Here is a 56629-nt window from a genome sequence, read left to right as displayed (position 1 = left end):
CGCAGGCCACGGCTGGCGTGGCCTGGAAAGGAGGGGGCACAGTTTGTCCACAGGATGCCGCACAGGAACCGGGGACAAAAACCCGCGTCCGCTGGAAAAGCCCTGGGGATAATTACTTTCAGTCGTCGAGGCGGGCGGCCTGGATGCGGCCGCGGCTGAGGTCGCCGAGCAGGCGTTGCAGCTCCTCGACCTTCGCATCGGCCAGGCTCAGGCGGATATCCACACCCTCGGCGCCGTAGGCTTCGTCCTCGATGCTGGCGCCCAGGGCGAGGATGCGCGCCTTGAGCAGCGCGTGCTCGGCGAAGCCACAGGCGAAGGCCAGGCGGGTGCTGGGCACCAGTTCGATGCGCGCGGCGTCCTGCAGGCACTTGGCCGCGCAGCCGCCGTAGGCGCGGGCCAGGCCGCCGGTGCCGAGCTTGATGCCGCCGAACCAGCGGCTGACCAGCACCACCACGCGGTCCATGGCCTGGCCCTCGATGGCCGCGAGCATCGGCCGCCCGGCGGTGCCGCCGGGTTCGCCGTCGTCGCTGAAGCGGTATTGCGCGCCGAGCTTCCAGGCCCAGCAGTTGTGCCCGGCGCTGGCGTCGCGGTGGGCGGCGAGGAAGGCCTGGGCCTCGGCCTCGCTGGCGATGGGCGCGGCCAGGCAGGTGAAGCGGCTCTTGCGGATGTCCTCGGCGTAGCTGGCCGGGCCGGCGAGGGTGAAGCTCATGCCGTGGCCGGCGGCGTCAGCCCGCAGCCCTTGAGGATGATGTGGATCAGCTGGTCGGCGGCATCGCCGAAGTCCTGCCGGGACATGCGCTTGCGCCCGGTGACGAAGGCGATCTGGGTGGCGAAGTCGGCGTAGTGCTGGGTGCTGCCCCAGAGCAGGAAGATCAGGTTGACCGGGTCCACCGGGTCCATCTTGCCGGCGGCGATCCAGGCCTCGAACACCGCGGCGCGGCCGCGGAACCAGGCGCGGTAGTCCTGGTTGAAGTGGCTGCTCAGGCACTGCCCGCCGCTGATGATCTCCATGGCGAAGATGCGCGAGGCCAGCGGGTGGCGGCGGGAGAACTCCATCTTGGCGCGGATGTAGCCGGCCAGGGCGGTGGCCGGGTCGTCCTCGGCGGACAGGTGGTTGAAGGTGCTGTCCCAGAGGTCGAGGATGTTGCCCAGCACCGCGGTGTAGAGCCCCAGCTTGTTGCTGAAGTAGTAGTGCAGGTTGGCCTTGGGCAGGTCGGCGCGCAGGGCGATGGCGTTCATGCTGGTGCCCTTGAAGCCGTGGCGGGCGAACTCTTCTTCGGCGGCGGCGAGGATGACTTCCTCGTTCTTCTGGCGAATGCGGCCGGCGGGCTTGTCGGCGCCTTCGGCAAGGTGGGCTGGCACTGGGAAAGTCATACGGCGTATCCATGGCTTCAGCGAAAGGGCGAAGCATGGATAACCCAGGCGGGGCGGGGGATTCAAGCGAATCCGGCGTTTTTCCCGCGGTGCACCGCAACGGGGCGGGGGAATGCCCCGAGAGCGCCCTTTCCTGTAGGAGCGAGCTTGCTCGCGAACCGCATGGCACCGCAGCCGCCGGGAAATCCCCGTTCGCGAGCAAGCTCGCTCCTACGAAGAGCCGGTTCGGAAACATCCGGAAACACCCGCTCTTCGCCGACGATCGCCGGTTTTTCCCAAGAAAGGCTGCTGAAAGCTTGAGCCCCTAGCATCCGCCCTCCCCTCCGCTGCCCGGCGGCGGGTCATCCACACAAGAACAACACGGGTGATGCCATGACACGCTTGAACCGCCGACCCGCCCCGTCCCTGCCCGGCCACCCGCCGCGCTGAACCCGACGGAGGCCTTCCCGATGCTGACCCTGCTCGCCTTCGCCATGGTGGCGACCTTCATGCTCCTGATCATGACGCGGCGCCTCTCGGCGCTCATCGCGCTGATCCTGGTGCCCATCGCCTTCGCCCTGCTCGGCGGCTTCGCCGCGGGCCTGGGGCCGATGATGCTCGACGGCATCCGCACCCTGGCGCCGACCGGGGTGATGCTGATGTTCGCCATCCTCTACTTCGCCATCATGATCGACTCGGGGCTGTTCGACCCGGCGGTGCGCAAGATCCTGCGGCTGGTCAAGGGCGACCCGCTTAAGGTGTCGATGGGCACCGCCGCGCTGGCGATGATCGTCTCCCTGGATGGCGACGGCTCCACCACCTACATGATCTGCGTGGCCGCGGTGCTGCCGCTGTACCAGCGCCTGGGCATGAGCCCGCTGCTGATGGCCTGCCTGATCATGCTCTCCAGCGGCGTGCTCAACATGACCCCCTGGGGCGGCCCCACCGCCCGCGCCGCCAGCGCCCTGCACGTGGACCCGGCGGACATCTTCGTGCCGATGATCCCGGCGATGGTCGCGGGCCTGGCCACGGTGTTCGGCATCGCCTGGGCCTACGGCAAGCGCGAGCGCGCGCGCCTGGGCCAGCTGCACCTGCCCGGCGAGCACCTGGACGCGGCCGAGGTCAGCGTCTCGCAGTACCCCGAGGCGCGGCGGCCGAAGCTCCTGTGGTTCAACGGCGCGCTGACGCTGGTGCTGATGGGCACGCTGATCGCCGGGCTGCTGCCGATGCCGGTGCTGTTCATGATCGCCTTCGGCATCGCCATGATCGTCAACTACCCGTGCATCCTGGAGCAGAAGAAGCGCATCGGCGCCCACGCCGAGAACGTCCTGGCGGTGGTCTCGCTGATCTTCGCCGCCGGCGTGTTCACCGGCATCCTCTCCGGAACCGGGATGGTCGAGGCCATGTCGAAGAGCCTGCTGGCGGTGATCCCGCCGGCGCTGGGGCCGTATCTTGCGACCATCACCGCGCTGGTCAGCCTGCCGTTCACCTTCTTCATGTCCAACGACGCCTTCTACTACGGCGTGCTGCCGGTGCTGACCCAGGCCGCCGCGCAGTACGGCATCACCCCGGTGGAAATGGCCCGCGCCTCGATCGTCGGCCAGCCGGTGCACCTGCTCAGCCCGCTGGTGCCCTCCACCTACCTGCTGGTGGGACTGGCCAAGGTGGACTTCGGCGACCACCAGCGCTTCACCCTGCGCTGGGCAGTGCTGGTCTGTCTCGCTATCCTCGCCGCCGCCCTGCTGCTGGGGCTGTTCCCCCTGTTCAACGACTGACGACTGGTAAAACCGTAAATGGAATGGCTGACCAACCCGGAAATCTGGGTCGCGCTCCTCACCCTGACCGCCCTGGAGATCGTCCTGGGCATCGACAACATCATCATGATCTCCATCCTCGTGGGGCGCATGCCCAAGGCCCTGCAGGCGCGCACGCGGCTGTTCGGCCTGGCCCTGGCGATGGTCACGCGCATCCTCCTGCTGCTGTCGATCACCTGGGTGATGCGCCTGACCGCCGACCTCTTCACGGTGTTCGAGCAGGGCATTTCCGGGCGTGACCTGATCCTGTTCTTCGGCGGCCTGTTCCTGCTGTGGAAGAGCAGCAGCGAGATCTACCACGGCCTGGAAGGCGAGGACGAGACCGAGCAGCAGCCCAAGAGCCTGCTCGGCGGCTTCCTCGGCACCATCGTGCAGATCGCCATCATCGACATCGTGTTCTCGCTGGACTCGGTGATCACCGCGGTGGGCATGGTCTCCAACGTGCCGGTGATGGTCGCCGCCATCGTCGTCGCGGTGCTGGTGATGATGCTCGCCTCCGGCGCCATCAGCGACTTCATCGACAAGCACCCGTCGCTGAAGATGCTGGCTCTGTCGTTCCTCATCGTGGTCGGCACCGTGCTCATCGCCGAAGCCTTCGAGGTCCACGTGCCCAAGGGCTACGTCTACTTCGCCATGGCCTTCTCGCTGGCGGTGGAAGCGCTGAACATCCGCATGCGCACGGCGCGCGGACGCAAGCCGGTCGAGCCGGTGCAGCTGCGCCGGGACATTCCCGGCCAGTGACGGCCTAGAGCGTCGGCAAGGGCGCCCCGGCCGGCCACTCCAGGGTGCCCTTGTCGCTGAAGCGCACGGTGCCGAACAGGCCGCCGCCGAGCTTGCCGCTGATTTCGTAGGGCATGCCCTGGCGCGGCGGCGCGTTGCCCAGGCCCCAGGCCTGGCGCACCAGGCGGAAGGCGGAGATGCTCACCGGCACGCTGAGCAGCGCCTCGCCGAAGCGCGGCACCTGGCCGCGCTGGTCGCTGACGCCGCTGGCCAGCGGGCGGCCGTTGATGCTCAGGTCCAGGGCCACGCCGTCGTAGTCGATGTCGCGGTCGTTGGGGTTCTGCACCCGCAGCTTGACCGCGAAGCGCGCCTCCATGCCCTGCCCGGCCAGGGGCTCCAGGCCCACCAGGTCGATCTTCAGCGGGTCGTTGCCGAACAGGCTGGCGCAGGCGCCCAGGCCCAGGATCAGGCCGAGGGCGAGGAACAGGCGCAGGGTGGCGAGAAGGCGCTTGGGCATCGGGGGTTTCCGCTGGCGGTGATGTCCGGGGCAGTCTAGCCCGCGGCGGTGGCCGGGAGAAACCGCGGTTCGGATACCCCTTGTAGGAGCGGGCCCTGCCCGCGATTCGCGCGCAGGGCGCGCTCCTACAGGGGAATGGCGCCGATACCGCTGGCTATCGCGGACAAGGTCCTACGCTGTTTCTGGGTTCCCGCGTTCGCGGGAACCCAATAGACAGTTACACCTACGCATTCCGGCAAACACAACGCCCGTAGGATGGGTTACCCATCGTCACCGCCATGGTCCGGCGTGGCCAGCAAATTCAATCGCGGACAGAGTCCGCTCCTACGTCCGAGATTCCCTGCAAAAACTCCCCCGGGTTACGCCCCAACGGCTTTACTCAAGGTAAACACCCCGACGAATCAGCATCTTGTCGAACCCTTGCGGGACTGCGAGGGTCTACCATGACAATTAGATGACAGAAAAATCGGCCAGAGTCGTCCCACAGCGTAGTCACGCCTGGGCGGCCATGCAGTAACGAGGGGGGCCGCCATGCTGACACTGCTCAACCTGCTTTCCGCCGTCGCCTTGCTGGTGTGGGGCACGCACATCGTGCGCACCGGCATCCTCCGGGTGTACGGCAGCGACCTGCGGCGCATCCTCAGCCGCAGCGTGCAGAAACGGCCGCTGGCCTTCGCCGCCGGCATCGGCGTCACCGCACTGGTGCAGAGCAGCAACGCCACCGCGCTGCTGGCCACTTCCTTCGTCGCCAGCGGCCTGATGGCGCTGGCCCCGGCGCTGGCGATCATGCTCGGCGCCGACGTCGGGACGGCGCTGATGGCGCGGGTGCTGACCCTCGACCTGTCGTGGCTGTCGCCGCTGCTGATCTTCTTCGGGGTGATCTTCTTCCTCACCCGCAAGCAGACGCGCCTGGGCCAGCTGGGCCGGGTGTTCATCGGCCTGGGCCTGATCATCCTGGCGCTGCAGCTGATCGTCGAGGCCGCCGAACCCATGACCCAGGCCAAGGGCGTGAAGGTGCTGTTCTCCAGCCTCACCGGCGACGTCATGCTCGACGCCCTGACCGGCGCGCTGTTCGCCATGATCTCCTACTCCAGCCTGGCCGCCGTGCTGCTCACCGCGACCCTCGCCACCTCCAAGGTGATCTCGCTGAAGGTCGCGCTGTGCCTGGTGGTGGGCGCCAACCTGGGCACCGGTATCCTCGCCCTGATCAGTTCCACCTCGCAGAACGCCGCCGGCCGCCGGGTGGCCCTGGGCAGCCTGCTGTTCAAGGTCGCCGGCTGCGTGCTGGTGCTGCCATTGATCGGCCCGCTGGCGCAGTGGGTGGACGGCTGGCCGTTCCGCACCCAGGAGCTGGTGATCGCCTTCCACGTGCTCTACAACTCGGTGCGCTGCCTCGCCTGCCTGCCGCTGACCACCCAGATGGCGGCCTTCTGCACGCGCATCATGCCCGACCGCGCCGCCCCCGAGGACCGCGTGCGCCCGCGCCACCTCGACCCGGCGGCGCTGGACACGCCGAGCCTGGCGCTGGTCAACGCGGTGCGCGAGACGCTGCGCATGGGCGACATCGTCGAGCAGATGCTGATCAACCTGCTGCAGGTGACCCGCGGCGGCGACCCGCTGCTGGGCAAGGAAATCCGCAAGCTCGACGACGACGTCGACGCGCTCTACACGGCGATCAAGCTGTACCTGGCGCGCATGCCCCGCGAAGACCTGAGCGAGCGCGACAGCCGGCGCTGGGCCGAGGTCATCGAGCTGGCCATCAACCTGGAGCAGGCCGGCGACATCATCGAGCACATGCTCAGCGCCGTGCAGGACAAGAAGACCTCGCGCAGCCGCTCCTTCTCCGACAACGGCCTGGCCGAGATCACCGCGCTGCACAGCCAGCTGCTGGTCAACCTGCGCCTGAGTCTGTCGGTGTTCCTCAACGGCGACCAGGAAGGCGCGCGGCGCCTGCGCCGGGCCAAGCAGCGCTTCCGCCTGCAGGAACGCCGCTACGCCCACTCCCACGTCGACCGCCTGCGCCAGCAGGTGGTGCAGAGCATCGAGACCAGCTCGCTGCACCTGGACCTGATCGCCGACATGAAGCGCCTGAACTCGCTGTTCTGCGCCATCGCCTACGCCGTCCTCGACAATCCCGAGGCCGGCAGCGGCGAGGAGGCCGAGGACGACTACGTCGAGCAGGCCCTGGAAGATGCCGCCCAACCGCCGGGCCACGGCGTGCCGCCGGGATCCAGCGCGGCCGGCTGAGGGCCCGGCCGGCAGACGGCGTGTGGCAGCTCGCCGCGGGACTGATCCGCGTCAATGCCCGGGCATGGCGTTCGGCTAGGGTGGTGGCCCTTTGCCAGCCACGAGCATGACGCCATGACCCTTAGCCGGCTTCCGGCCCAGTTATTGGTGACCTCCCAGGACGAGAGCGTGGCGCGCCAGGTGCGCGCCCTGCTCACGGTCTACCAGGTGCCCTGCGCGGTACTCGCCGGCCCCGGCGACTGCGAGCAGGCCCCGCTGTGCCGCTGGTTCAAGGATGCCGCGCTGAGCGATACCGCGCGCCTGCACGCCCTGCTGGCCGACGCCGTCGGCGTGCTCGAACGCAGCCGCCACGCCTTCCGCTCGCGCGAGCTGGGGCAACTGCGGCGGCGCCTGGAGGCCGCATTGCGGGAGTTGTCCGCCTCCCCGCCGATGGTGTAAAAAACCCCGACCAACGTTCCGCCACCGCGGAAGCCGGCTTTGCCGGGCAGGACGCCAAGGGCCTGCAAGACAAAGCGCCGCGCCTGTCGCCGAATTCATCGTGCGACGGGCGCGGCGCTTTTTTCATGCCCGCAGAAAAACAAGGAGGCAAGCATGGGCCTGGGACCGAAGCTCGACCACATGCTCGACCGCATCGGCCTGTCGCCGGCGGAGATCGACCAGCGCCTGCGCTACCTGCACTGGCAGCAAGCCGACGAGCAGCGCCTGCAGCAGGCCGCCGCCGAGCGCGGCGACAGCCACGCGCGCTTCATCGAACAGCTCTACGCGCACCTGGGCCAGTTCCCGCCGCTGGCGGCCATCCTCTCCGAACCGGCCACCCTGCAGCGCCTCAAGCGCAGCCAGGCGCAGTACTACGAGCAGCTCTGGGAGGCCCCGCAGGACGGCGGCTACGTGCGCGACCGCCTGCGCATCGGCCTGGTCCACCAGCAGGTGGGGGTGGAGCTGAAGTGGTACCTGGGCGCCTACCGCCTGTACCTGCAGCACATGCTCGACGAGCTGCTCGGCGACGCGCCGCAGGCAGCGACCTTCGCCAGCCTGCTCAAGCGGGTGTTCTTCGACATGTCGCTGGCCATCGACACCTACGGCGCCGCCCAGCGCCAGGCCCTGGAGGACAGCGAGGCGCGCTTCGCCCGGGCCCTGCGCGGGGCCAACGACGGCATCTGGGACTGGGACCTGGCCAACGACCGGCTGTACGTCTCCGAGCGCTGGACGCGCATGCTCGGCCTGAGCCGCGACAGCCTCGGCGAGGGCAGCGCCAGCTGGTTCGCCCGCGTGCACCCCGACGACCTGCCCGGCCTGCGCCAGGCCATCGACGCCCACCTGCGCGGCAGCGCCGCCCTGCTCAACCACGAGTACCGCATCCGCCAGCGCGACGGCGGCTACCTCTGGGTGCAGGCCCGCGGGGTGATCACCGACGGGCGCATGGCCGGCTCGCAGAGCGACATCAGCCAGCGCAAGGCCAGCGAGCACCAGCTCAGCCACGCCGCGCGCCACGACCCGCTGACCGGCCTGGCCAACCGCCTGCGCCTGGACGAGCTGCTGCAGCAGGCCCTGCAACGCCAGAGCCGCCCCGGCGCGCGCGAGGCCGGCTTGCTGTTCATCGACCTGGACCGCTTCAAGCTGATCAACGACAGCCTCGGCCACGCCGTCGGCGACCGCGTGCTGGTGGAGGTGGCCCAGCGCCTGCTGCGCTGCCTACGCCCCGGCGACCACCTGGCGCGCTTCGGCGGCGACGAGTTCGTGGTGCTGCTGGACGACATGGCCAACCTGGCCGACGCCGAACAGGTCGCCCAGCGCATGCTCGACTGCCTGCACCAGCCGCTGCACCTGGACGGCCGCACCCTGGTGGTCAGCGCCAGCATCGGCATCACCGGGCTGATCGCCGAGGGCCAGGCGATCGACACCCTGCAGGCCGCGGACCTGGCCCTGTACCGCGCCAAGGAGGCCGGCAAGGCGCAGTACGCGCGCTTCTCCAGCGAGCTGCAGGCCGCCGCGCAGCGCCGCCTGGAGCTGGAGAGCGCGCTGGGCCAGGCGCTGGAGCGCGGTGAATTCAGCCTGCACTACCAGCCGATCCTGCGCATCGACGTCGACCCGCCGCGGCCCATCGCGGTGGAAGTGCTGCTGCGCTGGCAGCGCGACGGCCAGCCGGTGTCGCCGCTGCAGTTCATCCCGGCGCTGGAGGAGTCCGGCGAGATCGTCCGCGTCGGCGACTGGGTGCTGCGCGAGGCCTGCCGCCAGACCCGCGCCTGGCAGCGCGACGGCCAGGGCTGGCTGTACTGCTCGGTGAACCTGTCCATCCGCCAGCTGCAGCAGCCGGGCTTCGCCGAGCGGGTGCGGCAGATCCTCGCCGAGACCGGCCTGGCGCCGCAGAGCCTGGTGCTGGAGATCACCGAGAGCCTGATGATGCAGGACGGCGCCGAGACCCTCGCCTGCCTGCGCGAGCTGGCCGCCCACGGCGTGCGCCTGGCGCTGGACGACTTCGGCACCGGCTACTCGTCCCTGGGCTACCTCAAGCGCTTCCCGCTGGACCTGTTGAAGGTCGACCGCAGCTTCATCGGCAAGGTCCCCGACGACCCCGAGCTGAGCGCCATCTGCCGCGCCATCGTCGGCCTGGGCCGCAGCCTCGGCCTGGAGGTGGTGGCCGAGGGCGTCGAGCACCCCGAGCACCTGGAATTCCTGCGCAAGGAAGGCTGCCGCTTCGCCCAGGGCTTCCTGTTCAGCCCGCCACTGCCACCCGACGTCCTGCACCCCGCGCCCATGGAGACCCACCGATGAAGCTCAACCTGCCGGTCAGCGGGCGCCAGGTCGAGGTGCCGGCCAGCGCCAACATTCTCTCCACCACCGACCTCAAGGGCGCGGTCAGCCACGTCAACCCGGACTTCCTGGCCATCAGCGGCTTCAGCGCCGAGGAGCTGCTGGGGCACAACCACAACCGCGTGCGCCACCCGGACATGCCGCCGGCCGCCTTCGCCCACCTGTGGCGGACGCTGCAGACCGGGCGCAGCTGGATGGGCCTGGTGAAGAACCGCTGCAAGAACGGCGACCACTACTGGGTGAGCGCCTTCGTCACGCCGATCCGCCACGGCGGCAAGGTGGTGGAGTACCAGTCGGTGCGCACCCGCGCCAGCGCCGCCGAGGTCGAAGCCGCCGAGCAGTTGTACGCGCGCATGCGCGCCGGCTGGCTGCCGCGCCGGCCACGCCTGGGCCTGTTGCCGCGGCTGCTAGTAGGCCTGGGCCTGGCGCAGGCCCTGGGCGCGCTGCTGGCATATCTGGCGCCCGCGCCCTTGGCCTTCGGCCTCGCCCTGCTGCTTTCCGGCGCCTGGCTGGCGCATCAGCTGCAACCGCTGCGGCCCCTGCTGGCGCGCGCCCGGCAGGTCGCCGACAACCCGCTGAGCCAGCGCCTGTACAGCGGCCGCATTGATGAATTCGGCGAGCTGGACTTCGCCCTGCGCATGCTCGAAGCCGAGACCGGCGCGGTGGTCGGGCGCATGGCCGAGGCCTCGCGCCAGCTCGCCGAACACGCCGGGCAGCTGGCCGGCACCGTGGCCGACAGCAGCGCCGGCACGCGCCGCCAGCAGCAGGAGACCGACCAGGTGGCCAGCGCCATGCAGCAGCTGGCGCAGAGCGTCCAGGAAGTGGCGCGCCACGCCCAGCACAGCGCGGTGGCGGCGCAATGCAGCGAGCGGGTGACCCAGGCCGGCCAGGGCGAGGTGCAGGCCACCCGCGGCCAGCTCGCCGCCCTGGAGGACGCGGTGCGCCGCGCCAGCGAGGCGGTGGAGCAACTGCACGGGCACAGCGAGGGCATCTCGCGGATGCTGCAGGTGATCCAGGAAGTCGCCGGGCAGACCAACCTGCTGGCGCTCAACGCCGCCATCGAGGCAGCCCGCGCCGGCGAGGCCGGGCGCGGCTTCGCCGTGGTGGCCGACGAAGTCCGCGCGCTGGCCTCGCGCACCGCCGACTCGGCGCTGGATATCCACAGGCTGGTGGGCGACCTGCAACGCGGCGCCGGCGCCTCGGTGCAGGCCCTGCGCCATAGCTGCGAACAGGCCCACACCAGCCTCGACCAGGCCGGCCGCGCCGCCGGCGCGCTGGAGGAGATCGCCGGGCAGGTCTCGGCGATCCAGCGCATGAGCCTGGAGATCGCCGGGGCCATCGAGGAACAGGGCTGCGCCAGCGAGGAGATCGAACGCAGCCTGTTGGCCATTCGTGAGTCGGCCGACGGTAATGCCACCAGTGCGAGCCATAGCCAGGCCAGTGCGGCGCGGGTGGCGGAGTTGGCGGCGGGGTTGAGGATGATGGCGGGGCATTTCTGGGAGGGGCGGCGCAACGCTTGAATGAAGGGCGCGGCTCTTCGTAGGAGCGAGCTTGCTCGCGAATGGTGTTTCCTGGGAGCTGCGGGTGTTGGGGTTCAGAACGCCCTCTCCCTAACCCTCTCCCTGAAGGGAGAGGGGACCGTTCGGAGTGCGTGGGTATTCCTGAGTTAGCCGGCTAGCACCGAAATTGCCGGCTGAAGCCAGGCCTTTTCTCGGCACGGACTAGCCCCCTCTCCCTTCAGGGCGGGGCGCGCAGCCGAGGGCTGGGGAGAGGGAACGGAGCCAAACCAAAACACCGAAGTCACAACTGAGCCCCGTTCGCGAGCAAGCTCGCTCCTACGAAAAGCCCCCAGCAGCACAGTTCCCCCTACCCCGCCCGCAACCCCCGCGCCGCGATGAACGCCAGAAACGCCTCCCGGCTCGAATACCGCGGCTGATACCCGAACTCCCGCTTCAACCTCGCATTGTCCAGCACCGGCCGGTAGCGCATGAAATCCACCTGCTCCGGGCCGAAGGGCGCCAGGCCCAGCGGCCGCAGCATGGCCAGCGCGCCGCGCAGCAGCGGCGCCGGCAGGGTGCGGTAGGGTTTGCGCAGCAGCCCGGCAATCTCGCGCAGGCTCAGTGCGCCGTCGCCGGCCAGGTTGTAGATGCCCTCGCTGCCCTGCTCTAGGCCCTGGCGGATGATGTTCACCACGTCCTGGTCCCAGATGAACACGAAGCGGCTGCAGCGGCCACTTATCCCCAGCACCGAACGCCCCATGAACAGGTCGGTGACCGGGTTATGCACACCCCGGCCGAGGATGGTGCCGGGGCGCAGCACCAGCTGGCGCAGCTGTGGACAACTCTGCCGCAGGCCGGCCAGCAGCTGTTCGATCTCGTGCTTGTGGCGGGCGTAGAGGAACTGCGACTGGCCGCGCAGGGGTTGGTTCTCGTCGATCAGCTCGGCGTTGTCCGGGTGGAAGCCGTAGGCCGCGGCGGAACTGGCCACCACCAGTTGGCCCACCTCGTGCTCCACCGCCGCCTCGAACAGCGCGCGGCTGCCACCGACCTCGATAGTGTGCAGGCGGGTGGCGGACATCTGCGGCGGCGGGTTGACCACCGAGGCCAGGTGCACGATGGCCTGCGGGCGCCACTGCCGCACGCACTCGCGGACCTGCCTGGGGTGGCCTATGTCCAGCTGCACCGGCTCGATGTTCGGCCGCAGGTGCTGCGTCGGCAGGCTGCGCACGTCGGCGGCCACCAGCGTCCAGTCAGCATGCTGGACCGCCAGTTCGTTGAGCAGGTTCTGGCCGATGTGGCCAGCCGCGCCGGTGATCAGGACGCGCATGGGTGCGGCCTCCGCGTTGGGCGATGCGGCAGGGCGTTGCCGCTAGCGAAAGGCCATCAATCACCCATCGCGCCACGCCTGATGATAGACCGGGCACGGGCAGGTCGCAGCCCGTCGCCACGGGTGCCGCCCATGGGTAGGTGGATCAGCGGCAATCCGCTATTCTCCTGGCTTTGCTTTTTTCCAGGCTTGGCCCATGCGTTGGTTGTTCCTCCCCCTCCTGTTCCTGCTCGGCGCCGGCTGGTCGTTGGCCGATTCGCGCTCGACCGTGGAGGGCTACCAGTTGCAGAACGGCATGGGCGTGCTGTTCAAGCCGACCAGCCAGCGCGGCTCGGTGTCCATCCGCCTGGTGGTGGGCGTGGGCTTCTCCGACTTCACCTGCCATGACCGGCAGCTGCCGCACCTGCTGGAGCACCTGTTCTTCAGCGGCCTGGATGGCGGCGACGAGGCCGACCTGGAAGCGCGCATGCAGGCCCTGGGCGGCCAGTGGAACGCCTACACCAGCGAGGGCGACACCACCTTCGTCATCGAGGCGCCGGCGGCCACCCAGCGCCAGGTGCTCGACCTGCTGCTGGAAGTGCTCACCCGCACGCAACTGGACAAGGCCAAGGTAGAGGCCACCAAGCAGGTGCTGATCCGCGAGGACGGCGGCCACTACTCGCACCTGCAGCGCTTCCTCGACCACCAGAACACCAGCCGCCCGGGCCAGGAACAGCTGGCCGTGGAACTCGGCCTGGCCTGCGCCGAGCGCCCGCAGGTGGCGCACCTGACCCAGGCCCAGTTGGAGAAGCTGCGCAGCGACTGGTACGTGCCGGCCAACATGACGCTGATCGTGGTCGGCGACCTCGACCCGCGCCTGCCCGCCTACCTCAGCCACACCTTCGGCAGCCTGCCCGACCGGACCACGCCGGAACGCCGCGAACTGCCGGAAATGCAGGTCTCGGCGACGCACCAGCGGACGCTGGACAGCGGTCTGTTCGGCGAGGGCGCGGTGGTGCACTGGATCTTCCCCGAGCCGGCCGAGGCCGACGGCGCCGCCCTCGACCTGCTGCAGGCCTACCTGAGCGACGCGCTCTATGCCGACCTGCGGGTCCATCGCGAGCTGTCCTACGGCCCCTGGAGCGAGCGCACGTCCTACGCCAACCAGGGTTTCCTCAGCCTCAACGCGGACATCGCCCGGGAAGATGAGGACGCCACCCTGAAGGCCCTGCGCGAGGTGGTGGAGAACATCCGCCAGCACGGCCTGGACGCCCAGCGCTTCGCCCGCATCCAGCGGGTGCAGCGGGCGCAGCTGGCCTGGAGCACGCCGAGCAACGCCAGCCTTGCCGACTACTACTGGGGCGCGCTGGGCGACTACGACGGCAGCCAGTTCCCCAACGAGGACCGGCGCCTGGCCAAGGTCAGCCTGCAACGGGCCAACGACACGGCGCGCCAGCTGTTCAAGGACGAAGGCTACCTGCGCATCGAGAAGCCGCTGCTGGACGACGACATGGTCTACCCGCTGGCCGCCGGCGCGGTGCTATTGGTGCTGCTGCCGCCGGCGGCACTGTGGCTGTGGTGCCGCCGGCGCAAGCGCTGAGCCTTACAGCGCCAGGCGGCGGATCACCCGGGTGGCATCGTCCGGGTCGCGCTGGGCGCGGAAGCCCAGTTCCACGGCGAGGTCGCGCATGTCGCGGTCGATGGCCTGGTCGATGCTGTACATCTGGGCGAAGCCGTTGCGCCGCGCCACGTCGATCAGGTGGCGCATCAGCGCCTTGCCCAAGCCCCGGCGCTTCCAGTCGTCGGCGGTGGTCAGGGCGCATTCGCACTGGTTCGCGTCCACCTTGGCGTAGCGGCTGATGCCGATTTCGCGCAGTTCGCCGTCGTCGTGCACCAGGGCGACGAACGCCATGTTGTCCTGGTAATCCACGTCCATCAGGCTGTCGAGCAGCGCGTCGCTGATCTTCACTTCGCCGTGGAAACGCAGCTTGCGCGTCATCGGCGACAGGCGTTCGAGGAAGTTGCGCTCCAGCTCGCGGTCTTCCGCGCGCAGCGGGCGGATCAGCACGTGGCTGCCGTCGTCGAGCGTCTCGATCCAGTGGTCATGGCCGCCGGCGGCGAGCGCCGCGGCTTGCTGGTGCAGGGGGGTGGGCATGGCGTTGTCTCCGAGGAGAAGAAGGAAATGTCATTGACCTATCCTTCTCCTGCCGCCCCTGGCCACCCTTGACCGAGGTCAAGGCCGGCCGGGGTCGGCCAGTGGCAAAGCGCCGCAGGCCCTCAGGCGCCGGCCAGCGCGCCGCCGGAAGTGGCCGCGCGGCCGCGGCGGCGGAACAGCACCAGGGTGGCGACCAGGCCCAGCAGCGCCGCGCCGCTCAGCCACAGGCCGGGAGCGGCCTTGTTGTCCAGGGCGTGGATGAGCCAGGTGCAGGCCGCCGGGGTGAAGCCGCCGAAGGTGGCGGTGGCCAGGCTGTAGGCCAGGGAGAAGCCGGTGGTGCGCACGTCCGCCGGCATCACCTCGGTCAGCGCCACCACCATGGCGCCGTTGTAGCTGCCGTAGAGGAACGACAGCCACAGCTCCACCGTCAGCAGGCGGGCGAAGCTGGGCTCGGCCACCAGCCAGGACAGCGTCGGGTAGGCAGTCAGCAGCGCCAGCACGGTGGCGGCGAGCAGCAGCGGGCGGCGGCCGACGCGGTCGGACAGCGCGCCCATCACCGGCAGCCAGAAGAAATTCGACAGGCCGATGCACATGGTCACCAGCAGGGCGTCGAAGTCCGACAGGTGCAGCTCGTTCTTGCCGAAGGTCGGGGTGTAGGCGGTGATCAGGTAGAAGGACACGGTGGTCATCACCACCATGGCGGTGCCGGCCAGCACCAGGCCGAAGTTCTGCCCGATGGAGCGCAGCACCTCGCCCAGGCGCGGGTGGTGCTTGCGTTGCTGGAAGGCCTCGGTCTCCTCCAGGGAGCGGCGGATGACGAACAGCGCCGGGACGATCATGCAGCCGACGAAGAAGGGCACGCGCCAGCCCCACTCGCCCATCTCCGCGGGGCTCAGCCAGTGGTTGAGGATGACCCCCAGCAGCCCGGCGAAGACCACCGCCACCTGCTGGCTGGCGGACTGCCAGCTGACGAAGAAGCCACGTTTGCCGGGGGTGGCGATCTCCGCCAGGTACACCGACACGCCGCCCAGCTCGACACCGGCGGAGAAGCCCTGCAGCAGGCGGCCGAGCAGCACCAGCAGCGGCGCCAGCGCGCCGAGGGTGGAATAGCCGGGGACGAAGGCGATCAGCAGGGTGCCCATGGCCATCAGCGCCAGGGTGATGATCAGGCCCTGGCGGCGGCCGTGGCGGTCGATGTAGGCGCCGAGGAAGATGGCCCCCAATGGGCGCATCAGGAAGCCGGCGCCGAAGGTGGCCAGCGACAGCATCAGCGAGGCGAAGGGGTCGTCGCCGGGAAAGAAGGTCTTGGCGATGGCGGTGGCGTAGAAGCCATACACCATGAAGTCGTACATCTCGAGGAAGTTGCCGCTGACCACGCGGAACACGGCCTTGGCCTTGGAATTCTTGGAAGCCATGGGAAACACCATTCTGACGATCACGGGGCCCTTCCCGGATGCGAGCAGGCAGGCAGCGGCCGGGAAGATATTTGTAACCCTATGTGTAAAAACTGCCCGAGATCAAATGAAAAATGGCTGAAAGGCCCGAATTACAAGGGTTTGAAAGGCTGGTGAAAGCTTCGTGACAGCTCATCGGAAAATTCACAAAAAATCAGCAGACATGGCAAACGCCATTCCTGCCTAGGGATTGCTCGCCTGCAACCGGCGCCCCATTTCCGCTTCCCGTTCCCGCGCCAGCTTGACCTGGAACAGCTTCCATTCGCGCTCGATCACCGCGTAGGGCACGAACACGCTGATGCGCTTGGCGCCCTTGAGCCCCGGGTGCTGCACGCCGCCCCAGGCCGTGCCCTTGTAGCCGATGTTCATGCCCAGCACGCTGCCGTCGGCCGCCACCAGCGGCCCGCCGGACATCCCCTGGGCCAGGGCCGCGTCATGGATGCCGTACAGCTCTTCGTTGGGCTCGTTGAGGTTGCGGTAGGGCACCGGCCACACCCGCCCGCGGGAGCTCACCGGCAGCAGCAGGGTGCTGCTGCCCAGCGCCGTCACCGCCTCGCCGTTGCGCGGCGCGCGCCAGTGCGGCAGCGGCCCGTCGGCCTTGCGGCGGATGAACACCAGGTCGCAGCGGGTGCTGCAGGAATAGGCCAGGTCCGACAGATAGGGCACGTGGGCCGCGGTCACCGCATAGTCGGCATTCCACTGCACCGCCGAAGCCACCATCAGCCCCGGCGCCGGCAGGCCGGACAACACCGTGAAATAACGCGAATTGAGCTGGCCATCGACTTCCGGCTTCACCCAGCCGTTGCAGCCGGCCAGCAGGGCGCACAGCGCCAGGCAGCTAACTTTCCCTCTCATTGCGATTTTCCTTAATTTGATTTGAGGAAAATCTAATTTCGATTAAAGGAAAGTTCTTATGGAAAATTAACCCTATTAAGTGGCGCGAATCATTAATTAAAAATCCAATTACCCAATTGTTTCTGAAAGAAACTTCAGAAGAATAAGGATATTTAAATATTTTCCGCTTTTGTTAATTAAACGGCCGGGCTTCAGCCGAAGAACCAGTAGCACACGCCGATGGACGCCAGCACCCCGGCCAGGTCCGCCAGCAGGGCGCAGCCCACGGCGTGGCGGGCGCGCTGGATGCCCACCGAGCCAAAGTACACCGCCAGCACGTAGAAGGTGGTCTCGGTGCTGCCCTGCACGGTGGCCGCCAGGCGCGCGGCGAAGCTGTCCACGCCCTGACTCTGCATGGTCTCCAGCAGCATGGCGCGCGCCGCGCTGCCGGAGAACGGCTTGACCAGCGCGGTGGGCAGGGCGTCGACGAAGCGAGTGTCCCAGCCCAGCTGCAGCACGCTCCAGCGGATGCCGCCGAGCACCAGCTCCAGGGCCCCGGAGGCGCGCAGCACGCCGACGGCGCAGAGCATCGCCACCAGGTAGGGCAGCAGGTTCTTGGCCACGTCGAAGCCTTCCTTCGCGCCTTCGACGAAGGTTTCGTACACCGGCACCTTCTTCAGCCAGCCGAGCACCAGGAACGCCACGATCAGGCCGAACAGGGTGAGGTTGCCCAGCAGCGAGGAGAGCTGCGCCAGCGCCGTGGCGGAAAGCCCGGCCAGCAGCGCCATGAAGGCGCCCAGGGCGAGGGCGCCGGGGATCAGGTAGGCGAGCACCAGCGGGTCCCACAGGCGCAGGCGCTGCATGACCGCCACCGAGAGCAGGCCGACCAGGGTCGAGGCGCTGGTGGCCAGGAGGATCGGCAGGAACACCAGGGTCGGGTCGGCCGCGCCCTGCTGCGCGCGGTACATGAAGATGGTCACCGGCAACAGCGTCAGCGACGAGGCGTTGAGCACCAGGAAGAGGATCTGCGCGTTGCTTGCCGTGGTGCTGCTGGGGTTGAGTTCCTGCAGCGCCTTCATCGCCTTGAGGCCGATGGGGGTGGCGGCGTTGTCCAGGCCCAGGCCGTTGGCGGCGAAGTTCAGGGTGATCAGGCCGATGGCCGGGTGCCCGGCCGGCACCTCGGGCATCAGCCGGCGGAACAGCGGGCCCAGCAACCACGCCAGGCGCTCCACCAGGCCGGCCTTCTCGGCGATGCGCAGGAAGCCCAGCCAGAGCGTCAGGGTGCCGAACAGCAGGACCATGACCTCCACCGACAGCTTGGCCATGGCGAACAGGCTCTCGACCATGGCGGCGAACACGTCGGCCTGGCCGCCGAGCAGCCAGCGCGACAGCGCGGTGACCGCCGCGACCAGGAAAAAGCCGAGCCAGAGGCCGTTGAGCATGGGTATCCCCCCAAGGACGTTGGCCGCGATGATAACGGCGCGCGTCCATCGCTGCCAGAAACGCCAAGGCCCCGGACAGCGCCGGGGCCTTGCTGGTACGGCTTTTCGTAGGAGCGAGCTTGCTCGCGAACGGCTCCGCGGCGGGGCGGGTTCGCGAGCAAGCTCGCTCCTACAGGGGCGGCACAGAGTTAGTGCGCGGTGCTCTGCCGGGCGTCGCTCAGCAGCTCTTCGCCGCGGCCCTGTTCCACCGCCTGCCAGTAGAGCGCGCCCTGCTTGCCGTCGTAGATGCCTTCCCACTTGGAGATCACCAGCACCGCCAGGGCGTTGCCGATGACGTTCAGCGCGGTGCGCGCCATGTCCATGATGCGGTCGACGCCGGCGATGAAGGCCAGGCCTTCCAGGGGAATGCCGACGCTGCCCAGGGTGGCCAGCAGCACCACGAAGGACACGCCCGGCACGCCGGCGATGCCCTTGGAGGTGACCATCAGCGTCAGCACCAGCATCAGCTGCTGGCCGATGGACAGGTCGATGCCGTAGAGCTGGGCGATGAAAATCGCCGCGATGCTCTGGTACAGCGTCGAGCCGTCGAGGTTGAAGGAGTAGCCGGTGGGCACCACGAAGCTGCTCACCGCCTTGGGCGCGCCGTAGGCTTCCATCTTCTCGATGATGCGCGGCAGCACGGTCTCGGAGCTGGCGGTGGAATAGGCCAGGACCAGTTCGTCCTTGAAGATGCGCATCAGCTTGATGATCGAGAAGCCGAACAGCCGCGCCACCAGGCCCAGCACCATGAAGGCGAAGAAGGCGATGGCGAAGTACACCAGCAGCACCAGCTTGGCCAGCGGCAGCAGCGAAGCGAAGCCGAAGCTGGCGACGGTCACGGCGATCAGCGCGAACACCCCGACCGGCGCGTAGAGCATGATCATGTGGGTGACGCGGAACATGGCCTCGGCCACGCCCTGGAACATCTTCACCAGCGGCTCGCGGGTGGGCGCCGGCAGCGACGACAGGCCCAGGCCGAACATCACCGAGAAGAAGATGATCGGCAGCATCTCGCCGCGGGCCATGGCGGCGAAGATGTTCGACGGGATCAGGTTGAGGATGGTCTCGATGAACGCGTGGTGGTGTTCCACTTCCTTGGCGGTCTGCGCGTACTTGGAGATATCCACCGTGCCCAGGGTGCTCATGTCGATGCCGGCGCCGGGCTGGAACAGGTTGGCCAGCACCAGGCCGACGACGATGGCCACCGTGGTGATGATCTCGAAGTAGACGATGGTCTTCAGGCCGATGCGCCCGAGCTTCTTGGCGTCGCCCATGCCGGCGATGCCGACGATCAGCGAGGAGATGACGATCGGTACCACGATCATCTTGATCAGGCGGATGAAGATGTCGCCCGCCGGCTGCAGGATGTTGCTGATCCACCAGGCCTTCTCCGCGCTGAAGTGGTTCAGCACGGTACCCATGGCGATGCCCAGTGCCAGACCGATGACGATCTGCCAGGCGAGGCTGAGCTTGGCTTTGCCCATAGTGTGTTCACCCTTGGTTCTTGTGGAAGTCGGGGGTTTCGCCCGCCGCCGGGATGGCCGGGGTGGCGAAAAAAAGGGCGCATGATTCCCACCCCCCTTCTTCGCGTCTAATGCCGGAAACGGCTACCCCATGCACAATCGGCATGGGGAAAAGCAAATGGAACGGGTGTTCCAGGCCCGCGGGCCATTGCTTTTTTGCATGGGATTGGGCTGAAAAGACCGTGGCGGCCGCTTTTTTCGAACCCTGTGGATGGAAAGCGAGGCCCGGGGAGGAATTCGCTTTCCCTGCCGCGGGTGCGCTGCCGTGACGCAGGCGTGGGGGCCTGCAGTTCGCGATGGATGGTCGTCCGGGTGACCAGGCGCGGCGGGGATATTTTAGGGGGCCAGGGGGGTGGGTCGGGGTTGATTGATATCAGGGAAGTTGGAGGTGGGGGGATGGGGCCTTAAGAGCGCCCTCTCCCTAACCCTCTCCCTGAAGGGAGAGGGGACCGTTCGGTGTGCTTGGATGTTCAGGAGTCAGTCGGCAACACCGAAGGTTTCCATTTGAAACCTTCCTTGTCTCGGCACGGACTGCCCCCTCTCCCTTCAGGGCGGGGCGCGCAGCCGAGGGCTGGGGAGAGGGGCTCTTCAAGCTCCACAAGCTCCATAACTGCCACAAGCTCCACAGAAGCCATCGAAGCTCCCCCTCGCAGCCTCACACCCGACCCGGCCCTCATCGGAGGCACTCCCTGTACCCCTGGGTCGCTGCGGGCTCACCACTCCCCCCAGCATCCCGGCCCCCTGGTCATGCGCCATTGCCGGCGCGGATTTCAGTACCAGTTCGGATCGGCCTTGAGCTGCTCGTCGAGCAACTGCTGCATGCCGGCGTCCGGCTCGCCCAGCCAGCGGAAGCTGGCGTGGCGGCTGGGCGACTTGTCCGGCGGCAGGTTTTCCGGCACCTGCACGTAGAGCGCGTAGGCATCCTTCTTGTTCCAGCTGAAGGCCACGTAGAGGCGGTTGGCCGCGCAGTCGTGGGCCTTGCACAACTCGCCCACCAGGTATTTGTCGCCGTCCTCCTCTTCTACCTGCATGGGGGTGGCGGTGCCGTCCAGGTTCATCACCCAGTCGGGCAGCCGTTCTTCCTTCTTCACCAGGTCCTGCCAGGTCTCGCGGTACTGCAGGTCGCTGTCCAGCAGCTCGTTGAGGCGGTAGATGGCATCGTTGTCGGCCGCCCACCCCTGCCCGGCCGCCAGCAGCGGCAGCGCGAGCAGGAACCGACGTAGCGGGCGCGGCTCAGCCACGGCGCCGCCCGACGAAGAAGGAGATGACGAAGAGCACCAGGAACAGCACGAAGAGAATCTTGGCGATACTGGTCGCGGCGCCGGCGATGCCACCGAAGCCGAGTACCCCGGCGATGATGGCGATGATCAGGAATGTGAGAGCCCAGCTCAGCATGGAATGTCTCCTCTGTCATGGAAAGGCGGTGCGCGCCCCTCAGAACACCCAGCTCACCCGCGAGGTCTGGCGGACCACCGCGGTGCTGGCGGCCTCTTCCGTGATGGCCATTGGTCCGTCCTGCAGCCTGGATGGCTGTCCGAGGAAAGCGCTGGACACAGGTTCCTGCACCGGCGCGGCGGAAGGCTGTGGAGCGACCGGATACCAACGGTCCAGCAGTACGACCACGGCGACGGCCAGCAACAGCAGCCGCCCCAGCGAATCCCCCTTGGCTCCATCAGCGTTCATCGACGTGCTCCTCCCGAAGGACTGGTGATCGGCCGGTGCGGGTGCACCGGGCCTCCCGCAACCTGTCTCGCACGCCGCGTGCCAGGTCGATGACTTTGACTAATCCTTTTGAAAACAACGGCTTGTAAAAATCAGCGGGCCGCCGGCAGCGCGCATCCTGCACGACAGGCCGGTTCCGGCCGTGCGTTTTGCACGGGACCCGGCAGGCCGTTCCCCTTCCCACCCGCTTTCCTTCGCCAGAGGCGCCGATGTCCTTCAGAGATGCGTCTAACTTTCATTGCAACTTGCAAGAAATTTCCTTGACTAAAAGACTCATACGCGAAAGGAATTTCCTACTACGAGGCACCTCGAATGGACCCCACTCCGGAGACGCTTGGCCGAATCCTGCTGGTCGACGACGAACCCGCCATCCTGCGCACCTTCCGCTATTGCCTGGAGGACCAGGGCTACAGCGTGGCCACCGCATCCAGCGCGGCCCAGGCCGAGGCCCTGCTGCAACGCCAGGTCTTCGACCTGTGCTTGCTCGACCTGCGCCTGGGCGAGGACAACGGCCTGGACGTGCTGGCCCAGATGCGCCTGCAGGCGCCCTGGATGCGCGTGGTGATCGTCACCGCGCATTCCGCCGTGGACACCGCCGTGGACGCCATGCAGGCCGGCGCCGCCGACTACCTGGTCAAGCCCTGCAGCCCCGAGCAGCTGCGCCTGGCCGCGGCCAAGCAGCTGGAGGTGCGCCAGCTCACTGCGCGCCTGGAGGCCCTGGAGGGCGCCCAGGCCAGCCAGGCCGAGCAGCTCGAATCCCACAGCCCGGCGATGACCGCGGTGCTGGAGACCGCGCGCCAGGTGGCCGCCACCGACGCCAACATCCTCATCCTCGGCGAATCCGGCTCCGGCAAGGGCGAGCTGGCCCGCGCCATCCACGCCTGGAGCAAGCGCGCGAAGAAATCCTGCGTGACCATCAACTGCCCGTCGCTGAACGCCGAGCTGATGGAAAGCGAGCTGTTCGGCCACAACCGCGGGGCCTTCACCGGCGCCAGCGAGAGCACCCAGGGGCGGATCAGCCAGGCCGACGGCGGCACCCTGTTCCTCGACGAGATCGGCGACTTCCCGCTGCCGCTGCAGGCCAAGCTGCTGCGCTTCATCCAGGACAAGGAATACGAGCGCGTCGGCGACCCGGTGACGCGCCGCGCCGACGTGCGCATCCTCGCCGCCACCAACCGCGACCTGGCCGGCATGGTGGCTCAGGGGGCGTTCCGCGAGGACCTGCTGTACCGCCTCAACGTCATCGTCCTCAACCTGCCGCCGCTGCGCGAGCGCGCCGAGGACATCCAGGGCCTGGCCGAGCGCTTCCTCGCCCGCTTCGTCAAGGACTACGGGCGCCCGGCCCGCGGCTTCAGCCCGGCCTCGGCCGCGCTGCTGCGGCAGTACGCCTGGCCGGGCAACGTGCGCGAGCTGCGCAACGTGATCGAGCGCGTCAGCATCATCTGCAACCAGGAACTGGTGGAGCCCGAGCACCTGGGGCTCGGCGAGCAGAGCGGCGCCGCCGTCGTGCCGCGGGTCGGCGAGGCGCTGAGCCTGGAGGAGCTGGAGAAGGCCCACATCGCCTCGGTGATGGCCAGCGCCCCGACCCTCGACCAGGCGGCGAAGATCCTCGGCATCGACGCCTCCACCCTGTACCGCAAGCGCAAGCAGTACAACCTGTGAAGCGCGCGCTGACCCTGCGCTCGCGGATGTTCCTGAGCATCTCGGCGCTGATCACCCTGGCCCTGATCGGCCTGCTGCTGGGGGTGTTCAGCGTGATGCTGATGGGCCGCGAGCAGGAACGGCTGATCTCGCACAACTTCGCCACCATCGCCAGCAGCCAGCAGTTGCGCCAGTCGCTGGACGACCAGTTGGCCCAACTGCTCAGTGACAGCCCCGACGCGCAGCGCCTGGTGCTGCTGCGCGGGCAGTTCGACCGCTACCTCGCCGAAGGCCGGGCGAAAGCCGCCAGCGACGTCGAACGCACCCTCTACGAGCGCATCGACCAGGCCAACCAGGAGTTCCAGGGCCAGGTCAGCTCCTCCGGCAGCAACCGCTGGAGCCTGGTGGCGGAGAGCGACTTCAGCCGCACCTTCACCTCCCTGCACCAGTACCTGCTGGCGCTGCACAACCACGCCATCCAGACCATCAGCGACGCGGAGCGCAGCTCGCGCCGCCACGCCTGGCTGATCGCCAGCCTGCTGGGGCTGGTGGGCGTGGCCATGCTGGTGATCGGCTTCGTCACCGCCCACGGCATCGCCCGCCGCTTCGGCGCGCCCATCGAGGCCCTGGCGCAGGCCGCCGACCGCATCGGCAAGGGCGACTTCGAGGTCAGCCTGCCGGTCTCGCGGGAAGCCGAGATGGCCTCGCTGAGCCGGCGTTTCGGCCTGATGGCCCAGGCCCTGGCCGAGTACAAGGCGACCAACATCGAGGCGGTGCTGGCCGGCCAGCGGCGCCTGCAGGCAGTGCTCGACAGCATCGACGACGGCCTGGTGATCATCGACCGGCGCAGCCGTATCGAGCACGCCAACCCGGTGGCCAGCCGCCAGCTGTTCTCCCAGGCCGACCCCCATGGCCAGTTGCTGGGCGAGCTGATCGACAACCAGGAGCTGCTGCAGGCCACCGGCCTGGTGCTGCAGGGCGAGTCGATGGGCGACGATACGCCCCAGGACCTGCAGGTCGAGATCGGCGGCGAGAACCGCCTGCTGGCCTGGACCCTGGCCCCGGTCACCCACGACGACGGGCGCAGCATGGGCGCGGTGCTGGTGCTGCGCGACGTCACCGAACTGCGCGCCTTCGAGCGGGTGCGCAGCGAATTCGTCCTGCGCGCGTCCCACGAGCTGCGCACCCCGGTCACCGGCCTGCACATGGCCTTCGCCCTGCTGCGCGAACGCCTGGCGCTGCCTGAGGGCAGCCGCGAGCGCGAGCTGGCCGATACCGTGGACGAGGAAATGCGGCGCCTGGTGCGGCTGATCGACGACCTGCTGAACTTCTCCCGCTACCAGGACGGCCAGCAGAAGCTCGACCGCCAGCCCTGTGCGGTGGACGAGCTGCTGGAGCAGGCGCGCCAGCGCTTCCTCGCCCGCGCCCAGGCCCAGGGCATCGGCCTGGGGATGGTGCTGGAGGACCAGTTGCCGGTCCTCAGCGTCGACCGCCTGCGCCTGGAGCGCGTGCTGGACAACCTGCTGGGCAACGCCCTGCGCCACACCCCGAAGGGCGGCAGCGTGCAGCTGCTCGCCCAGCGCCAGAGCCAATGGGTGATGCTGGCGGTGGAGGACTCCGGCGAGGGCATCGCCTACAGCCAGCAGGCGCGCATCTTCGAGCCCTTCGTGCAGGTGGGCCGGCGCAGCGGCGGCGCCGGCCTGGGCCTGGCCCTGTGCAAGGAAATCGTGCAGCTGCACGGCGGGCGCATCGGCGTGCGCTCGCAGCCCGGCCAGGGCACGCGCATCTACATGCTGCTGCCGGTCTGAACCTTCGGCGCGGCCATGGAGGTGGGCACCGCCAGCAGCAGCGCGGCGGTCTCCAGGTCCGGCACGCCGTCGAAGCGCGCCGGCCGGTAGCGCATCTGGAAGGCGGCGATGACGTTGCGCGTCGCCTCGTCCAGTTGGCCATCGAGCGGCACCGCGTAGCCATGCCGCGCCAACTGCTGCTGGAACCAGCCGGGCGCCGGCAGCTGGCCGTTCAGCTCGGCCAGGCGATGCGCCAGGTCGCCGGGCTGCGGCCAGGGGATCAGGCCGGCGTCGGCCAGGCGCTTCCAGGGGAAGGCCGGGCCCGGGTCGACCTTGCGCTGCGGGGCGATGTCGCTGTGCCCGAGGATGTGCTCGGCGGTGATGCCCTGGCGCTTGACGATGTCCTTCAGCAGCAGGATGAGAGCGTCGATCTGGCCCTGTGGATAAGGTGCCCACACCCGCCCTTCGGGGGTTTCGCGGTAGCCCGGGTTGACCAGCTCGATGCCGATCGAGGTGGAGTTCAGCCAGGTCCGTCCCTGCCACTCGCTCTGCCCGGCGTGCCAGGCGCGGCGGTTCTCGTCCACCAGCTGGTAGATGGTCGGCGGGTTGGCGCCGATCAGGTAGTGGGCGCTGACCTCGCCGCGGGTGAGCAGCTGCAGCGAGCGCGGCAGGTCCGCCGAGGTGTAGTGGATGATGATGTACTGGACACGGCTGTCCTGGTTGCGCGAGGGGTGCTCGCGGTCGATTTCCAGGCCGCCCCGGCCGGCGCAGGCGGCCAGCAGCAGGGTGGCGAACATCAGGCACAGGTGGCGCATGGTGGCTCCACGGTCATCCGACGATGTGCAGCACGCTACGCAGGTTCTGCAGCAGCATGTTGACGCTGAGCATGATCAGCAGCATGCCGGCCAGGCGCTCCACGGCGGTGAGCCCGCGCGGGCCGAGGAAGCGCTGCAGGAAGGAAGCCTGCAGCAGGATCAGCGCGGTGGCGGCCCAGGCCAGGATCACCGCCAGGTACAGCTCCCATAGCGGACCAGTGTAGGTGGTGCGCAGGGTGATCAGCATGGCCAGCGCCGAGGGTCCGGCCACCGCCGGGGTGGCCAGGGGCACCAGCAGCGGCTCGCTGTCGGGCATGTCGCCGAGCACGCCCTGGGGCGTGGGGAAGATCAGGCGCATGGCGACCACGAAGAGGATGATGCCGCCGGCGATCCCGGTGGCCTCCTTGGACAGGCCCAGGCCGGTGAGGATGTGCTCGCCCAGGGTGAGGAACAGCAGCAGCAGGCCGAGGGCGAACAGCAGTTCGCGCAGCGCCACCTTGAGCCGGCGTTCGGCCGGCACCGACTTGAGGGCGGCGAGGAACACCGCGATGTTGCCGAAGGGGTCGGTGATCAGGAAGATCAGGACGGCGACGCCGAGCATGTGGATAACTCCAGGACAGAACGACCGGCGCCTGGACGCCGGGCAGAAAGCCGTCCCTGTGGATGAATCAGCCGGGGACGCGACGGCCGTGGGCGCCTGTGCATAACTTCACGGCAGGCGCCGCGCGGGTGTGGATGTCGGTTTATCCACAGTCCCTCAGGACTTCTTGATCTTCTCCGGGCGCTTCCAGCCCTCGATCACCCGCTGCTTGGCGCGGCCGACCGCGAGGGTCTGCGCCGGGACCTCGGCGGTGATGGTGGAACCCGCGCCGGTCGTGGCGCCGGCGCCGATATCCACAGGCGCCACCAGGGAGTTGTTGGAGCCGATGAACACGTCCTCGCCGATCACCGTGCGCCATTTGTTGGCGCCGTCGTAGTTGCAGGTGATGGTGCCGGCGCCGATGTTTGTGCGCGCGCCGACCTCGCTGTCGCCCAGGTAGGTCAGGTGGCCGACCTTCACGCCCTCGTGCAGGTGGGCGTTCTTCAGCTCGACGAAGTTACCCACATGCACCTGGCTCTCCAGCACGCTGCCGGGGCGCAGGCGGGCGAACGGGCCGACGTCGCTGCCGGGGCCGACGTCGGCGCCTTCCAGGTGGCTGTTGGCCTTGATGATGGCGCCGCGGCGCAGGACGCTGTTGCGGATGGTGCAGTTCGGGCCGATCAGTACTTCGTCCTCGATGTCCACGCGGCCTTCCAGCACCACATTGACGTCGATCTGCACGTCGCGGCCGGCGTTGACCTCGCCGCGCACGTCGAAGCGCGCCGGGTCCAGCAGGGTCACGCCCTGGGCCATCAGGCGGCGGGCGATGCGCAGCTGGTAGAAGCGCTCCAGCTCAGCCAGCTGCAGGCGGTCGTTGGCGCCCTGCACCTCCATGGCCGCCTGGGGTTGCGCAGTGGCCACGCGCAGGCCGTCGGCCACCGCCATGGCGATGACGTCGGTGAGGTAGTACTCGCCCTGGGCGTTGGCGTTGGACAGCCGGCCCAGCCAGCCTTCCAGGCGCTGGCGCGGCACGCAGAGGATGCCGGTGTTGCCCTCGCGGATGGCGCGCTGCTCGGCGCTTGCGTCCTTCTGCTCGACGATGGCCTTCACCTCGCCGTCCTGGCCGCGGATGATCCGGCCGTAGCCGGTGGGGTCGTCCAGTTCCACGGTGAGCAGCGCCAGCTGCTCGGCGCTGGCCTGCTGCAGCAGGCGTTCGAGGGTCGGCAACTCGATCAGCGGCACGTCGCCGTAGAGGATCAGCACACGCTCGGCGCTCAGGTAGGGCGCGGCCTGGGCCACGGCGTGGCCGGTGCCCAGCTGTTGTTCCTGGACCACGAAATTCAGGTCATCGGCCTGCAGGCGCTCGCGCACCCGTTCGGCGCCATGCCCGATCACCACGTGGATGCGCTGCGGGGCGAGGCCACGGGCGGTATCGATCACGTGGGCCAGCATGGGTTTGCCGGCGACCGGATGGAGGACTTTCGGCAGGGCCGAGCGCATGCGCGTGCCCTGGCCGGCGGCGAGGATGACGATTTCGAGGGACATGAAGTTGGACCGTCCTGGTAACGCTGGATGTAGAAAAAGAAAAAGGGTAGCCAAGGCTACCCTTTTCCCCTAGGTCGCTAAAGCCCGGGCCCCGGATTCGTCGCCGACTCCGAAGGCCCTGGCCGTTGCGAGCCGGCTCAGCCGCCGAACTTCTTGCGAACCTGCTGGACCGTGCGCAGTTGCGCTGCGGCTTCGGCCAGGCGGGCTGCAGCGGAGCTGTAGTCGAACTCGGCACCTTTGGCGTGCAGAGCCTTCTCAGCTTCCTTCAGCGCGGTCTGAGCGGCCGCTTCGTCGAGGTCGCCCGCGCGGATCACGGTGTCGGCCAGGACCTTCACCATGTTCGGCTGGACTTCGAGGAAACCGCCGGAGATGTAGTACACCTCCTGCTCGCCACCCTGCTTGACCACGCGGATCGGACCCGGCTTGAGCTCGGTGATCAGCGGCGCGTGGCCCGGGGCGATACCCAGATCGCCGAGGGAACCGTGCGCAACGACCATCTCGACCAGACCGGAGAAGATCTCCGCTTCGGCGCTGACGATGTCGCAGTGGACAGTAATAGCCATACCCTTGCCTCACGTAAGCGCCCGTTGCCGGGCGCACGGATTACAGCTTCTTCGCTTTCTCGATGGCTTCTTCGATGCCGCCGACCATGTAGAACGCCTGCTCCGGCAGGTGGTCGTAGTCGCCGTTGAGGATGCCTTTGAAGCCAGCGATGGTGTCCTTCAGGGAGACGTACTTGCCCGGCGAGCCGGTGAAGACTTCTGCCACGAAGAACGGCTGGGACAGGAAGCGCTGGATCTTACGAGCACGGGCCACCAGCAGCTTGTCGGACTCGGACAGTTCGTCCATGCCGAGGATCGCGATGATGTCCTTCAGCTCCTTGTAGCGCTGCAGGATGTACTGCACGCCACGAGCGGTGTCGTAGTGCTCCTGGCCGATGACCAGCGGGTCCAGCTGACGGGAGGTGGAGTCCAGCGGGTCGACGGCCGGGTAGATACCCAGCGAGGCGATGTCACGGGACAGTACCACGGTGGCGTCGAGGTGGGCGAAGGTGGTCGCCGGGCTCGGGTCGGTCAGGTCGTCCGCGGGAACGTAGACGGCCTGGATCGAGGTGATCGAGCCTTGCTTGGTGGAGGTGATGCGCTCTTGCAGCACGCCCATTTCCTCGGCCAGGGTCGGCTGGTAGCCCACTGCGGAAGGCATACGGCCCAGCAGTGCGGATACTTCGGTACCGGCGAGGGTGTAACGGTAGATGTTGTCGATGAACAGCAGTACGTCACGGCCTTCGTCACGGAACTTCTCGGCCATGGTCAGGCCGGTCAGCGCCACGCGCAGACGGTTGCCCGGCGGCTCGTTCATCTGGCCGTAGACCAGGGCTACCTTGTCGAGAACGTTGGAGTCCTTCATCTCGTGGTAGAAGTCGTTGCCCTCACGGGTACGCTCGCCCACGCCAGCGAACACGGAGTAACCGCTGTGCTCGATGGCGATGTTGCGGATCAGCTCCATCATGTTCACGGTCTTGCCGACGCCGGCGCCACCGAACAGGCCTACCTTGCCGCCCTTGGCGAACGGGCAGACCAAGTCGATCACCTTGATGCCGGTTTCCAGCAGCTCGTTGCCGCCAGCCTGGTCAGCGTAGGAGGGAGCCTCGCGGTGGATACCCCAGCGCTCTTCCTCGCCGATGGGGCCGGCTTCGTCGATCGGGTTGCCCAGTACGTCCATGATGCGGCCCAGGGTCGCTTTACCGACCGGGACGGAGATGGCTGCGCCGGTGCTTTCCACGTTCAGGCCACGCTTGAGGCCTTCGGTGGAACCCATCGCAATGGAACGGACCACGCCGTCGCCCAGCTGCTGCTGGACTTCCAGGGTGGTGTCGACGCCCTGAACCTTCAGGGCCTCGTAGATGCTCGGCACGGCATCGCGCGGGAATTCCACGTCGATCACGGCGCCGATGATTTGAACGATACGTCCGCTACTCATGTCTGGTTCCTCTGAATTTTGAACCTGTTCTTACACCGCGGCAGCGCCGCCGACGATTTCCGAGATTTCCTGGGTGATCGCCGCCTGACGCGCCTTGTTGTAGACCAGCTGCAGTTCGCTGATCAGGTCACCGGCGTTGTCGGTAGCGTTCTTCATTGCAATCATCCGGGCCGCCTGCTCACAGGCGTTGTTCTCAACCACCGCCTGGTACACCTGGGATTCCACGTAGCGCACCAGCAGGCCGTCGAGCAGGGCCTTGGCATCGGGCTCGTAGAGGTAGTCCCAGTGGTGTTTCAGGTCTTCGTTGTCCTCGGCCACCAGCGGAACCAGCTGTTCCACGGTCGGCTTCTGGGTCATGGTGTTGACGAACTTGTTGGAAACCACGTACAGGCGATCGATACGCCCGTCCAGGTAGGCATCCAGCATGACCTTGACGCTGCCGATCAGATCGTTGATCGACGGCTCTTCGCCCAGGTGACTGATGGCTGCGACCACGTTGCCGCCATAGTTCTTGAAGAAGGATGCGCCCTTGGCACCGATCACGCACAGGTCGATCTCCGCGCCGGCTTCACGCTGGGCGGACATGTCCTTGACGAGCGCCTTGAACAGGTTGATGTTCAGGCCGCCGGCCAGGCCGCGATCGGAGCTCACCACGATGTAACCGACGCGCTTGACGGGGCGCTCGATCATGAACGGGTGACGGTACTCCGGGTTGGCGTTGGCCAGATGGCCGATCACCTGGCGAATGCGCTCCGCGTAGGGACGGCCGGCCGCCATGCGCATTTGTGCCTTGCGCATCTTGCTCACCGCCACCTTTTCCATGGCATTGGTGATTTTCTGCGTGCTTTTGATGCTCGCAATCTTGCTGCGAATCTCTTTTGCGCCTGCCATTTCACACCTATCGGGTTAGCAGGCGGGGGCCATTACCGGCCCCCGCTGCGGCTTACCAGGTTTGGGTGGCCTTGAACTTCTCGATGCCGGCCTTGATGCCCGCGTCGATTTCGTCGTTGAAGTCACCCTTCTCGTTGATCTTCGCCAGCAGAGCGGCATGCTCGCGCTGGAAGTAAGCGATCAACGCCTGTTCGAAGGCGCCCACCTTGGCGATCTCGACGTCCTGCAGGAAGCCACGCTCGGCGGCGTACAGGGACAGCGACATCTCGGCGATGGACATCGGCGCATACTGCTTCTGCTTCATCAGCTCGGTAACGCGCTGACCGTGCTCGAGCTGCTTGCGGGTGGCGTCGTCCAGGTCGGAAGCGAACTGGGCGAAGGCCGCGAGTTCGCGGTACTGCGCCAGTGCGGTACGGATACCGCCGGAGAGCTTCTTGATGATCTTGGTCTGGGCCGCGCCACCAACACGGGATACCGAGATACCGGCGTTGACCGCCGGACGGATGCCCGAGTTGAACATGGAGGTTTCCAGGAAGATCTGACCGTCGGTGATGGAGATCACGTTGGTCGGAACGAACGCGGACACGTCGCCAGCCTGGGTTTCGATGATCGGCAGAGCGGTCAGGGAACCGGTCTTGCCAGTCACGGCGCCATTGGTGAACTTCTCGACGTATTCCTCGGAAACGCGGGAAGCGCGCTCCAGCAGGCGGCTGTGGAGATAGAACACGTCGCCCGGATAGGCTTCACGGCCCGGCGGACGGCGCAGCAGCAGGGAGATCTGGCGGTAGGCAACGGCCTGCTTGGACAGGTCGTCGTACACGATCAGGGCGTCTTCACCGCGGTCGCGGAAGTATTCGCCCATGGTGCAGCCGGAGTACGGCGCCAGGTACTGCAGAGCAGCGGATTCGGAAGCGCTGGCAACCACCACGATGGTGTTGGCCAGGGCGCCGTTCTCTTCCAGCTTGCGTACGACGTTGGCGATGGTCGATTGCTTCTGACCGATGGCCACGTAGACGCAGCGGATGCCGCTGTCTTTCTGGTTGATGATGGCGTCGACGGCCAGGGCGGTCTTGCCGATCTGACGGTCGCCGATGATCAGCTCGCGCTGGCCACGGCCTACCGGGATCATGGCGTCGACCGACTTGTAGCCGGTCTGTACCGGCTGGTCTACCGACTTACGCCAGATCACGCCCGGTGCCACTTTCTCGACGGCGTCGGTCAGCTTGGCATCGATCGGGCCTTTGCCGTCGATCGGGTTGCCCAGCGCGTCGACCACGCGGCCCAGCAGTTCCGGACCGACCGGAACTTCCAGGATGCGGCCGGTGCACTTGGCGTTCATGCCTTCTTTGAGGTCCTGGTATTCACCCAGTACCACGGCGCCGACGGAGTCTTGCTCCAGGTTCAGCGCCATACCGTAGACGCCGCCCGGGAATTCGATCATCTCGCCGTACATGACGTCGGCCAGACCGAAGATGCGCACGATGCCATCGGATACGGAGACGATGGTGCCTTCGTTGCGCGCTTGCGAGGCGACATCGAGTTTCTCGATGCGCCCCTTGATGATTTCACTAATTTCGGAAGGATTGAGTTGCTGCATGCCGCTGCCCCTTCAAACTCAAGATTTCAACGCTTCAGCCAGTTTCGCGATCTTGCCGCGCACCGAGCCATCGATTACCAAGTCACCGGCGCGGATCACCACGCCGCCGATCAGGCTCGCGTCTTCCGACGCATGGAGTCGCACTTCGCGACTGAGCCGGGCGCTGAGAGCCTTGGCGAGTTTGTCCTGCTGTTCCTGGTCCAGGGCGAAGGCGCTCACGACTTCTACCTCGACCAGCTTTTCCTGCTCGGCCTTGAGCTGCTCGAACATCTCGGAGATGGTCGGCAGCAAGTCCAGGCGCTTGTTTTCAGCCACGGTCCGCACGAAGTTCTGGGCCGGAGCATTGAGCTTGTCGCCACAGACGTCGATCAGGGCATCGGCCTTGGCCGCCGCGGTCAGCTGAGGCTCCTTGAGCAGCTGGCGCACGGTGTCGTCCTGCGACACTGCAGCCAGCACACCCAGAGCAGCGGACCAATCGGCCAATTGCTGATGAGCCTGGGCGTACTCGAAAGCCGCCTTCGCGTAAGGACGAGCCAACGTGGTCAGTTCTGCCATATCGCCCTCGCTCAGATTTCGGCGGCCAGTTGATCAACCAGCTGCTTTTGCGCGTTGGCATCGATCGAAGCACCCAGGATCTTCTCGGCGCCGGACACGGCCAGGGCACCCACTTGGGCACGCAGGGCATCCTTGACGCTGTTCAGTTCCTGTTCGATCTGGGCCTTGGCCTGGGCGATCATGCGATCGCCTTCGGCACGGGCCTGCTCACGGGCTTCATCAACGATCTGATTGGCGCTTTTCTTCGCCTGCTCGATGATTTCGGCCGCCTGAGCCTTGGCCTCGCGCAGTTGCTGGCCCGCTTTCTCGTGGGCCAGTTCCAGGTCACGAGCAGCACGGTTGGCTGCGTCCAGACCGTCGGCGATCTTCTTCTGACGCTCGTGCAGAGCCGCGATGACCGGAGGCCATACGAACTTCATGCAGAAGATGACGAAGATGGCGAACGCAATGGCCTGGCCGATCAGAGTTGCATTAATGTTCACGCCAACACCTCGCTCGTTCGTTGTCAGTCACGGATTTCCGGAGGCCGGAAATTAGTGGGCTACCTGAGCAATGAACGGGTTAGCGAAGGTGAAGAACAGTGCGATACCAACACCGATCATGGTCACGGCGTCGAGCAGACCGGCGACGATGAACATTTTCACCTGCAGCATCGGAACCATTTCCGGCTGGCGAGCAGCGCCTTCCAGGAATTTACCGCCCAGCAGGCCGAAACCGATGGCGGTACCCAGGGCACCCAGACCGATCAGCAGAGCGACGGCGATAGCAGTGAGTCCAACTACAGTTTCCATTTTTCCTCCCGACTTTCTGTCGTGTTGGTTAAGTTTTGAAGCAAGTTAAGGTGGTGAAACTTCCCTTCCGCCCCCGCCGACGTGGCGGGGAGCGGTCAGAATCTTTGGATCAGTGGCTGTCTTCGTGGGCCATCGACAGGTAGACGATGGTCAGCATCATGAAGATGAAGGCCTGCAGGGTGATGATCAGGATGTGGAACACCGCCCACGCCCAGTTCAGCACCACGCCCATGCCGCCCAGCCAGAGAATGCCGGAGCCGAACATGACGGCGATGAGGATGAAGATCAGCTCGCCGGCGTACATGTTGCCGAACAGACGCAGGGCCAGGGAAACCGGCTTGGCGATCAGGGTGACGAACTCCAGCAGGAAGTTCACCGGGATCAGGATGATCTGCACCAGCATGTTGCTGCTGTGGAACGGGTGCAGGGTCAGCTCGCCGAGGAAGCCGCCGATGCCCTTGACCTTGATGCTGTAGAAGATGATCAGGGCGAACACCGCGATGGACATGCCGAAGGTAGCGTTCGGGTCGGTGGTGGCCACGGCGCGGAAGAACAGGTGCTCGTTGCCGGTGATCTTCGCGGCGGCCAGCGGCAGGAAGTCCACCGGCACCAGGTCGATCAGGTTCATCAGGAAGATCCACACGAACACGGTCAGCGCCAGCGGTGCGATCAGCGGGTTACGGCCATGGAAGGTGTCCTTCACGCTGCCGTCGACGAACTCGACCATGACCTCGACGAAGTTCTGCAGGCCACCCGGAATACCGCTGGTGGCCTTCTTGGCCGCCATGCGGAAGATCAGGATGAACACCAGGCCGAGGAATACCGACCAGCCCAGGGTGTCGATGTGGAATGCCCAAAAGCCCATTTCCTTGGCTTGTTCGGCTGTGTGGGCGAACCCCCAGCCACCTTCCGGCAGACGACCGAAGGTCAGGTTCTGCAAGTGGTGCTGGATGTAACCCGAAGCGCTTTCTGCTGCCATGTTTGCCTCAATCGCTCTAAGGTCTTGTAAATGTGTGTCCCATCAGCAGGGGTGCGCACCAGCTGACCATCAGGGTCAGCAGGTAGAGGCCGAACAGAGCCAGGGGCTCCAGCGGCTTCACGCCTGCGAACGCCAGTGCGAAGAGCACTGCCGTCAAAACCAGCTTCCCGGCCTCGCCCGCATAGAAGGAGCGGACGATCATCTGAGCCGAGCGCGCTCCGCTATAGCGGAACGCCTTGTATGCGAAATAAACGTTCGGCAGCCAGGCGATCAGTCCGCCGAGCAGACCAGAATAGCCGGCAACCACGCCCCGGGAGAAAAACAGGACGGCAGCCCCCAGAAGCACCACGGCCAGCTGGACGAGCAACAGGCGCAAGGCCGGTTGGCGATGGAAGGGCAGGCGGTTCGGCTTGCTGGGTTCCATCTGTCTCAAAGTCCTCTGGCGTCGGCTTCGCAAATCAACAACTTGGCATACTTTGTGCCGACAAAATTGCGCGCAGAGTATAGGGGGCCGGGCATACCCATTCAACAGCCGGGTAGTGATTTCCGACTATCGCTACACAGACGATGGTCTTAGCGGATGTGGGCCAGAACCCCTTGCAACTCGTCCAGCGAGTTGTAGCGGATCACCAGTTGCCCCTTGCCCTTCTGGCCGTGGCGAATCTGCACCGGAGCGCCCAGGCGCTCGGCCAGGCGCTGTTCCAGGCGGCTGATGTCGGGGTCGGACTTGACCACCTTGGCAGGTTCGCTGGGGGCGTTGAGCCAGTGGCGCACCAGTGCCTCGGTCTGGCGCACGGTGAGGCCGCGTGCGACAACATGTCGCGCACCTTCCACCTGCCGCGCCTCGGGCAGACCGAGCAGCGCGCGGGCATGGCCCATCTCCAGGTCGCCGTGGGAAAGCAGCGTCTTGATCTCCTCGGGCAGGGCGATCAGGCGCAGCAGGTTGGCCACGCTGACGCGGGACTTGCCGACGGCGTCGGCGACCTGCTGCTGGGTCAGCTGGAACTCCTGCTGCAGGCGTTGCAGCGCGACGGCTTCCTCGAGGGGATTGAGGTCCTCACGCTGGATGTTCTCGATCAGCGCCATGGCGATGGCGGCTTCGTCCGGTACCTCGCGCACCAGCGCCGGGATGGTGTCCAGGCCGGCCTGCTGGGTGGCGCGCCAGCGGCGCTCGCCGGCGATGATCTCGTAGCGGCCCTTGTCGACGGGGCGCACCACGATGGGCTGCATCACCCCCTGGGCCTTGATGGACAGGGCCAGCTCTTCCAGAGCCTGGGGGTCCATGTCGCGGCGCGGCTGGTACTTGCCGCGCTGGATCAGGTCCAGCGGCAGGTGCTGCAGTTCCTTGCGGTCCGCCTGGACGGCTTCTTCCTGCAGGGTGGCGGCGCTGGAGCCACTGAGCAGGGCGTCCAGCCCGCGTCCGAGACCTCGTTTCTTAACGGCCATGCGGGTTCCTTAATGGGTCATGCGGTGGCGGCTTTGCGGGCGGCGCGCTGTCGGCGCGAGAGTTCGCCGGCCAGCGCCAGGTAGGCCATGGCCCCGCGCGATTGCTTGTCGTAGACCAGCGCCGGCATGCCGAAGCTGGGTGCCTCGGCCAGTCGCACATTGCGCGGGATCACGGTGGTGTAGAGCTTGTCGCCGAAGTGTTCCTGCAGCTGCGCGCTGACGTCGTTGGTCAGGCTGATGCGCGGATCGTACATGGTCCGCAGCAGGCCCTCGATGCTCAGCGTCGGATTCAGACGCTCGGCGATGCGCTGGATGCTGTTCATCAGGTCGGTCAGGCCTTCCAGCGCGTAGTACTCGCACTGCATGGGAATGATCACGCCGTCGGCGGCGGAGAGGGCGTTGACCGTGAGCATCGACAGCGACGGCGGGCAGTCGATGAGGATGTAGTCGTAGTTCTCGCGCACCGGGGCCAGGGCCTGGCGCAGGCGGTGCTCCTTCATGTCCATCTCCAGCAGCACCACTTCCGCGGCGGTGAGGTCGCGGTTGGCCGGGAGGATCTGGTAGCCGCCGTGCTCGGAGAACTGCATGGCCTGGGCCAGGTCGGCCTCGCCGGTGAGCACGTCGTAGATGGAATATTCCAGGGACAACTTATCCACACCGCTGCCGGTGGTGGCGTTGCCCTGTGGATCGAGGTCGATCAGCAGCACGCGGCGCTTGGTGGCGACCAGCGAGGCGGCGAGGTTGATGCAGGTGGTGGTCTTGCCGACACCGCCCTTCTGGTTGGCGATCGCGAATACCTTAGCCATGGTTTTCCCCCGTCCCCGTCATGCTCCGGCGCAGTATCAGCAGATGCCGCTGGCCTTGGCAACCCGGCACGCTGAGGGCGTGCTCGGCTTCGACCCGGAAATCTTCCGGGAGTGCCGTCAGCTCCTGCTCCGGGTGCACACCTTTCATCGCCAGCCAGCGGGTCTCGCCGTCGCCGAGGTGGCGGGTCCAGTTGCAGAAGTCTTCCAGGCTGCTGAAGGCCCGGGAGACGATGCCGTTGAATGCCCGGTCCGGCTGGTAGGCCTCGACCCGGCTGTGGATAACTTCCAGGTTGTGCAGCTTCAGCTCCAGCTTCACCTGGGTGAGGAAGCGGGTCTTCTTGCCGTTGCTGTCGAGCAGCGTCAGGCGCTTGTCCGGGAACAGGATCGCCAGCGGGATGCCGGGCATGCCGCCGCCGCTGCCTACGTCCAGCCAGTTGTCGCCGCCGGCGGCGAGGAAGTGCGGGACGACGCTGAGGCTGTCGAGCAGATGGCGCGAGACCATCTCGTCGATGTCGCGCACCGCGGTGAGGTTGTAGGCCTTGTTCCACTTCGCCAGCAGGGCGAGGTAGGCGAGCAGGCCCTGGCGGCCGGCTTCGTCGAGTTCGACGCCGAGCGCCGCGGCGCCACGCACGAGCTCGTCGGCGTGGGCTTGGGTGACCTGGGACATCAGGCGCTCTGCTCCAGTTGGCGGCCGCTGGCGCGTTTCTTCAGGTGGATCAGCAGCAGCGAGATGGCCGCCGGGGTGACGCCGGGGATGCGGCCGGCCTGGCCGAGGGTCTCAGGGCGGGCCTGGCCGAGCTTGTTCTGGATCTCCTTGGACAACCCGGAGATACCCGTGTAGTCGATATCCACAGGCAGGCGGGTGTCCTCGCTGGCGCGCAGGCGGGCGATCTCTTCCTGCTGGCGGTCGATGTAGCCGGCGTACTTGGTGCGGATCTCCACCTGCTCGGCGACCTGCGGGTCCTCGGCGCCGGCGCCGGTCACTTCGGCCAGGCTGGCGTAGTCGATTTCCGGGCGGGCCAGCAGGTTGAGCAGGTTGTACTCGTGGGCCAGCGGGGTGCCGAAGCGCTCGGCAATGGCGTCGCCCTGCGGGGTGTTCGGCCGTACCCAGGTGCTCTTCAGGCGCTGTTCCTCACGCTCGATGCCTTCGCGCTTGGCCTCGAAGGCCGCCCAGCGGCGGTCGTCGACCAGGCCCAGCTCGCGGCCCTTCTCGGTCAGGCGCAGGTCGGCGTTGTCCTCGCGCAGGATCAGCCGGTACTCGGCGCGCGAAGTGAACATGCGGTACGGCTCCTGGGTGCCCAGGGTGATCAGGTCGTCGACCAGCACGCCGATGTACGCCTCGTCGCGACGCGGGCACCAGGCCTCGCGGCCCTGGGCGCGCAGCGCGGCGTTGGCGCCGGCGAGCAGGCCCTGGGCGCCGGCCTCTTCGTAGCCGGTGGTGCCGTTGATCTGGCCGGCGAAGAACAGGCCGCCGATGACTTTCGTCTCCAGGCTGTACTTCAGGTCGCGCGGGTCGAAGTAGTCGTACTCGATGGCGTAGCCCGGGCGCACGATGTGGGCGTTTTCCATGCCGCGGATCGAACGCACGATCTGCAGCTGCACGTCGAACGGCAGCGAGGTGGAGATGCCGTTGGGGTACAGCTCGTGGGTGGTCAGGCCTTCCGGTTCGAGGAATACCTGGTGGCTGTCCTTGTCGGCGAAGCGATGGATCTTGTCTTCGATCGACGGGCAGTAGCGCGGGCCGATGCCCTCGATGACGCCGGAGTACATCGGCGAGCGGTCAAGGTTGGCGGCGATGATCTCGTGGGTGCGCGCGTTGGTGTGGGTGATCCAGCAGCTGACCTGGCGCGGGTGCTCTTCTTTGCTGCCGAGGAAGGACATCACCGGGATCGGGGTGTCGCCGGGCTGCTCGGTCATCACCGAGAAGTCCACGCTGCGGCCATCGATGCGCGGCGGCGTGCCGGTCTTCAGGCGGCCGACGCGCAGCGGCAGTTCGCGCAGGCGCCTGGCCAGGGCGATGGCCGGCGGATCACCGGCGCGGCCGCCGGAGTAGTTCTGCAGGCCGATGTGGATAAGTCCGCCGAGGAAGGTGCCGGCGGTCAGTACCACCTGGTCCGCGTGGAATTTCAGACCCATCTGAGTCACCACGCCGCGCACCTGGTCCTGCTCGACGATCAGGTCGTCGCAGGCCTGCTGGAATATCCACAGGTTCGGCTGGTTCTCCAGGATCTCGCGCACCGCGGCCTTGTACAGCACGCGGTCGGCCTGGGCGCGGGTGGCGCGCACGGCGGGGCCCTTGCGGCTGTTGAGCACGCGGAACTGGATGCCGCCCTTGTCGGTGGCATGCGCCATGGCGCCGCCCAGGGCATCGATTTCCTTGACCAGGTGGCTCTTGCCGATGCCGCCGATGGCCGGGTTGCAGCTCATCTGGCCCAGGGTTTCCACATTGTGGGTGAGCAGCAGGGTCTTCACGCCCATGCGTGCGGCCGCCAGCGCGGCCTCCGTGCCGGCATGGCCACCGCCGATCACTATCACGTCAAAACGGGAAGGGAAATCCACCACGCACCTCGTGCCTGTCGATCAGGGAAAGAAAAAGAGAGCCGCACAGTATAGGGGCTTAGCCCTGCCGATTGAAGGGACCTGTATGAAAAGTAGCCAATCGGCCTTTCGTGCGTCACACGAGGGAGTGCTTCATTCACAAAAATAAAGAGAGAGGGAATTTTTAAATCTTTTTAGAGCTAGTGATTATGTTTGGTGTGGACAATTTTTGTGGATAAGTACCTTGAGCCCTTCTGCAGCGATATTTACAGCGAAGGATAAACCTGTGCCGAAGGTGTCCGGAAGCGGGGTATTTCCGGTTGAACACCTGTGTATGGAAAGCAGGGTTATGCACAGGCCGGTTATCCCCCGTTTTGACCACTGGGTTGTCTACGTAGCTATACGGTAGTTTTCCACAGGGTTCGGGGCGGCATGTGAATAGGTTGATCCAGGCCAGATTCCACGGTGGTTTCGTTGTTTACGCCGATAGATCAATCCACAAGCTGCCAGGGATATGGGCAAGGAAAGGGGCTATCCACAGGCCATTTATTCCTGTGTTCAAACCAGGACGTGGGGAACGGGCACGGTTCTTCGTAGGAGCGAGCTTGCTCGCGAACCCCTGGGAATGAGTTCCTGGACAGAAGCGAGCGTGTACCATCGCCACTCTTCACCCGAACCAAGACAGCCAGTCATGAGTGAATACCAGTACTACGAATTCGCAGCCATCGATCGGCCGCTCACTCCGCAAGAGATGGCCGAACTGCGAGCCAGGTCCGGTCGCGCCGTCATTACTCCGACCGCTTTCACCAACCATTACAACTGGGGTGACCTCAACGGCGACCCGGATGAGTGGATGCGGCGCTATTTCGACGCCTTTGTCTATTTCGCCAGTTTTGCCAGCTGCCGGCTGTCGTTGCGGCTGCCCAGGTCCGCCCTCCCGGCGGAACGGGTATTGCCCTTCGCCATCGCCTCCTTCAGTTTTTCCATCGTCGCCAGCGATTCGCATTGGTGCTTCAACTGGATGCTCGACGAGACCGAGAACTTCGATCGTTTCGCCGTGGACAATGGCACGCAGTGGATGCCGCGCCTGCTGCCATTGCGGGAGGAATTGCAGGGCGGCGACCTGCGCCCGCTCTACCTGGGTTGGCTGGCGGATGCGCCTTTCCTGGAAGCTGAGGATGAGGAACCCGAGGTCCCGCCAGGCCTGACGGAGTTATCCACAGCGCAGCAAGCCCTGGTGGAGTTCCTCGAGATCGACCCGGACCTGCTGGACGCGGCTGCGGAGCCATGCGCTGGGACCGCCAGGCGTCGCGTGGCCGAACTCTGTGAACGCGCGGAGGCGATCGCTTCGGCCCGTTAGCGAAGTCACTGGAGAGTTTGTTTTCAGGCGCAAACCCGATAGGGGCGAGACGCAGGGCTCGAGTCAAGGCTATGGGTTGTTGCGGCAAAGGCTTGGCCGAGATTCTGCTGGAATTGGCGTATCGCTTTAGCGCGGACGCGGATAGCCAATGCTTTGAGCCAAGGCGGCGGGTGGCCTTGGTAAAGTTCAGCTTAGTACCAGCCAGCGATAGAGTGACCAACACGCCCGACAGCAGATCAGCCATGAACTCGGGCATGAAAGGTTGAAAGTGACGTCGATCTATCTGGGAACCTGAGGCTTATCCGTCATCTTGAGCGTTCGGATCACTGGCTGCCAGATTTTTCACTGCCTTGTCGAAGTCACTTTCAAACAGTCGATCCTGCACAATTCTGTACTTCTCAAATTCACTTTCCGCATGTGTCTGGGCAAGTTTCGCAGAAATCTTGCCGCTGTCCTGTAGCACTTCCCGGTCATCAAACTCCAGGAAGGCGTCCAGACGCTTGGACCAGTCTTCCATACTCATGGGGATCTTGCGGCGAGCACGATCCTCGGCCAATTCCAGGTAGGCGTTGACGATACGGCCCAATGAATCCAACTCGTCCTTGGTCAGGTAGTTCTTGGCCACGGCCACATCGGTTTTCAGAATCTTTCCTTCGGGCGCGTTCGCCCAGGAAGTCAGCCCCATATGTGACTTGCTGCTATCGGCCCGCTTACGGATCAACTCTGCAGCGGTATGACCGTGGATGGCGTAATGCAGTTTGTTCTGTACTTTGGCGAAGAATGCCTTGGTCGTCGGTGCGTCCTTGTTGTAATCCACGCTGGTGGCGTAGATGTCGGTGATCTTCTGGTAGAAACGTCGCTCGCTGAGGCGGATCTCGCGGATTTCCGCCAGCAGCCGCTCGAAGTAGTCCTCGCCCAGGAAGCTGCCGTTTTCCATGCGCTGACGATCCAGCACATAGCCCTTGATGGCGAACTCGCGAAGAACACCAGTCGCCCACTGGCGGAACTGCGTTGCGCGTATGGAGTTGACCCGGTAGCCGACGGAAATGATGGCGTCGAGGTTGTAGAAATCCACCGCCCGGGACACCTCCCGCTGGCCCTCCTGCTGAACTATCCGGAATTTCCGGATAGTTGCCTCAGGCGCGAGCTCATGACTGGCAAAGATGTTCTTCAGGTGCTCGCTGACGGTGCGCACATCCACCCCGAACAGTTCGGCCATCAGCTTCTGAGACAGCCACAGGGTTTCGTCCTCATAGCGGGCCTCGATGCTCTGTTCGCCGGCCTGGCCAGTGAAGATCAGAAACTCGGCCGTGCTGTTGCGGATCAGTTTTTTGCCATTCATACCAAGCCCCCTATGCAGTCATCACTTCGACCAAGCGCTCGACAGTGATTCCGCCTGCTTCAGCACCAGTTCGATGGCGGTAAGTGCTGCCCTGCCAGCCCAGCGCCTCAAGCTGGCGCTGAGATTGTCACGAGCCAGTTCCTGGGGTTGCCAGCGCACTTTGCGTGCCAATGGCATGCCTTGCTCGACCCATTCGGGATGGTGTTCGGAAGGCCCGTTGACTTGACCCACCATGTAGGCGCGGTTGGCTGGGGAATAGGTAATGGCCCAGTCCCCGTCCTGAATCTCATTGACGAAGCGCCACATTTGCGAGGCGCCAGAGATCACGGAACCTTGCTTCATTTGCGGCTCGGCCGATTGGTACAAGGCGATCAGTTGCTTGCGGGCAATTCCCGGTTTAGCTTGCGCCGAGATTTGTCGCCAGCCGATCGCTGCAATTCCGTGTTCTCTGAAGGCTTCATACAGACTTCCGCCTTCACCGCGTACCATCCACATCCGCGCCATACACGATCCTTAAAGATTTGCAGATTAAAGAGGGATGATGAGGCGCTCTACTTTACGGGGCCATCAAGCCTCACTTCCCGATGCAGAAACTGGAGAAGATCCGCCCCAGCAGATCATCGGAGCTGAACGCCCCGGTGATCTCGCCCAGGGCCTGCTGGGCATGGCGCAGGTCCTCGGCGAGCAGTTCGCCGGCGCCGGCCAGCAGCAACTGGGCGTGGCCGTGGTCGAGGTGCTGGCCGGCCTGGTGCAGGGCTTCCAGGTGGCGGCGGCGGGCGCTGAAGCTGCTTTCGGCGGTCTGTTCGAAGCCCATGCAGGCCTTCAGGTGTTCGCGCAGCAGGTCCAGGCCGTCGCCGGAGCGCGCGGAGAGGGTCAGGGTGACGTGGCCGTCGGCGCTTTCCTCGATGCCCACCGGGCTTGTGGATAAGTCGGCCTTGTTGCGGATCAGGGTGACCCGCGCCGGGTCCGGGCGCTCGTCGAGGAATTCCGGCCAGAGGGCGAAGGGATCGGCGACCTCCGGCGCGGTGGAATCGATCACCAGCAGCACCCGGTCGGCCTCGCCTATGGCCTTGAGGGCGCGTTCCACGCCGATCTTTTCCACATGGTCTTCGGTGTCGCGCAGGCCGGCGGTGTCCACGACGTGCAGCGGCATGCCGTCGATGTGGATATGTTCGCGCAGCACGTCGCGGGTGGTGCCGGCGATGTCGGTGACGATGGCCGCCTCGCGCCCGGCCAGGGCGTTGAGCAGGCTGGACTTACCGGCGTTGGGGCGGCCGGCGATCACCACCGTCATGCCGTCGCGAAGCAGCGCGCCCTGACCGGCCTCGCGCAGCACGCCGGCGAGTTCCGCGCGGACCTTGTCCAGTTGCGACAGCACGTGGCCATCGGCGAGGAAGTCGATTTCCTCCTCGGGAAAGTCGATGGCCGCCTCGACGTAGATGCGCAGCTGGATCAGCTGTTCGGTGAGCTGGTGCACGCGCCGCGAGAACTCGCCCTGCAGCGAGCGCACGGCGTTGCGCGCGGCCTGAGCCGAGCTGGCCTCGATGAGGTCGGCGATGGCCTCGGCCTGGGCCAGGTCGAGCTTGTCGTTGAGGAAGGCGCGCTCGCTGAACTCGCCCGGGCGGGCCTGGCGTGAACCCAGTTCCAGGCAGCGCTGCAGGAGCATGTCCAGCACTACCGGGCCGCCGTGGCCGTGCAGTTCCACCACGTCCTCGCCGGTGAAGGAATTGGGGCCACGGAAGAACAGCAGCAGGCCTTCGTCGATCACCTCGCCGTCGTCGTCGTAGAAGGGCCCGTAGTGGGCGAAGCGCGGCTGCGGCTCGCGGCCGCTGAGGCTGATGGCGATGGGCAGCGCACGCGGCCCGGAGACGCGGACGATGCCTACGCCGCCCCGGCCCTGGGCGGTGGCGACGGCGGCGATGGTTTCACGGGCTGCGTTCATGGTTTTCCTCCGCATAGCAGAACGCCCCACGAGGGGGCGTTCTGAAGGTGGTTCGACAGCGCGGGGATCAGGCGGCCTTGGCCTTGCTCGTGGCGCGTTCGATCTGCCGGGTAATGTACCACTGCTGGGCAATGGACAGGCAGTTGTTGACCACCCAGTACAGCACCAGGCCGGCCGGGAACCACAGGAAGAAGAAGGTGAAGACGATCGGCATCAGCTTCATCACCTTGGCCTGCATGGGGTCCGGCGGGGTCGGGTTGAGCATCTGCTGGACCAGCATGGTGGCGCCCATGATGATCGGCAGGATGAAGAACGGATCCTTCACCGAGAGGTCGGTGATCCAGCCCAGCCACGGGGCCTGGCGCATCTCGACGCTTTCCAGCAGTACCCAGTAGAGGGAGAGGAACACCGGCATCTGCACCAGGATCGGCAGGCAGCCGCCCAGCGGGTTGATCTTCTCCTTCTTGTACAGCTCCATCATCGCCTGGGACATCTTCTGGCGATCGTCACCGTGCTGTTCCTTGATCGCGGCCATCTTCGGCGAGACGGCACGCATGCGCGCCATCGACTTGTAGCTGGCGGCGGACAGCGGGAAGAAGGCCAGCTTGATGACGATGGTCAGCAGGATGATCGACCAGCCCCAGTTGCCGACCAGGCCGTGGATGTGTTGCAGCAGCCAGAAGATCGGCTGGGCGATGAACCACAGCGGGCCGTAGTCGACGGTCAGCTCCAGGCCCGGGGACAGCTCGCCCAGGTACTTCTGCAGCTTGGGACCGGCATACAGGGTCAGGCTGGTCTCGCCCTTGGCGCCGGCGGGCACGCTCAGGGTCGGGCCGGTGAAGCCGACGATGTAGTTGCCCTGGGCGTCCTTGCGCGTCATCACGTTGTGGGTATCGCCCTTGGCGGGCACCCAGGCGGTGACGAAGTAGTGCTGCAGCCAGGCTACCCAGCCGCCCTGCAGGCTCTGCTTGAAGGGCTCCTTGTCCATGTCCTTCATGGACACTTTCACGTAGGGCTTCTCCGGGGTCCAGACCGCGGCGCCCAGGTAGGTGGACACGCCGGTGGCGGTGGTGGACGACGGATCGGCGCTGGCGTCACGCTTGAGCTGGGCGAACAGCGAGGCGCTCCAGGGCTTGGCGCTCTGGTTGTCGATCAGGTAGGTGACGTCGATCTGGTAGGCGTTCGGGTTGATGCAGTCGAGCTTCTTCTGCGCCTTTTCCTTGTCGCTGCAGTCGGTCTTCAGGCCGCGGTGGAAGGTGAAGCGCTTGATGTAGCTGACACCGTCGCGGGCGAAGTTCAGGTCGACCACCAGTTGGTCCTGGCCGTCGGCCAGCTGGTACTGGGGCTTGGCGCTGCTGTACAGCGGGCGGCCGGCGACGGCTGCGTCCGGACCGTCGGTGCCGGTCAGGCCGCTCTGCGCCAGGTAGGTGCGCTGGCCATGCTCGAACAGGGCGAAGGGCAGGTCCGGGCGATCCTGGCGCATCGGGTACTGGGTCAGGCCCAGTTGCACCACGTCGCCACCGCGCGGGTCGATGGCCAGGTCGAGGACGTCGGTCTTCACCTGGATCAGCTGGCCGTTGGCGGCTGCCGGTTGCTGGGCGCTGGGCAGCCCGGTTTCGCCGCTCTGGGCGGTCGGTACGTCGGCGCTGGCAGTGCCGCTGGCCGGCACGGAAGTGTCCGGCAGGCCCTGGGGCTGCTGATTGAACGACGCGGTCTGGGCCGGCAGTTCAGGCTGACCGTAGTCCTTGTTCCACTGGAGAACCAGCGCATAGGACACGATAGCCAGGGCGACGATGAGGATCGAGCGTTTGATGTCCATGGTTACTCGGCCGTCGAGGATGGGCGGTGCTTGGAAGTGGCGGGCGGCACGGGATCATAGCCACCGGGATGCCAGGGATGGCAGCGGCCCAGGCGACGCAGGGCCAGCCAGCCGCCGCGCAGGAAGCCATGGTGTTCGATGGCTTCGTACGCGTAGCAGGAGCAGCTGGGGTGAAAGCGACAGTGACTGGCCATCAAGGGGCTGATGGCGTAGCGGTAAAACTGGATGAGAAGCAGCGCCAGTCTACGCATGGGAACTGTCGGCGACCCCCGGAGGTTCGGTTGCGCTTTCCGGCCGGGGTCGGTTGCGCAGCAGGCGTTTGAAGAGCTTGCCGAATTGCTGGTGCAGTTCGGGGTTCTGCAATTCACCCAACCCCTTGCGCGCAATGACCACGATGTCCAGGCCAGCCAGGGCTTCCTGGTTGTGCCGGAACGATTCGCGGATCAGGCGTTTGAGGCGGTTGCGCTCGACGGCGAGCTTGACGTTCTTCTTGCCGATCACCAGGCCGAGGCGGGGGTGATCCAGAGCGTTTTCGCGCGCCAGCAGCAGGACGTGCTTACCGGGAACCTTGGCGCTGGGGGAGTCGAAGACCGCTGTGAAGTGCCGGGCTGTCAGAAGACGCTTTTCCCGGTCGAATCCTCGACTCACCACCTGTGCCGGGCGAATCAGACGGTCAGACGCTTGCGGCCCTTGGCGCGACGACGCGACAGAACCTGACGGCCGTTCTTGGTGGCCATGCGAGCGCGGAAACCGTGGACGCGAGCGCGCTTGAGAGTGCTGGGTTGGAAAGTACGTTTCATTGTTCGGTACCTGGATTGATGACCTGAGGTCGCAGGGACCCCGTTTAAAGAGACCGGCGATTCTAGTGAAAACACCGGTGCAGGTCAATTTCCAACCAGCCGGTAATTGCCCAGCGGCTTTCTGAAGAAATAGAAAGCAAGGAAAAGGTTTCTTAAAAGATGGTGAAAGCGATTGTTATTGGGGAGCGCCAGATCTGTGGATAAGTCAATTCCGGCCACTGTTTCCGTGGCACGGCGGATTTGACGAAGGTGTCGAGAAGCGGTGACCCTCCTGTGCGGCGGCAGTGGATAATCTGGGGAAGAAAGACCGGTTTGTCCACAGCGGAAGTTCTCAACAGCTTTCCAGCCCGGTTCATCCCCCCATCGGTGCAGGGGTTATCCACAACTTTCAGGGTGCGCCGACTGTTGCCATGTGCCATCATTAAGGCCTTGATTTTGCTTGCCCACTTGTTGATTTCTCATGTGGATAAGTCGCTAGCGCACGGCTACAATTGCGCTTTCCTTTTCGTTCCATTCCTTTCCAATCTCCTGGGGGATACCCGTGTCCGTGGAACTCTGGCAGCAGTGCGTGGAATTGCTCCGCGACGAGCTGCCATCCCAGCAATTCAACACCTGGATCCGGCCGCTGCAGGTCGAGGCCGAGGGCGAGGAGCTGCGTGTCTACGCACCGAACCGCTTCGTGTTGGACTGGGTCAACGAAAAATACATGGGGCGTCTGCTCGAACTGCTGGGTGAGCGTGGCAACGGGCAGATTCCCGCCCTCTCGCTGCTCATCGGCAGCCGCCGCAGCCGGGCTCCGCGTCCTGCGCTGATGCCGCAGAGCCACGCGATGCCCGCGCCGACCATCACCCCGCCGCCGTCGCCGGCGCAGGTGCGCGCAGCCAAGGCCCAGGCCTACCAGGCCGAGGCGCCGGCCCAGGCCGAAGCAGCCAGCCGGGTGCAACAGATGCAGCTCAACGTGCAGGAGCCGATGCCCGACATCGACGAGTCCAGCCCGGGCATCGACCCGCTCGCCGCCGCCGCGGCCATGCCGTCGGCGCCCGCAGTGCGCACCGAGCGCAACGTGCAGGTGGAGGGCGCGCTCAAGCACACCAGCTACCTGAACCGCACCTTCACCTTCGAGAACTTCGTCGAGGGCAAGTCCAACCAGCTGGCCCGCGCCGCGGCCTGGCAGGTGGCGGACAACCTCAAGCACGGCTACAACCCGCTCTTCCTTTATGGGGGCGTGGGCCTGGGCAAGACGCACCTGATGCACGCCGTGGGCAACCACCTGCTGAAGAAGAACCCGAACGCCAAGGTCGTGTACCTGCATTCGGAGCGCTTCGTCGCGGACATGGTCAAGGCCCTGCAGCTGAACGCCATCAACGAGTTCAAGCGCTTCTACCGCTCGGTGGACGCCCTGCTGATCGACGACATCCAGTTCTTCGCCCGCAAGGAGCGTTCCCAGGAAGAGTTCTTCCACACCTTCAACGCCCTGCTCGAAGGCGGCCAGCAGGTGATCCTCACCAGCGACCGCTACCCGAAGGAGATCGAAGGCCTGGAAGAGCGCCTGAAGTCGCGCTTCGGCTGGGGCCTGACGGTGGCGGTGGAGCCGCCGGAACTGGAAACCCGCGTGGCCATCCTGATGAAGAAGGCCGAGCAGGCGAAGGTGGAGCTGCCGCACGACGCGGCCTTCTTCATCGCCCAGCGCATCCGCTCCAACGTGCGCGAGCTTGAGGGGGCCCTGAAAAGGGTGATCGCCCACTCCCACTTCATGGGCCGGCCGATCACCATCGAGCTGATCCGCGAGTCGCTGAAGGACCTGCTGGCCCTGCAGGACAAGCTGGTCAGCATCGACAACATCCAGCGCACCGTCGCCGAGTACTACAAGATCAAGATCGCCGACCTGCTGTCCAAGCGCCGTTCGCGCTCGGTGGCGCGTCCGCGCCAGGTGGCCATGGCCCTGTCCAAGGAACTGACCAACCACAGCCTGCCGGAAATCGGCGTGGCTTTCGGTGGTCGGGACCACACCACGGTGCTGCACGCCTGTCGTAAGATCGCTCAACTGAAGGAATCCGACGCGGACATCCGCGAGGACTACAAGAACCTGCTGCGTACGCTGACCACCTGAGGCCAAGCTGCAGCCCCACGAGGCAAGGGATTAGACCATGCATTTCACCATTCAACGCGAAGCTCTGTTGAAACCCCTGCAACTGGTCGCTGGTGTGGTCGAACGCCGCCAGACGCTGCCGGTTCTTTCCAACGTACTGCTGGTGGTCCAGGGCCAGCAGCTGTCGCTGACCGGTACCGACCTCGAGGTCGAACTGGTTGGCCGCGTCACCCTGGAGGAGCCGGCCGAACCGGGCGAGATCACCGTCCCGGCGCGCAAGCTCATGGACATCTGCAAGAGCCTGCCCAGCGACGTGGTGATCGACATCCGCGTCGACGAGCAGAAGCTGCTGGTGAAGGCCGGCCGTAGCCGCTTCACCCTGTCGACGCTGCCGGCCAACGACTTCCCCACCGTCGAGGAAGGCCCGGGCTCACTGACCTTCAGCCTGGTGCAGAGCAAGCTGCGCCGCCTGATCGATCGCACCAGCTTCGCCATGGCCCAGCAGGACGTGCGCTACTACCTCAACGGCATGCTGCTGGAAGTCTCCAGCGGCACCCTGCGCGCCGTGGCCACCGACGGCCACCGTCTGGCCATGTGCTCGTTCACCGGCGGCGTGCCGGAAGCCCAGGACCGCCACCAGGTCATCGTGCCGCGCAAGGGCATCCTGGAGCTGGCGCGCCTGCTCACCGAGCAGGACGGCCAGGTGGACATCGTCCTCGGTCAGCACCACATCCGCGCCACCACCGGCGAGTTCACCTTCACCTCCAAGCTGGTGGACGGCAAGTTCCCCGACTACGAGCGCGTGCTGCCCAAGGGCGGCGACAAGCTGGTGATCGGTGATCGCCAACTGCTGCGCGAGGCCTTCAGCCGTACCGCGATCCTCTCCAACGAGAAGTACCGCGGCATTCGTCTGCAGCTGACCTCCGGACTGCTGAAGATCCAGGCGAACAACCCGGAGCAGGAGGAAGCGGAAGAAGAAGTGCAGGTCGACTACAACGGCGGCAGCCTGGAAATCGGCTTCAACGTCAGCTACCTGCTGGACGTACTGGGCGTGATGGGCACCGAGCAGGTTCGCATGATCCTCTCCGACGCCAACAGCAGCGCCCTGCTGCAGGAAGCCGACAACGACGACTCCGCCTATGTCGTCATGCCGATGCGTCTCTGACCTTCACTGAATGTCACTGACCCGCGTCTCGGTCACCGCGGTGCGCAACCTGCACCCGGTGACCTTCTCCCCCTCCCCTCGCATCAACATCCTCTACGGCGAAAACGGCAGCGGCAAGACCAGCGTGCTCGAAGCCGTCCACCTGCTCGGTCTTGCCCGCTCCTTCCGTAGCCAGCGCCTGCAACCGGTCATCCAGTATGAGCAGGCCGCCTGCACCGTCTTCGGCCAGGTTCAGTTGGCCAATGGCATGACCAGCAACCTGGGTATTTCCCGGGAGCGTCAGGGCGAGTTCCAGATTCGCATCGATGGCCAGAATGCGCGCAGCACTGCGCAGCTGGCGGAAACCTTGCCGTTGCAGTTGATCAACCCGGACAGCTTCCGCCTGCTGGAAGGCGCGCCGAAGATTCGCCGGCAGTTCCTCGACTGGGGAGTGTTCCACGTGGAACAACGCTTCATGGTCGCCTGGCAGCGGCTGCAGAAGGCGCTGCGCCAGCGGAACTCGTGGCTCCGACATGGTAGACTGGACGGTGCTTCGCAGGCTGCCTGGGATCGCGAATTGTGTACTGCCAGCGACGAAATCGATGGCTATCGGCGGTCCTATATCCAGGCCCTCAAACCGGTCTTCGAACAGACGCTGGGAGAGTTGATCCAGTTGGACCAGCTCACCCTCAGCTATTACCGCGGCTGGGACAAGGATCGCGAGCTGAGCGAGGTATTGAACGGCAGCTTGTTGCGCGACCAGCAGATGGGGCATACCCAGGCTGGACCGCAGCGGGCCGATCTACGAATTCGCCTGGGCGGGCATAACGCGGCGGAGATCCTGTCGCGGGGGCAGCAGAAACTGGTGGTCTGCGCCCTGCGTATCGCCCAAGGGCACCTGATCAATCAGGCCAAGCGAGGACAATGCGTCTACCTGGTGGACGACCTGCCCTCGGAACTCGACGAAAAGCACCGGCGTTCGTTGTGCCGGTTGCTTGAAGACTTGGGTTGCCAGGTATTCATCACCTGTGTCGACCCTGAACCTTTGAAGGACGGCTGGCGAACGGACACGCCGGTTGCCATGTTCCACGTGGAACATGGGCATGTCTCTCAGACCACCCTCGGGAGTGAAGAATGAGCGAGAACAATACGTACGACTCTAACAGCATCAAGGTGCTGAAGGGGCTGGACGCGGTACGCAAGCGTCCGGGTATGTACATCGGCGACACGGACGATGGCACCGGCCTGCACCACATGGTGTTCGAGGTGCTGGACAACTCGATCGACGAGGCCCTGGCTGGCTACTGCAGCGAGATCAGCGTCACCATCCACACCGACGAATCGATCACCGTCCGCGACAACGGCCGTGGCATTCCGGTCGATATCCACAAGGAAGAAGGGGTTTCCGCGGCCGAGGTCATCATGACCGTGCTGCACGCCGGCGGTAAGTTCGACGACAACTCCTACAAGGTTTCCGGTGGTTTGCACGGCGTGGGTGTGTCCGTGGTGAACGCGCTCTCCGAGGAGCTGCGCCTGACCATCCGCCGCGAAGGCAAGGTCTGGGAGCAGATCTACCGCCACGGAGTGCCGCAGTTCCCGCTGCGCCCGGTGGGCGAGACCGACGGCTCGGGCACCGAGGTGCACTTCAAGGCCTCCGACGAGACCTTCACCAGCATCCATTTCAGCTGGGACATCCTGGCCAAACGCATCCGCGAGCTGTCCTTCCTCAACTCCGGCGTGGGCATCCTGCTGCGTGACGAACGCACCGGCAAGGAAGAGCTGTTCAAGTACGAGGGCGGCCTGCGCGCCTTCGTCGAGTACCTGAACACCAACAAGAACATCGTCAACCAGGTGTTCCACTTCAACACCCAGCGCGAAGAAGACGGCGTTGGCGTGGAAGTCGCCCTGCAGTGGAACGACAGCTTCAACGAGAACATCCTCTGCTTCACCAACAACATTCCGCAGCGTGACGGCGGTACCCACCTGGCGGGCTTCCGCTCCGCCCTCACCCGCCACTTGAACAACTACATCGAGCAGGAAGGCCTGGCGAAGAAGTACAAGATCGCGACCACCGGCGACGACGCCCGTGAAGGCCTGACCGCGATCATCTCGGTGAAGGTGCCGGATCCGAAGTTCAGCTCGCAGACCAAGGACAAGCTGGTGTCCTCCGAGGTGAAGACCGCGGTGGAACAGGAGATGGGCAAGTACTTCGCCGACTTCCTGCTGGAGAACCCCAACGAAGCCAAGGCCGTGGTCGGCAAGATGATCGACGCCGCCCGCGCCCGCGAGGCCGCGCGCAAGGCCCGCGAGATGACCCGCCGCAAGGGCGCGCTGGACATCGCCGGCCTGCCGGGCAAGCTCGCCGACTGCCAGGAGAAGGACCCCGCCCTCTCCGAGCTGTACATCGTGGAAGGTGACTCCGCGGGCGGCTCTGCCAAACAGGGCCGTAACCGCAAGACCCAGGCGATCCTGCCGCTCAAGGGCAAGATCCTCAACGTCGAGAAGGCTCGCTTCGACAAGATGCTGTCCTCCCAGGAGGTCGGCACCCTGATCACCGCGCTGGGCTGCGGCATCGGGCGCGAGGAGTACAACATCGACAAGCTGCGCTACCACAACATCATCATCATGACCGATGCTGACGTCGACGGTTCGCACATCCGTACCCTGCTGCTGACCTTCTTCTTCCGCCAGCTCCCCGAGCTGGTCGAGCGTGGCTACATCTACATCGCTCAGCCGCCGCTGTACAAGGTGAAGAAAGGCAAGCAGGAGCAGTACATCAAGGACGACGTGGCCATGGAGGAATACATGACCCAGTCGGCCCTCGAAGACGCCAGCGTGCACGTCAACGAAAGCGCCCCGGGCCTGTCCGGCGAAGCGCTGGAGAAGCTGGTCAACGAGTACCGCACCGTCATGCGTACCCTCTCCCGCCTGTCGCGCCTGTACCCGCAGGACCTGACCGAGCACTTCGTCTACCTGCCGCGCATCGACGTCGAGCAGCTGGGCGACCAGGCCGCCATGCAGGCCTGGCTGGAGCAGTACCAGGCGCGCCTGAAGACTTCCGAGAAGTCCGGCCTGACCTACACAGCCAGCCTTCGCGAGGACCGCGAGCGCCACCTGTGGCTGCCCGAGGTGGAGATGGTCGCCCACGGCCTGTCCAACTACGTGACCTTCAACCGCGACTTCTTCGCCAGCAACGACTACCGCTCGGTCACCGAGCTGGGCGCCAAGCTGAACAGCCTGATGGAAGAAGGCGCCTACGTGCAGAAGGGCGAGCGCAAGCGGCCGGTCTCCAGCTTCAAGGAAGCCCTGGAATGGCTGATGGCCGAAGGCACCAAGCGCCACAGCATCCAGCGATACAAAGGCCTCGGCGAGATGAACCCGGACCAGTTGTGGGAAACCACCATGGACCCGAACGTGCGCCGCATGCTGAAGGTGACCATCGAGGACGCCATCGCCGCCGACCAGATCTTCAACACCCTGATGGGCGATGCCGTGGAGCCGCGCCGCGACTTCATCGAAAGCAACGCCCTGGCGGTGTCGAACCTGGACGTGTGATGGGTGGGGCTGACAACGTTAAACGGATATCCTGCTAGACGTTAGCTGCCCTGCTGCTCTTGAAAACCCCGGCTCTCCGAAAGGTCAGCCGGGGTTTTTTATGGCTGCTCGCCAGAATGGTTGCTACCGGTGATCGGGCGTGAGTCATTCCGGCTTCCGCAGCCTTGGCTTGGCTAATCGCTATTGTCGTCGACGGCTATGGCCGGACCGAACAGTTCCAGGGAACTGGATGCCTCCGCAAAGCGATAGCCCATCGCTCTATAACCTGCCTCCCGCTTGCCCCACATCCGATGCAAGGCAGGGTGCCCTGCATCGACGAAGTCGATGATGCGTACATCCGTCTTGCTCGAATGTTCACGGTGTAGCCGCCCCGCATACTGTTGGAGCGTTCCCTTCCAGGAGACCGGCATGGCCAGTATGAGCGTATCCAGAGGAGGATGATCGAAGCCTTCGCCCACCAGCTTGCCGGTGGCCAGGATTACCCGGGGCGCATCGGCAGGCAGAGCCGCCAAGCCTTCCATGAGGGCTGTACGCTGTTTTCTGGAAAGCCGCCCATGCAGCGTGAACAGGTTCTTGATCTGCGTGGGCAACCTTTCCTCGAGCGCATTGAGATGGTCCGTTCGCTCCGTCAGTACCAGGATCTTCCTCCCCTGGTTGAAGGCCGCTGCTATCTCAGCAACGATCCGTTCCGTCCTCTCCGTATCCCTGGATACCTGCAGGAAGACCTCCTGGATACCTGCACCTTCTTGCGTAACGATCGGCCTGGACGACCACCGCGGCAGCACGAGCAGATCGGCGGGGGCGCTTTCGGGTCTGGCCGCCGTATGCCGTATCGGCCCGCACTGCATGAAGATAATCGGCTGCTGGCCATCCCGGCGTATCGGTGTGGCTGTCAGGCCCAGCACATACCTGGCAGGAGTGCTCTTCAGGATGGCCTCGAACGAAAAGGCCGACAGGTGATGGCATTCATCCACGATGATTTGTCCGTACCGCTTCACTTGCTCGTCGACCTCGCCCTTACGGGATAGCGACTGCATCAATGCGATGTCGATGATGCCCGTGGGCCTTGCCTTACCGCCTCCGATACTGCCGACAGCAGCCTTGTCGACTCCAAGGAAAGCCTGCAGGCGCTCTTTCCACTGCTGTAGCAATTCGGTTCTGTGCACCAATATCAGTGTGTTCACTCGCCGCTTGGCGATCAGGGCCGCGGCAGTAACGGTTTTTCCGAATGCGGTAGGTGCACAAAGAACCCCTGTCTCGTATTGCGTCACGGCTTCGAGGGCGGCTTCCTGGTCATAACGTAGCTTGCCCGAGAAGTCGACTTCGATAGGCTGCCCTGCGTAGCGCTCATCGTGAACCACTAGGCTGATCGCATTCTCGTGCAGCAGCGTCCGTACTTCATCGAGGCAGCCCCGAGGCAGGGCAATGTGGCGAGGGAAATTCTCTGCGCAACCGATGATCCGCGGCTTGTTCCATACCGGCAGACGCATGGCCTGGGCTTTGTAGAACTCGGGGTTCTGGAAGGCCGCCAACCTGATCAGCTTGTTGACCAACGGCTGAGGGAGTTCCGTCTTTTCGAAATAGATCTGGTTGGCCAGCGTCACATTCACCGAGCTTGGCAGAGGGCCGCTCAATTTTCTGGGAGTCGTCGAGGGCTTGTGCCAGGGTTTGCGTTCATCCTCATCCGTCACCTCGATGACATCCAGGGGATGACGCCCCTCCGTGGCCAGTAGCGTAATGCTGGCAATGGCCTGCACGGGCATTGACTGAAGACTGGCCAGGAATGCCCATTGATCCGGATAGGGAGCCAGTGCTTCGTCGACGAAGACACTCCCACCATGCGCGCGAGCCCGTTTCTGCAGGGGTAAGGCGATGAGGTTGCCAAAGCCGCCTTTGGGCAGGCTGTCCTGATTCGGAAACAAGCGATCATAGGACGCCAGCGTCAATTGGCGGGTACGGTCGCAGGTGTGGCTGATGATGGCCGAGCCGAGTTGTCGGGCTTCATGGGCGGGAACCTTGTGTTCGAAGAATATCCAGGCGTGGGCGCCATTGCCGGAACGCGAAACCTCCAATGCAACCGGTACGTTCAGCTCTTGGCATGAGTGGATGAATGCCCGGGCATCGTCTCGCCAATCGGCTTCGTCAAAATCCACTGCGAGGAAATGGCAGGTGTCATCCGGGAGCAGCGGATACACGCCGATCACGATCTCTCCAGCCAGATGCCTGTAGAGCACTTGGTCGGTAAGTGGAAGCAGTTGGCGATGCGAGCAATCTCCACACTTGATCCGAGGTTTCTGGCATATGCCCGGACGCCATTCATTGGCACAGGCAGGCGAGTAGCCCGTTTTGCCGGCCTTGCTTTCCCAGCGTATGGGGAACACATCGGCCCTGCCGCGGAAGAGCCGTTTGAAAAGCGCCAGCTTTGCGTCCGTATCGAGATGCTTGGTTGGCTGGGGAAAAACGGCCGGGGTGCGGCTCGATTGCCTGTCAGGCAGGCGCCAGTCGATGCCGTGGGCTTCCAGTAGTTTGATCAAGCGAGCGTTCTCCGCCCGCAAATGTTCCAACTGATCCTTATCGACCTTCACAATGAAACGACCTTCTTTCGACCTCATCGGCCGCCAGGCCGTGGGCCTGACGGCAAAGCAATTACCATAAAGCCAAATTGCCGAGCGGTGGTTGTAATGCTGTTTTTTAGGCTCTGCCATGGTTCAGCGAAGGCATCCTAGCTTTGGTTCCGCTCCCTCACCCCAGCCCTCTCCCAGAGGGAGAGGGGGTTGTTCGGAGCAGGCGGAGAGTTCGGTGTCGTCCTGAAACGCCTGATCATCCCCCGTCACCCTCGCGAGCGAAGGAGCGCGTAGGGCGCATAACCGTTCGCGGTTATCCGCCGTTGGCCGTGCCACCGGGGCATTCGGCGGGACTGGTGAGGCCAATCGCGGACGGAGTCCGCTCCTACGCCCGTGCTTCCCTGAACCGTAGGAGCAACTGTCTTGCCGGTCGCGCCGAGGTGCTCTTCGTAGGACTCTGTTCGCGATTCGGCGGATAACGCCGTAGGCGTTATCCGCCCTACGTTTCTTTTTTCCGGGATATGGCGAGGTCGGGGCGGAGGATCGGGTTCACGCCTCTTCCCTATAGGAAACGCCATTAGGGCAATTGTTGGGCTTGCTCCGAAGCCGCTCTCCGACCAAGGAGGG

50 protein-coding genes and 1 pseudogene are annotated in these 56629 nt (G+C 65.6%); 15 read left to right on the top strand and 36 right to left on the bottom strand.

Annotated features, from left to right (window positions below):
- Positions 1-118: 118 nt before the first annotated feature.
- Both M8R19_RS16325 and M8R19_RS16320 read right to left on the bottom strand, forming a co-directional pair.
- Positions 119-709: an IMPACT family protein gene (locus tag M8R19_RS16325; protein WP_249918323.1), complete on the bottom strand. Its 591-nt coding sequence runs from the start codon at positions 707-709 to the stop codon at positions 119-121.
- Positions 706-1374, bottom strand: coding sequence for a TetR/AcrR family transcriptional regulator (locus tag M8R19_RS16320; RefSeq protein WP_249918322.1), 669 nt, complete (start codon positions 1372-1374; stop codon positions 706-708). Before M8R19_RS16320 ends, M8R19_RS16325 begins: the two co-directional genes overlap by 4 nt.
- A 449-nt stretch (positions 1375-1823) precedes the next feature.
- On the opposite strand from M8R19_RS16320, the gene M8R19_RS16315 reads away from it, so the two are divergent.
- Together M8R19_RS16315 and M8R19_RS16310 are read left to right on the top strand one after the other, a co-directional pair.
- Positions 1824-3128 carry a CitMHS family transporter gene (locus M8R19_RS16315; protein ID WP_074980739.1) on the top strand — a complete coding sequence of 435 codons (1305 nt, stop codon included), beginning with the start codon at positions 1824-1826 and terminating at the stop codon, positions 3126-3128.
- A gap of 18 nt (positions 3129-3146) precedes the next feature.
- Entirely contained in the window at positions 3147-3908 is a 762-nt protein-coding gene (locus M8R19_RS16310) for a TerC family protein (protein ID WP_043316039.1), read from the top strand.
- A gap of 4 nt (positions 3909-3912) precedes the next feature.
- Here the strand turns inward: M8R19_RS16310 and M8R19_RS16305 are convergent, their stop codons facing one another.
- Positions 3913-4404, bottom strand: a complete 492-nt coding sequence (locus M8R19_RS16305; RefSeq protein ID WP_074980740.1) for an LEA/WHy family protein — start codon at positions 4402-4404, stop codon at positions 3913-3915.
- Between the two features lie 531 nt (positions 4405-4935).
- Between M8R19_RS16305 and M8R19_RS16300 the strand changes: the two genes are divergently transcribed.
- From M8R19_RS16300 to M8R19_RS16285, 4 genes are all read left to right on the top strand, one after another.
- Positions 4936-6651: a Na/Pi cotransporter family protein gene (locus tag M8R19_RS16300; protein WP_249918321.1), complete on the top strand. Its 1716-nt coding sequence runs from the start codon at positions 4936-4938 to the stop codon at positions 6649-6651.
- Between the two features lie 114 nt (positions 6652-6765).
- On the top strand, positions 6766-7089 hold the full coding sequence (locus M8R19_RS16295; protein WP_061563167.1) for a hypothetical protein: 324 nt from the start codon (positions 6766-6768) through the stop codon (positions 7087-7089).
- A gap of 153 nt (positions 7090-7242) precedes the next feature.
- Complete coding sequence (locus M8R19_RS16290) at positions 7243-9423, top strand: putative bifunctional diguanylate cyclase/phosphodiesterase (protein ID WP_249918320.1); 2181 nt, start codon at positions 7243-7245, stop codon at positions 9421-9423.
- Complete coding sequence (locus M8R19_RS16285; protein ID WP_249918319.1) at positions 9420-10982, top strand: methyl-accepting chemotaxis protein; 1563 nt, start codon at positions 9420-9422, stop codon at positions 10980-10982. The genes M8R19_RS16290 and M8R19_RS16285 overlap by 4 nt, the downstream gene beginning before the upstream one ends.
- A 346-nt stretch (positions 10983-11328) precedes the next feature.
- Here M8R19_RS16285 and M8R19_RS16280 read toward each other — a convergent pair whose 3' ends face one another.
- Positions 11329-12288, bottom strand: coding sequence for an NAD-dependent epimerase/dehydratase family protein (locus M8R19_RS16280; protein ID WP_249918318.1), 960 nt, complete (start codon positions 12286-12288; stop codon positions 11329-11331).
- 196 nt (positions 12289-12484) lie between these two features.
- Here M8R19_RS16280 and M8R19_RS16275 point away from each other — a divergent pair, with 196 nt between their 5' ends.
- Entirely contained in the window at positions 12485-13867 is a 1383-nt protein-coding gene (locus M8R19_RS16275) for a M16 family metallopeptidase (RefSeq protein WP_249918317.1), read from the top strand.
- 3 nt (positions 13868-13870) lie between these two features.
- Here the strand turns inward: M8R19_RS16275 and M8R19_RS16270 are convergent, their stop codons facing one another.
- From M8R19_RS16270 to M8R19_RS16235, 8 genes are all read right to left on the bottom strand, one after another.
- Positions 13871-14422 carry a GNAT family N-acetyltransferase gene (locus tag M8R19_RS16270; RefSeq protein ID WP_116425816.1) on the bottom strand — a complete coding sequence of 184 codons (552 nt, stop codon included), beginning with the start codon at positions 14420-14422 and terminating at the stop codon, positions 13871-13873.
- Between the two features lie 122 nt (positions 14423-14544).
- A complete protein-coding gene (locus M8R19_RS16265) occupies positions 14545-15837 on the bottom strand; it encodes an MFS transporter (protein ID WP_249918316.1) in 1293 nt (430 codons plus the stop codon).
- A 222-nt stretch (positions 15838-16059) separates the two neighbouring features.
- The gene (locus tag M8R19_RS16260; RefSeq protein ID WP_009614386.1) at positions 16060-16731 is read right to left on the bottom strand and encodes a serine protease family protein; all 672 of its coding nucleotides are present in this window, start codon (positions 16729-16731) and stop codon (positions 16060-16062) included.
- 191 nt (positions 16732-16922) lie between these two features.
- Positions 16923-18152: a spore maturation protein gene (locus M8R19_RS16255; RefSeq protein ID WP_249918315.1), complete on the bottom strand. Its 1230-nt coding sequence runs from the start codon at positions 18150-18152 to the stop codon at positions 16923-16925.
- A 188-nt stretch (positions 18153-18340) separates the two neighbouring features.
- Positions 18341-19675, bottom strand: coding sequence for a glutamate/aspartate:proton symporter GltP (gene gltP / locus M8R19_RS16250; protein ID WP_069862885.1), 1335 nt, complete (start codon positions 19673-19675; stop codon positions 18341-18343).
- Between the two features lie 809 nt (positions 19676-20484).
- Positions 20485-20955, bottom strand: coding sequence for an inhibitor of vertebrate lysozyme family protein (locus M8R19_RS16245; protein ID WP_249918314.1), 471 nt, complete (start codon positions 20953-20955; stop codon positions 20485-20487).
- A complete protein-coding gene (locus tag M8R19_RS16240) occupies positions 20948-21109 on the bottom strand; it encodes a DUF1328 domain-containing protein (protein ID WP_009614390.1) in 162 nt (53 codons plus the stop codon). Before M8R19_RS16240 ends, M8R19_RS16245 begins: the two co-directional genes overlap by 8 nt.
- A 39-nt stretch (positions 21110-21148) precedes the next feature.
- Complete coding sequence (locus tag M8R19_RS16235) at positions 21149-21397, bottom strand: hypothetical protein (RefSeq protein ID WP_116425821.1); 249 nt, start codon at positions 21395-21397, stop codon at positions 21149-21151.
- Positions 21398-21748: 351 nt separating this feature from the next.
- Between M8R19_RS16235 and algB the strand changes: the two genes are divergently transcribed.
- Positions 21749-23098, top strand: a complete 1350-nt coding sequence (gene algB / locus M8R19_RS16230; protein WP_074980749.1) for a sigma-54-dependent response regulator transcription factor AlgB — start codon at positions 21749-21751, stop codon at positions 23096-23098.
- 26 nt (positions 23099-23124) lie between these two features.
- Complete coding sequence (locus M8R19_RS16225; protein ID WP_283939654.1) at positions 23125-24885, top strand: ATP-binding protein; 1761 nt, start codon at positions 23125-23127, stop codon at positions 24883-24885.
- Here M8R19_RS16225 and M8R19_RS16220 read toward each other — a convergent pair.
- The 16 genes from M8R19_RS16220 to mnmG form a co-directional block, all read right to left on the bottom strand.
- Complete coding sequence (locus tag M8R19_RS16220) at positions 24864-25679, bottom strand: N-acetylmuramoyl-L-alanine amidase (protein WP_249918312.1); 816 nt, start codon at positions 25677-25679, stop codon at positions 24864-24866. The two genes, M8R19_RS16225 and M8R19_RS16220, sit on opposite strands and share 22 nt — an antisense overlap.
- 13 nt (positions 25680-25692) lie before the next feature.
- Positions 25693-26286 carry a MarC family protein gene (locus M8R19_RS16215; RefSeq protein WP_074980752.1) on the bottom strand — a complete coding sequence of 198 codons (594 nt, stop codon included), beginning with the start codon at positions 26284-26286 and terminating at the stop codon, positions 25693-25695.
- A 150-nt stretch (positions 26287-26436) separates the two neighbouring features.
- On the bottom strand, positions 26437-27804 hold the full coding sequence (gene glmU, locus M8R19_RS16210; protein WP_116425825.1) for a bifunctional UDP-N-acetylglucosamine diphosphorylase/glucosamine-1-phosphate N-acetyltransferase GlmU: 1368 nt from the start codon (positions 27802-27804) through the stop codon (positions 26437-26439).
- Positions 27805-27941: 137 nt separating this feature from the next.
- Positions 27942-28367, bottom strand: a complete 426-nt coding sequence (locus tag M8R19_RS16205; RefSeq protein ID WP_009614398.1) for a F0F1 ATP synthase subunit epsilon — start codon at positions 28365-28367, stop codon at positions 27942-27944.
- A gap of 40 nt (positions 28368-28407) precedes the next feature.
- The gene (gene atpD / locus M8R19_RS16200) at positions 28408-29784 is read right to left on the bottom strand and encodes a F0F1 ATP synthase subunit beta (protein WP_074980753.1); all 1377 of its coding nucleotides are present in this window, start codon (positions 29782-29784) and stop codon (positions 28408-28410) included.
- A gap of 30 nt (positions 29785-29814) precedes the next feature.
- Positions 29815-30675 (bottom strand): F0F1 ATP synthase subunit gamma, encoded by an 861-nt coding sequence (atpG, locus tag M8R19_RS16195; RefSeq protein WP_009614400.1) that lies wholly within the window; start codon positions 30673-30675, stop codon positions 29815-29817.
- 52 nt (positions 30676-30727) lie between these two features.
- Positions 30728-32272, bottom strand: a complete 1545-nt coding sequence (gene atpA / locus M8R19_RS16190; RefSeq protein WP_043270154.1) for a F0F1 ATP synthase subunit alpha — start codon at positions 32270-32272, stop codon at positions 30728-30730.
- An 18-nt stretch (positions 32273-32290) separates the two neighbouring features.
- The gene (locus tag M8R19_RS16185; protein WP_009614408.1) at positions 32291-32827 is read right to left on the bottom strand and encodes a F0F1 ATP synthase subunit delta; all 537 of its coding nucleotides are present in this window, start codon (positions 32825-32827) and stop codon (positions 32291-32293) included.
- Between the two features lie 11 nt (positions 32828-32838).
- Positions 32839-33309: a F0F1 ATP synthase subunit B gene (locus M8R19_RS16180; RefSeq protein WP_009614410.1), complete on the bottom strand. Its 471-nt coding sequence runs from the start codon at positions 33307-33309 to the stop codon at positions 32839-32841.
- Between the two features lie 51 nt (positions 33310-33360).
- Positions 33361-33618 (bottom strand): F0F1 ATP synthase subunit C, encoded by a 258-nt coding sequence (atpE, locus tag M8R19_RS16175; protein ID WP_043256731.1) that lies wholly within the window; start codon positions 33616-33618, stop codon positions 33361-33363.
- A gap of 109 nt (positions 33619-33727) precedes the next feature.
- Positions 33728-34597, bottom strand: a complete 870-nt coding sequence (gene atpB / locus M8R19_RS16170; RefSeq protein WP_009614414.1) for a F0F1 ATP synthase subunit A — start codon at positions 34595-34597, stop codon at positions 33728-33730.
- 16 nt (positions 34598-34613) lie between these two features.
- Entirely contained in the window at positions 34614-35021 is a 408-nt protein-coding gene (locus M8R19_RS16165) for a F0F1 ATP synthase subunit I (protein WP_009614423.1), read from the bottom strand.
- Positions 35022-35170: 149 nt separating this feature from the next.
- Positions 35171-36043 (bottom strand): ParB/RepB/Spo0J family partition protein, encoded by an 873-nt coding sequence (locus M8R19_RS16160; RefSeq protein ID WP_074980754.1) that lies wholly within the window; start codon positions 36041-36043, stop codon positions 35171-35173.
- Between the two features lie 17 nt (positions 36044-36060).
- Complete coding sequence (locus M8R19_RS16155; protein WP_074980755.1) at positions 36061-36849, bottom strand: ParA family protein; 789 nt, start codon at positions 36847-36849, stop codon at positions 36061-36063.
- Positions 36842-37516, bottom strand: a complete 675-nt coding sequence (gene rsmG / locus M8R19_RS16150; protein ID WP_074980756.1) for a 16S rRNA (guanine(527)-N(7))-methyltransferase RsmG — start codon at positions 37514-37516, stop codon at positions 36842-36844. The genes M8R19_RS16155 and rsmG overlap by 8 nt, the downstream gene beginning before the upstream one ends.
- Positions 37516-39408 carry a tRNA uridine-5-carboxymethylaminomethyl(34) synthesis enzyme MnmG gene (gene mnmG, locus M8R19_RS16145; RefSeq protein ID WP_249918311.1) on the bottom strand — a complete coding sequence of 631 codons (1893 nt, stop codon included), beginning with the start codon at positions 39406-39408 and terminating at the stop codon, positions 37516-37518. Before mnmG ends, rsmG begins: the two co-directional genes overlap by 1 nt.
- 670 nt (positions 39409-40078) lie before the next feature.
- Between mnmG and M8R19_RS16140 the strand changes: the two genes are divergently transcribed.
- Both M8R19_RS16140 and M8R19_RS33450 read left to right on the top strand, forming a co-directional pair.
- Positions 40079-40747 carry a hypothetical protein gene (locus M8R19_RS16140; RefSeq protein WP_052267674.1) on the top strand — a complete coding sequence of 223 codons (669 nt, stop codon included), beginning with the start codon at positions 40079-40081 and terminating at the stop codon, positions 40745-40747.
- Positions 40748-40910: 163 nt separating this feature from the next.
- Positions 40911-41042 (top strand): annotated as a pseudogene (locus M8R19_RS33450) (integrase); the annotation flags it as partial.
- A gap of 3 nt (positions 41043-41045) precedes the next feature.
- On the opposite strand, the gene M8R19_RS16135 reads toward M8R19_RS33450, so the two are convergent.
- The 7 genes from M8R19_RS16135 to rpmH all read right to left on the bottom strand — a co-directional run bounded on the left by M8R19_RS16135 (position 41046) and on the right by rpmH (position 46650).
- Positions 41046-42089 carry a virulence RhuM family protein gene (locus M8R19_RS16135; protein ID WP_074980759.1) on the bottom strand — a complete coding sequence of 348 codons (1044 nt, stop codon included), beginning with the start codon at positions 42087-42089 and terminating at the stop codon, positions 41046-41048.
- A 21-nt stretch (positions 42090-42110) separates the two neighbouring features.
- Positions 42111-42593, bottom strand: coding sequence for a restriction endonuclease (locus M8R19_RS16130; protein ID WP_245322940.1), 483 nt, complete (start codon positions 42591-42593; stop codon positions 42111-42113).
- A gap of 70 nt (positions 42594-42663) precedes the next feature.
- Entirely contained in the window at positions 42664-44031 is a 1368-nt protein-coding gene (gene mnmE, locus M8R19_RS16125) for a tRNA uridine-5-carboxymethylaminomethyl(34) synthesis GTPase MnmE (RefSeq protein ID WP_249918310.1), read from the bottom strand.
- Between the two features lie 67 nt (positions 44032-44098).
- Entirely contained in the window at positions 44099-45850 is a 1752-nt protein-coding gene (gene yidC, locus M8R19_RS16120) for a membrane protein insertase YidC (protein ID WP_074980761.1), read from the bottom strand.
- A gap of 2 nt (positions 45851-45852) precedes the next feature.
- Complete coding sequence (gene yidD / locus M8R19_RS16115) at positions 45853-46101, bottom strand: membrane protein insertion efficiency factor YidD (RefSeq protein ID WP_043270141.1); 249 nt, start codon at positions 46099-46101, stop codon at positions 45853-45855.
- Positions 46094-46501 (bottom strand): ribonuclease P protein component, encoded by a 408-nt coding sequence (gene rnpA / locus M8R19_RS16110; RefSeq protein WP_074980762.1) that lies wholly within the window; start codon positions 46499-46501, stop codon positions 46094-46096. The genes yidD and rnpA overlap by 8 nt, the downstream gene beginning before the upstream one ends.
- 14 nt (positions 46502-46515) lie before the next feature.
- Complete coding sequence (rpmH, locus tag M8R19_RS16105) at positions 46516-46650, bottom strand: 50S ribosomal protein L34 (RefSeq protein WP_003100258.1); 135 nt, start codon at positions 46648-46650, stop codon at positions 46516-46518.
- Between the two features lie 541 nt (positions 46651-47191).
- Between rpmH and dnaA the strand changes: the two genes are divergently transcribed.
- The 4 genes from dnaA to gyrB are packed head-to-tail and all read left to right on the top strand — an operon-like array spanning position 47192 to position 53438.
- A complete protein-coding gene (gene dnaA, locus M8R19_RS16100) occupies positions 47192-48760 on the top strand; it encodes a chromosomal replication initiator protein DnaA (protein WP_074980763.1) in 1569 nt (522 codons plus the stop codon).
- 37 nt (positions 48761-48797) lie between these two features.
- A complete protein-coding gene (gene dnaN, locus M8R19_RS16095; RefSeq protein WP_074980764.1) occupies positions 48798-49904 on the top strand; it encodes a DNA polymerase III subunit beta in 1107 nt (368 codons plus the stop codon).
- Positions 49905-49914: 10 nt separating this feature from the next.
- A complete protein-coding gene (gene recF / locus M8R19_RS16090) occupies positions 49915-51021 on the top strand; it encodes a DNA replication/repair protein RecF (RefSeq protein ID WP_043313936.1) in 1107 nt (368 codons plus the stop codon).
- A complete protein-coding gene (gene gyrB, locus M8R19_RS16085) occupies positions 51018-53438 on the top strand; it encodes a DNA topoisomerase (ATP-hydrolyzing) subunit B (RefSeq protein ID WP_074980765.1) in 2421 nt (806 codons plus the stop codon). Before recF ends, gyrB begins: the two co-directional genes overlap by 4 nt.
- A 173-nt stretch (positions 53439-53611) precedes the next feature.
- Here the strand turns inward: gyrB and M8R19_RS16080 are convergent, their stop codons facing one another.
- Positions 53612-56050 (bottom strand): TOTE conflict system archaeo-eukaryotic primase domain-containing protein, encoded by a 2439-nt coding sequence (locus tag M8R19_RS16080; protein ID WP_249920187.1) that lies wholly within the window; start codon positions 56048-56050, stop codon positions 53612-53614.
- Positions 56051-56629: the final 579 nt, after the last annotated feature.

Source organism: Pseudomonas sp. R3.Fl (assembly GCF_023516765.1).
In the GTDB taxonomy this organism is placed as follows: Bacteria; Pseudomonadota; Gammaproteobacteria; order Pseudomonadales; family Pseudomonadaceae; genus Pseudomonas; species Pseudomonas citronellolis.
Note: the sequence above shows the minus strand (reverse complement) of the source record. Positions and strands in the feature narration are given on the sequence as shown.

Coding starts and splice junctions, on each gene's coding strand:
- M8R19_RS16325 (WP_249918323.1), bottom strand. CDS start 709: ATGAGCTTCACCCTCGCCGGCCCGGCCAGCTACGCCGAGGACATCCGC.
- M8R19_RS16320 (WP_249918322.1), bottom strand. CDS start 1,374: ATGACTTTCCCAGTGCCAGCCCACCTTGCCGAAGGCGCCGACAAGCCC.
- M8R19_RS16315 (WP_074980739.1), top strand. CDS start 1,824: ATGCTGACCCTGCTCGCCTTCGCCATGGTGGCGACCTTCATGCTCCTG.
- M8R19_RS16310 (WP_043316039.1), top strand. CDS start 3,147: ATGGAATGGCTGACCAACCCGGAAATCTGGGTCGCGCTCCTCACCCTG.
- M8R19_RS16305 (WP_074980740.1), bottom strand. CDS start 4,404: ATGCCCAAGCGCCTTCTCGCCACCCTGCGCCTGTTCCTCGCCCTCGGC.
- M8R19_RS16300 (WP_249918321.1), top strand. CDS start 4,936: ATGCTGACACTGCTCAACCTGCTTTCCGCCGTCGCCTTGCTGGTGTGG.
- M8R19_RS16295 (WP_061563167.1), top strand. CDS start 6,766: ATGACCCTTAGCCGGCTTCCGGCCCAGTTATTGGTGACCTCCCAGGAC.
- M8R19_RS16290 (WP_249918320.1), top strand. CDS start 7,243: ATGGGCCTGGGACCGAAGCTCGACCACATGCTCGACCGCATCGGCCTG.
- M8R19_RS16285 (WP_249918319.1), top strand. CDS start 9,420: ATGAAGCTCAACCTGCCGGTCAGCGGGCGCCAGGTCGAGGTGCCGGCC.
- M8R19_RS16280 (WP_249918318.1), bottom strand. CDS start 12,288: ATGCGCGTCCTGATCACCGGCGCGGCTGGCCACATCGGCCAGAACCTG.
- M8R19_RS16275 (WP_249918317.1), top strand. CDS start 12,485: ATGCGTTGGTTGTTCCTCCCCCTCCTGTTCCTGCTCGGCGCCGGCTGG.
- M8R19_RS16270 (WP_116425816.1), bottom strand. CDS start 14,422: ATGCCCACCCCCCTGCACCAGCAAGCCGCGGCGCTCGCCGCCGGCGGC.
- M8R19_RS16265 (WP_249918316.1), bottom strand. CDS start 15,837: ATGGCTTCCAAGAATTCCAAGGCCAAGGCCGTGTTCCGCGTGGTCAGC.
- M8R19_RS16260 (WP_009614386.1), bottom strand. CDS start 16,731: ATGAGAGGGAAAGTTAGCTGCCTGGCGCTGTGCGCCCTGCTGGCCGGC.
- M8R19_RS16255 (WP_249918315.1), bottom strand. CDS start 18,152: ATGCTCAACGGCCTCTGGCTCGGCTTTTTCCTGGTCGCGGCGGTCACC.
- gltP (WP_069862885.1), bottom strand. CDS start 19,675: ATGGGCAAAGCCAAGCTCAGCCTCGCCTGGCAGATCGTCATCGGTCTG.
- M8R19_RS16240 (WP_009614390.1), bottom strand. CDS start 21,109: ATGCTGAGCTGGGCTCTCACATTCCTGATCATCGCCATCATCGCCGGG.
- M8R19_RS16235 (WP_116425821.1), bottom strand. CDS start 21,397: ATGAACGCTGATGGAGCCAAGGGGGATTCGCTGGGGCGGCTGCTGTTG.
- algB (WP_074980749.1), top strand. CDS start 21,749: ATGGACCCCACTCCGGAGACGCTTGGCCGAATCCTGCTGGTCGACGAC.
- M8R19_RS16225 (WP_283939654.1), top strand. CDS start 23,125: ATGTTCCTGAGCATCTCGGCGCTGATCACCCTGGCCCTGATCGGCCTG.
- M8R19_RS16220 (WP_249918312.1), bottom strand. CDS start 25,679: ATGCGCCACCTGTGCCTGATGTTCGCCACCCTGCTGCTGGCCGCCTGC.
- glmU (WP_116425825.1), bottom strand. CDS start 27,804: ATGTCCCTCGAAATCGTCATCCTCGCCGCCGGCCAGGGCACGCGCATG.
- M8R19_RS16205 (WP_009614398.1), bottom strand. CDS start 28,367: ATGGCTATTACTGTCCACTGCGACATCGTCAGCGCCGAAGCGGAGATC.
- atpD (WP_074980753.1), bottom strand. CDS start 29,784: ATGAGTAGCGGACGTATCGTTCAAATCATCGGCGCCGTGATCGACGTG.
- atpG (WP_009614400.1), bottom strand. CDS start 30,675: ATGGCAGGCGCAAAAGAGATTCGCAGCAAGATTGCGAGCATCAAAAGC.
- atpA (WP_043270154.1), bottom strand. CDS start 32,272: ATGCAGCAACTCAATCCTTCCGAAATTAGTGAAATCATCAAGGGGCGC.
- M8R19_RS16185 (WP_009614408.1), bottom strand. CDS start 32,827: ATGGCAGAACTGACCACGTTGGCTCGTCCTTACGCGAAGGCGGCTTTC.
- atpE (WP_043256731.1), bottom strand. CDS start 33,618: ATGGAAACTGTAGTTGGACTCACTGCTATCGCCGTCGCTCTGCTGATC.
- atpB (WP_009614414.1), bottom strand. CDS start 34,597: ATGGCAGCAGAAAGCGCTTCGGGTTACATCCAGCACCACTTGCAGAAC.
- M8R19_RS16165 (WP_009614423.1), bottom strand. CDS start 35,021: ATGGAACCCAGCAAGCCGAACCGCCTGCCCTTCCATCGCCAACCGGCC.
- M8R19_RS16160 (WP_074980754.1), bottom strand. CDS start 36,043: ATGGCCGTTAAGAAACGAGGTCTCGGACGCGGGCTGGACGCCCTGCTC.
- M8R19_RS16155 (WP_074980755.1), bottom strand. CDS start 36,849: ATGGCTAAGGTATTCGCGATCGCCAACCAGAAGGGCGGTGTCGGCAAG.
- rsmG (WP_074980756.1), bottom strand. CDS start 37,516: ATGTCCCAGGTCACCCAAGCCCACGCCGACGAGCTCGTGCGTGGCGCC.
- M8R19_RS16140 (WP_052267674.1), top strand. CDS start 40,079: ATGAGTGAATACCAGTACTACGAATTCGCAGCCATCGATCGGCCGCTC.
- M8R19_RS16135 (WP_074980759.1), bottom strand. CDS start 42,089: ATGAATGGCAAAAAACTGATCCGCAACAGCACGGCCGAGTTTCTGATC.
- M8R19_RS16130 (WP_245322940.1), bottom strand. CDS start 42,593: ATGGCGCGGATGTGGATGGTACGCGGTGAAGGCGGAAGTCTGTATGAA.
- mnmE (WP_249918310.1), bottom strand. CDS start 44,031: ATGAACGCAGCCCGTGAAACCATCGCCGCCGTCGCCACCGCCCAGGGC.
- yidC (WP_074980761.1), bottom strand. CDS start 45,850: ATGGACATCAAACGCTCGATCCTCATCGTCGCCCTGGCTATCGTGTCC.
- yidD (WP_043270141.1), bottom strand. CDS start 46,101: ATGCGTAGACTGGCGCTGCTTCTCATCCAGTTTTACCGCTACGCCATC.
- rpmH (WP_003100258.1), bottom strand. CDS start 46,650: ATGAAACGTACTTTCCAACCCAGCACTCTCAAGCGCGCTCGCGTCCAC.
- dnaN (WP_074980764.1), top strand. CDS start 48,798: ATGCATTTCACCATTCAACGCGAAGCTCTGTTGAAACCCCTGCAACTG.
- recF (WP_043313936.1), top strand. CDS start 49,915: ATGTCACTGACCCGCGTCTCGGTCACCGCGGTGCGCAACCTGCACCCG.
- gyrB (WP_074980765.1), top strand. CDS start 51,018: ATGAGCGAGAACAATACGTACGACTCTAACAGCATCAAGGTGCTGAAG.
- M8R19_RS16080 (WP_249920187.1), bottom strand. CDS start 56,050: ATGAGGTCGAAAGAAGGTCGTTTCATTGTGAAGGTCGATAAGGATCAG.